Annotated in this window: 49 protein-coding genes and 3 pseudogenes; 36 read left to right on the top strand and 16 right to left on the bottom strand. The window is 59.6% G+C overall.

The features are described 5' to 3' along the window. Both BHE81_RS12150 and ypfH read left to right on the top strand, forming a co-directional pair. The coding region (locus BHE81_RS12150) for a tRNA(Met) cytidine acetyltransferase TmcA (protein ID WP_228268710.1) at nt 1–1,509 on the top strand (1,509 nt) is incomplete at its 5' end. A 76-nt stretch (nt 1,510–1,585) separates the two neighbouring features. After that, on the top strand, nt 1,586–2,281 hold the full coding sequence (gene ypfH, locus BHE81_RS12145; RefSeq protein ID WP_023301622.1) for an esterase: 696 nt from the start codon (nt 1,586–1,588) through the stop codon (nt 2,279–2,281). A 48-nt stretch (nt 2,282–2,329) separates the two neighbouring features. On the opposite strand, the gene BHE81_RS12140 is transcribed toward ypfH, so the two are convergent. Genes BHE81_RS12140 through BHE81_RS12130 form a run of 3 tightly spaced genes read right to left on the bottom strand, consistent with a single transcriptional unit; the run spans nt 2,330 to nt 4,044 of the window. Beyond that, complete coding sequence (locus tag BHE81_RS12140; protein WP_002913768.1) at nt 2,330–2,533, bottom strand: YpfN family protein; 204 nt, start codon at nt 2,531–2,533, stop codon at nt 2,330–2,332. A gap of 26 nt (nt 2,534–2,559) precedes the next feature. Then, entirely contained in the window at nt 2,560–3,687 is a 1,128-nt protein-coding gene (dapE, locus tag BHE81_RS12135) for a succinyl-diaminopimelate desuccinylase (protein WP_002913766.1), read from the bottom strand. 3 nt (nt 3,688–3,690) lie between these two features. Beyond that, on the bottom strand, nt 3,691–4,044 hold the full coding sequence (locus BHE81_RS12130; RefSeq protein ID WP_002913764.1) for an ArsC family reductase: 354 nt from the start codon (nt 4,042–4,044) through the stop codon (nt 3,691–3,693). A gap of 365 nt (nt 4,045–4,409) precedes the next feature. On the opposite strand from BHE81_RS12130, the gene ypfM reads away from it, so the two are divergent. Further along, a complete protein-coding gene (gene ypfM / locus BHE81_RS12125; protein WP_100181659.1) occupies nt 4,410–4,469 on the top strand; it encodes a protein YpfM in 60 nt (19 codons plus the stop codon). A gap of 127 nt (nt 4,470–4,596) precedes the next feature. On the opposite strand, the gene acrD is transcribed toward ypfM, so the two are convergent. Continuing rightward, nucleotides 4,597–7,710: a multidrug efflux RND transporter permease AcrD gene (gene acrD / locus BHE81_RS12120; protein WP_004185072.1), complete on the bottom strand. Its 3,114-nt coding sequence runs from the start codon at nt 7,708–7,710 to the stop codon at nt 4,597–4,599. 372 nt (nt 7,711–8,082) lie between these two features. Here acrD and aegA point away from each other — a divergent pair, with 372 nt between their 5' ends. From aegA to BHE81_RS12100, 3 genes are all read left to right on the top strand, one after another. Beyond that, nucleotides 8,083–10,065, top strand: coding sequence for a formate-dependent uric acid utilization protein AegA (aegA, locus tag BHE81_RS12110; protein ID WP_023301623.1), 1,983 nt, complete (start codon nt 8,083–8,085; stop codon nt 10,063–10,065). Between the two features lie 58 nt (nt 10,066–10,123). Continuing rightward, complete coding sequence (gene nudK / locus BHE81_RS12105; protein ID WP_002913754.1) at nt 10,124–10,720, top strand: GDP-mannose pyrophosphatase NudK; 597 nt, start codon at nt 10,124–10,126, stop codon at nt 10,718–10,720. A 63-nt stretch (nt 10,721–10,783) separates the two neighbouring features. Then, nucleotides 10,784–11,830 (top strand): DUF1176 domain-containing protein, encoded by a 1,047-nt coding sequence (locus BHE81_RS12100; protein WP_004149270.1) that lies wholly within the window; start codon nt 10,784–10,786, stop codon nt 11,828–11,830. Here the strand turns inward: BHE81_RS12100 and tkt are convergent. Beyond that, entirely contained in the window at nt 11,820–13,814 is a 1,995-nt protein-coding gene (gene tkt, locus BHE81_RS12095) for a transketolase (RefSeq protein WP_023342665.1), read from the bottom strand. The two genes, BHE81_RS12100 and tkt, sit on opposite strands and share 11 nt — an antisense overlap. Before the next feature lie 16 nt (nt 13,815–13,830). Next, nucleotides 13,831–14,787, bottom strand: a complete 957-nt coding sequence (gene tal, locus BHE81_RS12090) for a transaldolase (RefSeq protein WP_004174884.1) — start codon at nt 14,785–14,787, stop codon at nt 13,831–13,833. 294 nt (nt 14,788–15,081) lie between these two features. Here tal and maeB point away from each other — a divergent pair, with 294 nt between their 5' ends. The 18 genes from maeB to eutR all read left to right on the top strand — a co-directional run bounded on the left by maeB (nt 15,082) and on the right by eutR (nt 32,458). Beyond that, nucleotides 15,082–17,361, top strand: coding sequence for an NADP-dependent oxaloacetate-decarboxylating malate dehydrogenase (maeB, locus tag BHE81_RS12085; protein ID WP_002913731.1), 2,280 nt, complete (start codon nt 15,082–15,084; stop codon nt 17,359–17,361). 218 nt (nt 17,362–17,579) lie between these two features. Further along, nucleotides 17,580–17,915, top strand: a complete 336-nt coding sequence (gene eutS, locus BHE81_RS12080; RefSeq protein ID WP_002913729.1) for an ethanolamine utilization microcompartment protein EutS — start codon at nt 17,580–17,582, stop codon at nt 17,913–17,915. Nucleotides 17,916–17,927: 12 nt separating this feature from the next. Next, a complete protein-coding gene (eutP, locus tag BHE81_RS12075) occupies nt 17,928–18,407 on the top strand; it encodes an ethanolamine utilization acetate kinase EutP (RefSeq protein WP_002913727.1) in 480 nt (159 codons plus the stop codon). After that, complete coding sequence (gene eutQ / locus BHE81_RS12070; protein ID WP_004185056.1) at nt 18,385–19,074, top strand: ethanolamine utilization acetate kinase EutQ; 690 nt, start codon at nt 18,385–18,387, stop codon at nt 19,072–19,074. Before eutP ends, eutQ begins: the two co-directional genes overlap by 23 nt. Next, complete coding sequence (eutT, locus tag BHE81_RS12065) at nt 19,071–19,877, top strand: ethanolamine utilization cob(I)yrinic acid a,c-diamide adenosyltransferase EutT (protein WP_004180847.1); 807 nt, start codon at nt 19,071–19,073, stop codon at nt 19,875–19,877. The genes eutQ and eutT overlap by 4 nt, the downstream gene beginning before the upstream one ends. Further along, the gene (gene pta / locus BHE81_RS12060) at nt 19,867–20,883 is read left to right on the top strand and encodes a phosphate acetyltransferase (protein WP_021440542.1); all 1,017 of its coding nucleotides are present in this window, start codon (nt 19,867–19,869) and stop codon (nt 20,881–20,883) included. Before eutT ends, pta begins: the two co-directional genes overlap by 11 nt. Nucleotides 20,884–20,921: 38 nt before the next feature. Beyond that, nucleotides 20,922–21,212, top strand: coding sequence for an ethanolamine utilization microcompartment protein EutM (gene eutM / locus BHE81_RS12055; protein WP_000387720.1), 291 nt, complete (start codon nt 20,922–20,924; stop codon nt 21,210–21,212). Nucleotides 21,213–21,340: 128 nt separating this feature from the next. Next, complete coding sequence (gene eutN, locus BHE81_RS12050; protein WP_002913719.1) at nt 21,341–21,628, top strand: ethanolamine utilization microcompartment protein EutN; 288 nt, start codon at nt 21,341–21,343, stop codon at nt 21,626–21,628. Nucleotides 21,629–21,639: 11 nt separating this feature from the next. After that, nucleotides 21,640–23,043: an aldehyde dehydrogenase family protein gene (locus BHE81_RS12045; protein WP_004152003.1), complete on the top strand. Its 1,404-nt coding sequence runs from the start codon at nt 21,640–21,642 to the stop codon at nt 23,041–23,043. Between the two features lie 9 nt (nt 23,044–23,052). Beyond that, nucleotides 23,053–23,892: an ethanolamine utilization protein EutJ gene (eutJ, locus tag BHE81_RS12040; protein ID WP_023282895.1), complete on the top strand. Its 840-nt coding sequence runs from the start codon at nt 23,053–23,055 to the stop codon at nt 23,890–23,892. Further along, nucleotides 23,882–25,069: an ethanolamine utilization ethanol dehydrogenase EutG gene (gene eutG, locus BHE81_RS12035; protein ID WP_002913689.1), complete on the top strand. Its 1,188-nt coding sequence runs from the start codon at nt 23,882–23,884 to the stop codon at nt 25,067–25,069. The genes eutJ and eutG overlap by 11 nt, the downstream gene beginning before the upstream one ends. A 199-nt stretch (nt 25,070–25,268) precedes the next feature. Further along, the gene (gene eutH, locus BHE81_RS12030; RefSeq protein ID WP_004149260.1) at nt 25,269–26,501 is read left to right on the top strand and encodes an ethanolamine utilization protein EutH; all 1,233 of its coding nucleotides are present in this window, start codon (nt 25,269–25,271) and stop codon (nt 26,499–26,501) included. Continuing rightward, nucleotides 26,498–27,901, top strand: coding sequence for an ethanolamine ammonia-lyase reactivating factor EutA (gene eutA / locus BHE81_RS12025; RefSeq protein ID WP_021440539.1), 1,404 nt, complete (start codon nt 26,498–26,500; stop codon nt 27,899–27,901). Before eutH ends, eutA begins: the two co-directional genes overlap by 4 nt. An 11-nt stretch (nt 27,902–27,912) precedes the next feature. Next, nucleotides 27,913–29,274, top strand: a complete 1,362-nt coding sequence (eutB, locus tag BHE81_RS12020; protein WP_023301627.1) for an ethanolamine ammonia-lyase subunit alpha — start codon at nt 27,913–27,915, stop codon at nt 29,272–29,274. 20 nt (nt 29,275–29,294) lie between these two features. Further along, on the top strand, nt 29,295–30,194 hold the full coding sequence (gene eutC / locus BHE81_RS12015) for an ethanolamine ammonia-lyase subunit EutC (protein WP_004174901.1): 900 nt from the start codon (nt 29,295–29,297) through the stop codon (nt 30,192–30,194). Nucleotides 30,195–30,203: 9 nt separating this feature from the next. Continuing rightward, nucleotides 30,204–30,863, top strand: a complete 660-nt coding sequence (gene eutL / locus BHE81_RS12010) for an ethanolamine utilization microcompartment protein EutL (protein ID WP_004174905.1) — start codon at nt 30,204–30,206, stop codon at nt 30,861–30,863. An 11-nt stretch (nt 30,864–30,874) separates the two neighbouring features. After that, the gene (gene eutK, locus BHE81_RS12005; protein WP_004151997.1) at nt 30,875–31,360 is read left to right on the top strand and encodes an ethanolamine utilization microcompartment protein EutK; all 486 of its coding nucleotides are present in this window, start codon (nt 30,875–30,877) and stop codon (nt 31,358–31,360) included. 45 nt (nt 31,361–31,405) lie between these two features. Continuing rightward, nucleotides 31,406–32,458, top strand: coding sequence for an HTH-type transcriptional regulator EutR (eutR, locus tag BHE81_RS12000; protein ID WP_023301628.1), 1,053 nt, complete (start codon nt 31,406–31,408; stop codon nt 32,456–32,458). 43 nt (nt 32,459–32,501) lie between these two features. Here eutR and hemF read toward each other — a convergent pair whose 3' ends face one another. Both hemF and amiA read right to left on the bottom strand, forming a co-directional pair. Then, a complete protein-coding gene (hemF, locus tag BHE81_RS11995) occupies nt 32,502–33,401 on the bottom strand; it encodes an oxygen-dependent coproporphyrinogen oxidase (RefSeq protein ID WP_002913641.1) in 900 nt (299 codons plus the stop codon). After that, nucleotides 33,401–34,273, bottom strand: a complete 873-nt coding sequence (amiA, locus tag BHE81_RS11990; RefSeq protein WP_002913639.1) for an N-acetylmuramoyl-L-alanine amidase AmiA — start codon at nt 34,271–34,273, stop codon at nt 33,401–33,403. Before amiA ends, hemF begins: the two co-directional genes overlap by 1 nt. A 211-nt stretch (nt 34,274–34,484) precedes the next feature. Here amiA and BHE81_RS11985 point away from each other — a divergent pair, with 211 nt between their 5' ends. The 4 genes from BHE81_RS11985 (at nt 34,485) to BHE81_RS11970 (ending at nt 36,977) form a co-directional block, all read left to right on the top strand. Beyond that, the gene (locus BHE81_RS11985; RefSeq protein ID WP_002913637.1) at nt 34,485–34,910 is read left to right on the top strand and encodes a GNAT family acetyltransferase; all 426 of its coding nucleotides are present in this window, start codon (nt 34,485–34,487) and stop codon (nt 34,908–34,910) included. Next, complete coding sequence (locus BHE81_RS11980; protein WP_002913635.1) at nt 34,897–35,346, top strand: DUF2919 domain-containing protein; 450 nt, start codon at nt 34,897–34,899, stop codon at nt 35,344–35,346. The genes BHE81_RS11985 and BHE81_RS11980 overlap by 14 nt, the downstream gene beginning before the upstream one ends. Nucleotides 35,347–35,407: 61 nt before the next feature. Beyond that, complete coding sequence (locus BHE81_RS11975; RefSeq protein ID WP_002913630.1) at nt 35,408–35,983, top strand: RpoE-regulated lipoprotein; 576 nt, start codon at nt 35,408–35,410, stop codon at nt 35,981–35,983. A gap of 94 nt (nt 35,984–36,077) precedes the next feature. Continuing rightward, nucleotides 36,078–36,977, top strand: a complete 900-nt coding sequence (locus BHE81_RS11970) for a Dyp-type peroxidase (RefSeq protein ID WP_004145614.1) — start codon at nt 36,078–36,080, stop codon at nt 36,975–36,977. A gap of 95 nt (nt 36,978–37,072) precedes the next feature. Here the strand turns inward: BHE81_RS11970 and BHE81_RS11965 are convergent. Then, nucleotides 37,073–37,416: pseudogene (locus BHE81_RS11965) on the bottom strand (endonuclease domain-containing protein). A gap of 200 nt (nt 37,417–37,616) precedes the next feature. Here BHE81_RS11965 and cysP point away from each other — a divergent pair. The 5 genes and pseudogenes from cysP to cysM all read left to right on the top strand — a co-directional run bounded on the left by cysP (nt 37,617) and on the right by cysM (nt 42,445). Beyond that, nucleotides 37,617–38,633 carry a thiosulfate/sulfate ABC transporter substrate-binding protein CysP gene (gene cysP, locus BHE81_RS11960; RefSeq protein WP_002913628.1) on the top strand — a complete coding sequence of 339 codons (1,017 nt, stop codon included), beginning with the start codon at nt 37,617–37,619 and terminating at the stop codon, nt 38,631–38,633. Next, nucleotides 38,633–39,466, top strand: coding sequence for a sulfate/thiosulfate ABC transporter permease CysT (cysT, locus tag BHE81_RS11955; RefSeq protein ID WP_002913626.1), 834 nt, complete (start codon nt 38,633–38,635; stop codon nt 39,464–39,466). The genes cysP and cysT overlap by 1 nt, the downstream gene beginning before the upstream one ends. Beyond that, on the top strand, nt 39,466–40,341 hold the full coding sequence (gene cysW / locus BHE81_RS11950) for a sulfate/thiosulfate ABC transporter permease CysW (RefSeq protein ID WP_020325285.1): 876 nt from the start codon (nt 39,466–39,468) through the stop codon (nt 40,339–40,341). Before cysT ends, cysW begins: the two co-directional genes overlap by 1 nt. Continuing rightward, a pseudogene (gene cysA / locus BHE81_RS11945) lies at nt 40,331–41,415 on the top strand (sulfate/thiosulfate ABC transporter ATP-binding protein CysA). Before cysW ends, cysA begins: the two are co-directional and overlap by 11 nt. A 118-nt stretch (nt 41,416–41,533) precedes the next feature. Further along, entirely contained in the window at nt 41,534–42,445 is a 912-nt protein-coding gene (gene cysM / locus BHE81_RS11940) for a cysteine synthase CysM (RefSeq protein WP_004145610.1), read from the top strand. Here the strand turns inward: cysM and BHE81_RS11935 are convergent. Both BHE81_RS11935 and ptsJ read right to left on the bottom strand, forming a co-directional pair. Then, nucleotides 42,442–42,837: a YybH family protein gene (locus BHE81_RS11935; RefSeq protein ID WP_004174913.1), complete on the bottom strand. Its 396-nt coding sequence runs from the start codon at nt 42,835–42,837 to the stop codon at nt 42,442–42,444. The genes cysM and BHE81_RS11935 overlap by 4 nt on opposite strands. A 140-nt stretch (nt 42,838–42,977) precedes the next feature. Next, nucleotides 42,978–44,276 (bottom strand): transcriptional regulator PtsJ, encoded by a 1,299-nt coding sequence (gene ptsJ, locus BHE81_RS11930; RefSeq protein WP_110246601.1) that lies wholly within the window; start codon nt 44,274–44,276, stop codon nt 42,978–42,980. A gap of 82 nt (nt 44,277–44,358) precedes the next feature. Here ptsJ and pdxK point away from each other — a divergent pair, with 82 nt between their 5' ends. Continuing rightward, nucleotides 44,359–45,225 carry a pyridoxine/pyridoxal/pyridoxamine kinase gene (pdxK, locus tag BHE81_RS11925; RefSeq protein ID WP_004174917.1) on the top strand — a complete coding sequence of 289 codons (867 nt, stop codon included), beginning with the start codon at nt 44,359–44,361 and terminating at the stop codon, nt 45,223–45,225. Next, the gene (locus tag BHE81_RS11920) at nt 45,222–45,461 is read left to right on the top strand and encodes a hypothetical protein (protein WP_002913605.1); all 240 of its coding nucleotides are present in this window, start codon (nt 45,222–45,224) and stop codon (nt 45,459–45,461) included. Before pdxK ends, BHE81_RS11920 begins: the two co-directional genes overlap by 4 nt. Before the next feature lie 40 nt (nt 45,462–45,501). Here BHE81_RS11920 and crr read toward each other — a convergent pair whose 3' ends face one another. The 5 genes from crr to cysZ all read right to left on the bottom strand — a co-directional run bounded on the left by crr (nt 45,502) and on the right by cysZ (nt 50,373). After that, nucleotides 45,502–46,011 carry a PTS glucose transporter subunit IIA gene (gene crr / locus BHE81_RS11915; RefSeq protein WP_000522253.1) on the bottom strand — a complete coding sequence of 170 codons (510 nt, stop codon included), beginning with the start codon at nt 46,009–46,011 and terminating at the stop codon, nt 45,502–45,504. A gap of 42 nt (nt 46,012–46,053) precedes the next feature. Beyond that, nucleotides 46,054–47,781, bottom strand: a complete 1,728-nt coding sequence (gene ptsI / locus BHE81_RS11910; protein ID WP_002913506.1) for a phosphoenolpyruvate-protein phosphotransferase PtsI — start codon at nt 47,779–47,781, stop codon at nt 46,054–46,056. A 44-nt stretch (nt 47,782–47,825) separates the two neighbouring features. Then, entirely contained in the window at nt 47,826–48,083 is a 258-nt protein-coding gene (gene ptsH, locus BHE81_RS11905) for a phosphocarrier protein Hpr (protein ID WP_002913505.1), read from the bottom strand. A gap of 380 nt (nt 48,084–48,463) precedes the next feature. Next, nucleotides 48,464–49,435: a cysteine synthase A gene (cysK, locus tag BHE81_RS11900; protein ID WP_002913498.1), complete on the bottom strand. Its 972-nt coding sequence runs from the start codon at nt 49,433–49,435 to the stop codon at nt 48,464–48,466. 176 nt (nt 49,436–49,611) lie between these two features. After that, nucleotides 49,612–50,373: a sulfate transporter CysZ gene (gene cysZ / locus BHE81_RS11895; RefSeq protein ID WP_023301629.1), complete on the bottom strand. Its 762-nt coding sequence runs from the start codon at nt 50,371–50,373 to the stop codon at nt 49,612–49,614. 230 nt (nt 50,374–50,603) lie between these two features. Between cysZ and BHE81_RS28720 the strand changes: the two are divergent. Beyond that, nucleotides 50,604–51,014, top strand: a pseudogene (locus BHE81_RS28720) (cell division protein ZipA); the annotation flags it as partial.

Genomic DNA, 51,014 nt, shown 5'->3' with positions numbered 1-51,014 from the left:
GACTGGCATCCCGCCGATGGCCGCCCGCAGGCCGAGCAGGCGGCAATCCTTGAGCAACTGATACGCCTGCCGCCCGGTATCGCGGCGGTGACGGCGGAGCGTGGACGGGGGAAGTCCGCGCTGGCGGGCATGCTCTTGCGCCAGCTTGGGGGCGAGGCCATCGTCACCGCCCCAACGCGTAGCGCTGTCGAGGTGCTGGCCAGCTTTGCCGGGGAGACGTTGCGCTTTATGGCGCCCGATGCGCTGCTGGCGTCGAAAGAAAAGGCGGCGTGGCTGATAGTCGATGAGGCCGCGGCTATCCCGGCTCCGCTTCTCCGGCAGCTGGTGAGCCGTTTTCCCCGTACGCTACTCACCACGACGGTGCAAGGGTACGAGGGCACCGGTCGCGGATTCCTGCTGAAATTTTGCGCCAGTCTGCCCCATCTGCAATCGTTCACCCTGAGCGCCCCGATCCGCTGGGCGGCGGGCTGTCCGCTGGAGTCAGCCATCAGTCAGTTGCTTATCTTTAACGATGAGGCATTTCGCGACGCGCCGATGGGGGAGCTAGCCCTGGAGGCGGTCAATCAGTCCTGCTGGCAAACGCAGCCAGCGCTACCGGAGGCGATGTACCAGCTATTGTCCGGGGCGCATTACCGAACTTCCCCGCTCGATCTGCGGCGCATGATGGATGCTCCGGGCCAGGCTTTCCGCTGCGCTCGCGCCGGCGGCGCGGTGGCGGGCGCCCTGTGGCTGGTGGCCGAGGGGGGACTTTCTCGCGAACTGAGCCGGGCGGTATGGGCGGGTTTTCGCCGGCCGCGCGGGAATCTGGTCGCCCAGTCGCTGGCGGCGCACGGCGGCAGTCCCCTGGCGGCGACGCTGCGCGGGCTGCGGGTCAGTCGGATCGCTGTCCATCCCACCCGCCAGCGGGAAGGCCTCGGGCGGAAGATGATCGCCGATATCGCCGCCGATGCCGCTGGCTATGACTATCTCTCCGTCAGCTTCGGCTATACCGCTGAGCTGTGGCGCTTCTGGCAACGCTGCGGGTTTACCCTCGTACGGCTGGGTACCCATCGCGAGGCCAGCAGCGGCTGCTATACGGCGATGGCCCTCTATCCGTTGACCGCGGCAGGGCGCCAGCTGGCGCAGCGGGAGGCGCAGCGGCTGCAGCGCGATGAATACTGGCTTCGCCCGTGGCGAGAGGAATCCGCGCCGCTGCCGGCCGTCGCAGACGCTATGCTTAGTGATGAGGACTGGCTGGAAGCGGCGAGCTTTGCCTTCGCCCACCGCCCCCTGGCCGCGGCGCTGGGCTGCCTCAACCGCCTACTGATGCAGGCCGACATGCCGTTGCCGGCCCTGCGGGGACGACTGCAGGGCAAAGAAGAGGCCGCACTCTGCGCCGTGCTGCAGCTGACGGGGCGAAAAGCCTTGCAGGCGAGATGGCGTCGGGAGGCCGCTGACGCCTTGCGCTTCCTTGATGCAGCGCGCGCTGAGGCGCTGCGTCAGCAGGTGGCGCATCTGCAATTTTTTTAACTAACTCATTCAGTTAAATGGCATGGTCATATCTGGCGAGCGGCGTACACTGCCCGCAAACACTAAGGAGACAGCCATGAAACACGATCATTTTATTGTTCAAAGTCCTGCGACGCCTGCGCAACAGCTGTTGCTGCTGTTTCATGGCGTAGGGGATAACCCGGTCTCCATGGGGCAAATCGGCAGCTGGTTCGCGCCGCAGTTTCCCGATGCGCTGATCGTCAGCATTGGCGGGGTGGAACCTTGCGGCCCCAACGGTCGGCAGTGGTTTTCGCTGCAGGGGGTCACGGAAGAGAATCGTCAGCAGCGCATCGACGCCGTTATGCCGACCTTCATTGAAATTGTGCGCTACTGGCAGGAGAAAAGCGGCGTCAGTCCACTGGCCACCGCGCTGATCGGTTTCTCTCAGGGGGCGATTATGTCGCTGGAGAGTATCAAAGCGGCGCCGGATCTGGCTTCGCGGGTCATCGCCTTTAATGGCCGCTATGCGACGCTGCCGGAGACGGCAACGACGGCCACCACCATTCACCTGATCCACGGGGGTGAAGATCGGGTTATCGACCTGGCGTGGGCGGTGTCGGCCGAGGAGGCGTTACAGCAGGCGGGCGGCGACGTGACCTTAGATATTGTCGACGATCTCGGGCATGCCATTGACGATCGCAGTATGCAGTTGGCGATCGAGCGTCTGCGTTATACCGTGCCGAAGCACTATTTTGATGAGGCGCTGAGCGGCAGTACGCCAAAAGGGGATGATATCATCGAAATGCTGTAACCCCGGTGAGCGGGGTTACAGGCGGGCGGTACCGCGATAAAGGCAAACTTACGGTTTCTTCGACTGGTCGTGCTTCGGCCAGTCGTCGTCGTCGTCCCATTTATCGTTAAAATCACGGTGCGGCGGCAGATCGGGTTTGTTGTTGAGGAATTTTTTGTGGTCAACGCGATTCAGATCTTTAATCACGTTGATAATTACCCCCACCAAAAAGACCAGCACCAGAATCCACCAGTGTTTAATAAGCCATTCCATGCGCGCTTCCTCTTTACGTCAATTCGTCAGGCGACCAGCTGTTCCATGACGCGTTGATACATCCGCGCCAGCAGCTGCAGGTCGGCGGCGTTCACACATTCATTAATTTTGTGAATCGTTGCGTTTACGGGGCCCAGCTCAACCACCTGCGCCCCCATGCGCGCGATAAACCGTCCGTCTGAGGTGCCGCCGTTGGTTAACAGCTGCGGTTTGATCTCATTATAGTGCTCAATCGCGTTGACGACCGCATCCACCAGCTTGCCCCGTCCGGTGAGGAACGGCTGGCCGGAGAGCCACCACTCCACGCTGTAACGCAGCTGGTATTTTTCCAGCAGGGCGATCACCCGGGATTTGATCATCTCGTCCGTCAGCTCCGTACTGAAGCGGAAGTTGAACTGGACGAACATATCGCCGGGGATCACGTTATTGCTGCCGGTGCCGGACTGCACGTTGGCGATCTGCATGCTGGTCGGCGGGAAGAACTCATTGCCTTTATCCCACTCGATATTGACCAGTTCCGCCAGCATCGGCGCCGCGCGGTGGACAGGGTTATCGGCAAGGTGCGGATAGGCGACATGCCCCTGCACGCCGTGAATAGTCAGGTTGCAGGTCAGCGAGCCGCGGCGGCCGTTTTTCACCACATCGCCGACCACTTCGGTACTGGAAGGTTCGCCGACCAGACAATAGTCCAGACGCTCGTTACGCGCCATCAGCGTCTCCACCACTTTGACGGTGCCGTTTTTGGCGCTGGCCTCTTCATCAGAGGTGATCAAAAACGCCAGTCGGCCCCTGTGGTTCGGGTACTGCGCGACAAAACGCTCTGCGGCAACCACCATCGCCGCCAGCGAGCCTTTCATATCCGCCGCTCCGCGGCCAAACAGCATCCCGTCGCGGATGGTCGGTTCGAACGGGGGATTGATCCAGCGATCGGCGTCGCCTGCCGGGACTACGTCGGTGTGGCCGGCGAAGGCCAGCGTCTCGCCGTGGCCGCGCCAGGCCCAGAAATTCTGCGTATCGCCGAAATCCATCGGTTCAACGGTAAAGCCGATCGCACGCAGGCGTTCAATCATTAACGCCTGGCATCCCGCATCATCGGGGCTAAGGGAAGGGCGGCGAATAAGCTGCTGAGCCAGCTCAATGACCGGGCAAGACATAGACTATACCTCGTTAAACTGCTGATAACTTGCTTCACTAAAACCCAGCAGCATAGGACGACCGGGCGCGCAGAGCAATGGGCGTTTGATAATTGCCGGCATTTCCAGCATCAATGCGGCAGCGGCGTCGGCATTATCGATGCTATTGCGCAGCGACTCGTCGAGTTTGCGCCAGGTGGTGCCACGGGTGTTCAGCAGCGCCTGCCAGCCCAGCTCGGCAATAAAGGTATCCAGTTGCGCGCGCTCAAGGCCATCGGCGCGGTAATCATGGAAGCGATACTCAATCTGATGCGCTTCCAGCCAGCGGCGGGCTTTTTTAATGGTATCGCAGTTTTTAATTCCGTACATGGTGAGCATAGATAAACCTTTTACATTCAATTAAGCGGTTAACTCAGATATTTCCGAATATATAAGTCTTACTGAAATAATACGTGATTCAGATGAATAAATATAACTTTTTACCGGGGATCTCATTCGATATATCGGGTGGTTAAATGTTGGCCACCTGTGGGCATGATGTGAGGGCTTTAACATTATTGCAAAAATGTTGTCTGAGGTTGCTCTACGTCACATTATGTTTACATACGAAGCGGCATAGTAGCGACAACCAGAGGTTTTATCTCTGTCAGCGGTCCATAAGACAATCAGAGCAATAGGGGAGCACAACTTCCCATCGGTAATGAAGTTATATAGAATCGACCATAATAATAAGAGAGGCTATTATGATTGAACATGAACTGGGGAACTGGAAAGACTTTATTGAAGGCATGCTTCGTAAATAAATTTCCGCAATGTGAGCAGGGGAATAACGCGAAGTAAATAAGCGCGCTAGGGTTCTGAACACATAAAGAAGGCGACCACCGTGGTCGCCTTTTCTGTTATTACGCCTCGCCGCCGAAGCTCGTCGGTTTATTGCGGACGCTCCTTTAGCGGAAAACGGCGACGCACCAGCACAAAGAACAGCGGCACGAAAAAGATCGCCAGCACGGTGGCGGAGATCATCCCGCCCATCACTCCGGTGCCGACCGCATGCTGGCTGCCGGAACCGGCGCCGGTGCTGGTCGCCATCGGCAGCACGCCGAAGATGAACGCCAGCGAGGTCATCAGGATGGGGCGCAGGCGCTGACGGCAAGCCGACAGCGTGGCGCTGAGCAGATCCTGGCCCTTCTCGTTGAGCTCATTGGCGAACTCGACGATCAGAATGGCGTTTTTCGCCGACAGGCCGATCACTGTCAACAGACCCACCTGGAAGTACACGTCATTCTCCAGCCCGCGCATCCAGGTCGCCAGCAGGGCGCCAATCACCCCCAGCGGCACCACCAGCATCACCGAGAACGGCACCGACCAGCTCTCGTACAGCGCCGCCAGGCACAGGAACACCACCAGCAGAGAAATCGCGTACAGGGCCGGCGCCTGAGCGCCAGAGAGGCGTTCCTGGTAGGACATGGCGGTCCATTCGAGGCCAAAGCCGGTGGGTAACTGCGCGGCCAGCTTCTCCATCATGTCCATCGCGGTACCGGTACTGATACCCGGCGCCGCCTCACCGACGATCTCCACCGCTGAGTAGCCATTGTAGCGCTCCAGCCGCGGCGAGCCGGTCTCCCAGCGCGAGGTGGCGAAGGCCGAGAATGGCACCATCGTGCCGCTGCTATTGCGCACGTACCAAAGATTGATATCGTCAGGCAGCATCCGGTATTTCGCCGCCGCCTGGACGTAGACTTTCTTTACCCGGCCGCGATCCATAAAGTCGTTGACGTAGCTCGACCCCCACGCGGTTTGCAGCGTATCGTTGATGTCGTCAATGGAGACGCCAAGCGCCTGCGCTTTACGCTGATCGATATCGACCTGCAGCTGCGGACTGTCATCGAGCCCGTTATGCCGGACGCGGGTCAACAGCGGATTTTTCCCGGCCAGCTCAAGTAGCGTATCGCGCGCCGCCATCAGCGCATCGTGCCCCTTCCCGGCATGATCCTCCAGCTCCATATCGAAGCCTGCCGAACTGCCGAGGCCGCTGATCGCCGGCGGGCTGCTGGCGATAACCCGCGCTTCGTTAATCTGATTAAACGCTTTGGTGGCGCGTTCAATAATGGCAAAGGAGGTGCCGGTTTGCGGGTCGCGCTGGTCCCAGTCTTTGAGACGAACGAACATACGGGCCACGTTCTGCCCATTGCCGCCGGGGCCGGAGCCAACGGTAGCGAACACCGACTCGACGTTCTGCTTCTCGTTATTGAGGAAGTAATCTTCCGCCTTCTGCACCACCTTCAGCGTCTGCTGCTGGGTGCTGCCGCTCGGCAACTGGACCGAGGTGGTGAACATCCCGCGATCCTCCAGCGGCAGGAACGAGGTCGGCAAATGCAGAAACAGGAACACCATCCCGCCGAGCAGGACGACGTAGATCAGCATCCAGCGCAGCGAGCGGTGCAGTATTTTGCCGACGAAGGTTTCGTAGCGGCTGGCGCTGCGGTTGAAGGTGCGGTTGAACCAGCCGAAGAAGCCTTTTCTTTCATGGGATTCACCTGGCTTAACAGGCTTAAGCAGCGTGGCGCAAAGGGCAGGGGTGAGGATCATGGCCACCAGCACCGAGAGGACCATCGCCGCGACGATAGTGATTGAGAACTGGCGATAGATGGCGCCGGTGGTGCCGCCGAAGAAGGCCATCGGCACGAATACCGCCGACAGCACCATCGCGATCCCCACCAGCGCGCCCTGAATTTGTCCCATCGATTTGCGGGTCGCCTCGCGTGGCGACAGGCCCTCCTCGCTCATGATGCGCTCGACGTTCTCCACCACCACGATGGCGTCATCCACCAGCAGGCCGATCGCCAACACCATCGCGAACATCGTCAGGGTGTTGATGCTGTAGCCACAGGCATACAGCACCGCGAAAGTGCCCATCAGCACCACCGGCACGGCGATGGTCGGGATCAGGGTGGCGCGGAAGTTCTGCAGGAACAGATACATCACGAGGAAGACCAGCAGGATCGCCTCCAGCAGGGTTTTCACCACGTCGGTGATGGAAGCCTTCACGAAGGAGGTGGTCTCGTATGCGACCTTATATTCCAGACCGTGGGGGAAAAACTGCGCCAGCTCATTGAGGCGATTGATCACGCGCTCCGCGGTGGCCATTTCGTTGGCGCCGGAAGCCAGCTTGATCCCGAGGCCTGAGGCCGGCTGGCGGTTGTAGCGGCTAAGATAGTCGTACTTCTCCGCCCCCATCTCGACGGTGGCGACATCGCCCAGCGTCACCTCTGAACCATCCTGATTGACGCGCAGAGTGATATTGCGGAACTGCTCCGGGGTTTGCAGCAGAGATTGCGAGTTGATGGTGGCGTTCAGCGCTTGCTTATCGACCGAAGGCGTCCCGCCAAGCTGGCCGACGGCAATCTGGGCGTTCTGCGAACTGATGGCGTCGGTAACATCCTTGGTAGTCATCTGGTAGCTGTTGAGCTTCGCCGGGTCGAGCCAGATGCGCATTGAGTATTGCGAACCGTAGGCGTCGATATCCCCCACGCCGTTGACGCGGCTGAGCGGGTCCTGGATGTTACTGGCGACGTAGTCGGCGATATCTTGTTTATCCATACTGCCGTCAGTGGAGACGAAGGCGAGCGTCAGGATATTGGTATCACCGGTCTTGCGTACCGTCACCCCCTGGTTTTGCACCGCCTGCGGCAGCTTACGCATCGCCGACTGTAGCTGGTTCTGAACCTGCTGCACGGCTTCATCCGGGTCGGTACCGGCGGTAAAGCTGAGGGTGATCGTCGCCTGGCCGGTGGCGCTGCTCTGGGAGGACATATACATCAGGTTATCTAGGCCGGTCATATTCTGTTCGATAACCTGAGTGACGGTATTCTCCAGGGTTTGCGCGGAAGCGCCGGGATAGTTGGCGGTGATCCGCACATTCGGCGGGGCGAGGTCGGGATACTGTTCAACCGGCAGCGACAAAATGGCAAGGGTGCCCGTCAGGCATAACAGGATTGCCAGCACCCATGCAAAAATGGGGCGATCGATAAAGAAATTCGCCATCAGAATAAAAACCTCATATGCACATTTTCTTGTTATTGCACAGCCTGTGCCACTTTAGCGCCAGCCTCTCCGGCAATCGTGGAGAAATTAAGGAGATAGTGTAATTTATCATGTTGCTTTTGCCGTATCGTAAAGAAACCTCGAGCTTTCCTGCCAGCAGGTAGCGAGTCTGCTTCGTCACCGCAGACCGGCGCATTATCCCTTGCCGGTGTGAAACCTCATTTCATTTAAGTCAAAAAAATTGATCCAAAACGGATTCTCTCCAGAAAAAGTTTATCCTGGGCAATTGGACATTGTTCCGGCGTCATCTTGTCGGGTAATAAATAGGCATGCGCATTTAGGGGTTATTCACCAAGAAGACAAAAGGAAGCCATGAACCACTTTATTTTGAGCGATAGCCGAAAGTGCATCGGCTGCCAGGCCTGCGAAGTGGCCTGCGTGATGGCGCATAACGAGGAGCAACACGTGCTGACCCCGCAGCGCTTTTTGCCACGTATCACCGTGATCAAAGCGGAGGGCCAGCGTAACGCCATCACCTGCCGCCACTGCGAGGACGCCCCCTGCGTCCGCAGTTGTCCCAACGACGCCATCGCCCAGTCCGGCGACAGCGTTCAGGTCCGTCAGGAGAAATGCATTGGCTGTAAATCCTGCATGGTGGCCTGCCCGTTCGGGGTGATGCAGGTGGTGGTGACGCCGCAGGCCGCAGGCCTGGTGAAAGCCAGCGCGCACAAGTGCGATCTATGCCAGGGCCGCGAGGCGGGGCCGGCCTGTGTGGAAAACTGTCCCGCGCAGGCGCTGACCCTCGCCGACGATGAGACGTTGATCACCCTGGCGAAGCAGCGGCGACTGCGCTCGGCATGCCAGGAGGTGCAGCCGTGGCAGCGCGCTACGCCGCTCTGCAGCCAGCCCAATGCTGGCGCGAAGGTCAGGCAAATGGCGATGACGCCCCCGCGCGGGGAGCCGGATAAGCTGGCGGCGGAGGTGCGTAAGAGCCACTTTGAGGAGATCTATCAGCCGTTCACCCCGGAGCAGGCGCAGCAGCAGGCCGCCCGCTGTCTCACGTGTGGGGAGCACAGTATTTGCGAATGGACCTGCCCGCTGCATAACCATATCCCGCAGTGGATTGAGCTGGTTAAAGCGGGGAATATCGCCGCCGCGGTCGCGCTTTCCCATCAGACCAACTGCCTGCCGGAGATCACTGGCCGCGTCTGTCCCCAGGACCGGCTGTGTGAAGGCGCCTGCACCCTGCGCGATGAAAGCGGGGCAGTCACCATCGGCAATATTGAGCGCTATATTTCCGACCAGGCGCTGGCCAGCGGCTGGCGTCCGGACCTTTCGCAGGTTAAGCCGAGCGGCAAGCGGGTGGCGATTATCGGCGCCGGGCCTGCCGGGCTGGCCTGCGCCGATATGCTGGTGCGCCACGGCGTCCAGCCGGTGGTCTTCGACCGTCATCCGGAGATTGGCGGTCTGCTGACCTTCGGCATTCCGGCGTTCAAGCTGGATAAATCGCTATTGGCCCGGCGGCGGGCGATCTTCAGCGAGATGGGTATCCGCTTTGAGCTCAATTGCGAGGTGGGGAAAGATATCTCCATGGCGACACTGCTGGCCGATTATGACGCAGTGTTCGTCGGCGCCGGAACCTATCGCTCCATGAAGGCGGGGCTACCGAACGAAGAGGCCCCCGGGGTCTACGATGCGCTGCCGTTCCTCATCGCCAACACCAAACAGGTGATGGGGCTGGCGGCATCGGCGCAAGAGCCTTATGTCAACACCGCCGGGCTGAACGTGGTGGTGCTGGGCGGCGGCGATACGGCGATGGACTGCGTGCGCACCGCGCTGCGCCACGGCGCCCGCCAGGTGACCTGCGCCTATCGGCGAGATGAAGCCAACATGCCGGGCTCGAAAAAAGAGGTCAAAAACGCCCGCGAAGAGGGGGCGCTCTTTGAGTTTAACGTCCAGCCGGTGACGCTTGAGCTGGACGAGAACGGGCGGGTTAACGGGGTACGCTTTTTGCGCACCGAGCTGGGCGCTCCGGACGCCGGGGGAAGACGCCGCCCGACGCCGATCCCCGGCAGCGAGTTTGTTATGCCGGCAGATGCGGTGATCATGGCCTTTGGCTTCCACCCGCACCGCATGCCCTGGCTGGAAGCGGCGGGGGTGGCGCTGGACAGTCAGGGGCGTATTAAAGCCGGAGTGGAGAGCCGTTACCGTTATCAGACCAGTCAGGAGAAGATCTTTGCCGGCGGCGATGCCGTGCGCGGCGCAGACCTTGTAGTGACGGCGATGGCGGAAGGCCGTCACGCGGCGCAGGGGATCCTGGACTATCTGGCGCGGAAAACGACGCCGCTTCACTGACGACAAACCCGGCTCCGCAGCGTAGTATGAGGGCGTCCTTTTACGCTGTGGGGTCGGTATGTCACTCAATATTCACGTCATTAAAGATAAAATCCTCTCTGAGAACTGGTTCGTACTACGCAACATGACCTATGAGCTGACGCGGGCGGACGGCAGCGTCGTGCGCCACAAGCGCGAGGTCTACGATCGCGGCAATGGCGCCACCGTGCTGCTGTATAACCGCCATAAGCAGACGGTGGTCCTGGTGCGTCAGTTCCGTGTCGCCACCTGGGTCAATGGCAATCATGACGGCATGCTGATTGAAACCTGCGCCGGGCTGCTGGACAACGACGAGCCGGAAGCCTGCATTCGTAAAGAGGCGGTGGAAGAGACCGGCTACGAAGTGGGCGAGGTGAGAAAGCTGTTTGAGCTGTTTATGTCGCCAGGGGGCGTCACCGAGGTAGTGCATTTCTTTATCGCCGAGTACAGCGACGCGCAGCGAACCACCAGCGGCGGCGGGGTAGATGATGAAGCCATCGAGGTGCTGGAGCTGCCTTTTAGCCAGGCGCTGCAGATGGTCGCTGACGGGGAGATCCGCGACGGTAAGGCGGTCATTCTGCTGCAATATCTGCAAACCTCCGGCCTGATGTCGGGGAACTCTGACAAATCCGATTGAGTAACCCGCTGCCGTTGTCCAGGATAGGCGCCGTGGTCGGGTTTATCTGGGGTCGGGCGGTTCATGCTTTTTCGCGTCATCTTTTTCCTTTTTCTGGCGGTGCTGCCTTGCTCGCAGGCATGGTCGGCACCGACGCAGCAGCGCTTCAACGACTGGCTGGTCACCTGTAACAACCAAAATTTCTGCGTCACCCGTAACGTGGGGCTGCATCATGGCCTGGTGATGACCCTCAGCCGCAGCGCTGGGGCAGTCACTGACGCCAGTCTGCGTATCGAGCTGGGCGGCACCGGCAATCCAGTGGCGACGCTCGCGCCGATAGCGCCGCGCCTGCTGCTGGATGGTAAACCGCTGTCCCTGACCGACAAGCGCTGGCACATTGAAGATAAGCTCATTAAAACCGCCGACAGCGTGACGATCGATGCGTTTCTCCAGCAGGTTCAGGAGGGTAAAGCGCTCTCGCTGGCCAATGGCCTGCAGACCATCTCCCTGCAGGGGTTGAAAGCGGCTCTGTTTTTTATCGACGATCGGCAAAAGCGGGTAGGTAGCGAAACGGCCTGGGTCGGCAAAGGGGAAGAGCCGCCGCTCAGCGTACCGCCGGCGCCGGCGCTGCGCGCGGTGGCGAGCGCGGAAACGGCGCAGTCGCCGCTGGGGCGTGAGGAGCTCAACGATCTGATGGACTACGGTAATGAGCGGATGACCAACAGCCACTGCTCCCTCGATCCCTTCCGCCGTGAAATTCGCGTTACTGCGCTGACGGATGACAAAGTGCTGCTGATGACCAGCTGCGAATCCGGCGCCTACAACACCGTCTGGCTGGCCTGGCTGGTCTCCCGCCAGCGCCCCTATGTCGCCCGTCAGGTGCGGCTAACGTTGCCATTTCAGCCGCCGGGCGAGGCGCCGCGTGAGATTGAGCTGATCAACGCCAGCTATGATGACCGCCGCCATGAGCTGGTGACCCTGGATAAAGGCCGCGGGGCCGGCGATTGCGGGATCCAAACCCGCTGGCGTTTTGACGGCCAGCGGTTCAGCCTCTCCCGCTACGCGCAGCAGCCGACGTGCGACAACTGGCAGGGGCCAGATGCCTGGCCCACGCTGTGGATCACCCGTTAAGCACCTGTTCGGCGGTGGCGACGATATGGTCGACCGTAAAGCCAAAGAACGGGAACAACTGCTCTGCCGGGGCGGATTCGCCATAGCCGGTCATGCCGACGATCTTGCCTTTTAAGCCGACATATTTATACCAGTAGTCCGCTATCCCGGCTTCGACCGCCACCCGGGCGCTGACGTCCGACGGCAGCACCGATTCGCGCCAGGCCTCATCCTGGGCGTCAAACACATCAGTGGAAGGGAGCGAGACGACCCGCACATTTACCCCTTTGGCCAACAGTTTTTCCGCGGCCAGGACGGTGATCTCCACTTCCGAGCCGGTGGCGATGAGGATCAGGTCGGGCTTGCCGCCGGCATCCTTCAGCACGTAGCCACCCCGGGCGATATCCTGCACCTGTTCCGGGGTACGCGGCATCTGCGCCAGGTTTTGTCGCGACAGGATCAGCGCCGTCGGCCCGCTCTGTCGCGCGATAGCCGCCTGCCAGGCGACGGCGGTCTCCACCTGGTCGCAGGGGCGCCAGGTGCTGAAGTTGGGCGTCAGCCGCAGACTGGCCAGCTGTTCCACCGCCTGGTGCGTCGGCCCGTCTTCCCCAAGACCGATCGAGTCATGGGTATAGACCATGATCTGCCGGGCCTTCATCAGGGCCGCCATGCGCGCGGCGTTGCGGGCGTACTCCACAAACATCAGGAAGGTCGAGGTATAAGGAATAAAGCCCCCGTGCAGGGCAATGCCGTTGGCCACCGCGGTCATGCCAAACTCGCGCACCCCGTAGTGGATATAATTGCCCGCAGGATCTTCTTTAATCGATGTCGATCCAGACCAGATGGTCAGGTTACTCGGCGCAAGATCCGCAGAACCGCCCAGCAGTTCCGGGAGGTGCGGGCCGTAGGCGTTCAGCGCGTTTTGCGAAGCCTTGCGGCTGGCGATTTTCGCCGGCTCGGCCTGCAGTTTCGCCACGTAGTCGCGGGCGATCGCGGCAAAGTCTTCCGGCAGGGCACCATTCATACGTCGGGTCAGCTCAGCGGCCAGCTCCGGGAACTGCTGCTGGTAGGCGGCGAATTTCTCGTTCCAGGCGTGCTCCGCTTTTTCCCCGCGCGGACGCGCATCCCAGCCCGCGTAGATCTCTTTCGGGATCTCGAACGGAGGATATTTCCAGCCAAGCTGCTGGCGGGCCAGCGCTACCTCTTTTTCGCCAAGCGCCGCCCCGTGAGACTCCTCTGAGCCGGCTTTGTTGGGCGAACCGAAGCCGATGATGGTCCGGCAGATAATCAGTGACGGTTTATCTTTCACCGCCTGCGCTTCCGTTATCGCCTGTTTGATAGCCTGCGGATCGTGGCCGTCGATATCGCCTATGACGTGCCAGTGATAGGCGCGGAAGCGTTCCGCCGTATCATCGGAAAACCAGCCTTCGGTTTTGCCGTCGATGGAGATGCCGTTGTGATCGTAAAAACCGATCAGCTTGCCCAGTCCGAGCGTGCCGGCCAGCGAACAGGCCTCATGGGAGATCCCCTCCATCAAACAGCCATCGCCCATGAACACCCAGGTGTGATGGTCAATGATCTCATGGCCGGGGCGATTAAATTGCGCCGCCAGCGTCCGTTCGGCGATGGCCATCCCAACGGCGTTCGCCAGCCCCTGGCCCAGCGGGCCGGTGGTGGTTTCCACCCCAGGGGTATAGCCATGCTCCGGGTGGCCGGGCGTTTTAGAGTGCAGCTGACGGAACTGCTTGAGTTCAGACAGCGGCAGATCGTAGCCGGTCAGGTGCAGCAGACTGTAGAGCAGCATCGACGCGTGGCCGTTGGACAAGATAAAGCGGTCGCGGTCCACCCAGTCAGGGTTCTGCGGATTGTGCTTGAGAAAATCGTTCCACAGCACTTCGGCAATATCAGCCATCCCCATCGGCGCACCGGGATGGCCGGAGTTGGCTTTCTGCACGGCGTCCATACTCAGGGCGCGGATGGCGTTGGCAAGCTCTCTTCGGGACATATTTTTCTCCGTGAGACTAAAGTGACAGTTTGGCGGCAAGCAGATCTTCCAGTTTGCGCTGATCGACGGCGAACAGGCGGATCCCCTCCGCTAGCTTTTCGACCGCCATCGGATCCTGATTATGTTCCCAGCGGAACTCCGCTTCACTGAGCGGCACCGGACGCGGCAGGATCTGGCTGGCAGGGATCAGTTTGCGCACCACCGGGGTATCGCTGGCCTGCAGCTCTTTTAATAAAGGCGGGGCGATGGTCAACCGGTCGCAACCGACCAGCGCCAGGATCTGCTCGGTGCGGCGGAAGCTGGCGCCCATCACGATGGTGTTGTATTTATGCTGTTTGAAATAGTCATAGATATTGCGCACCGATTTCACCCCTGGATCTTCCTCCACCACGTAAGGCTCCAGCGGTTTGCGCGCCTGATACCAGTCATAAATACGCCCAACGAACGGAGAGATGAGATAAACCCCGGCCTCGGCGCAGGCCCGGGCCTGGGCGAAGGAAAACAGCAGCGTCAGGTTGCAGTGGATCCCCTCTTTCTCCAGCACCTCCGCGGCGCGGATCCCCTCCCAGGTGGATGCCAGCTTGATCAGGATCCGCGACTTATCAATGCCCATCTCCTGATACAGCGCCACCAGGTGGCGAGCCTTCTCGATACTTTTCTCGCGGTTGAAGGAGAGCCGGGCGTCCACCTCGGTGGAGACCCGCCCGGGAATGCTTTTGAGGATCTCCGCGCCAAAATTGACCGCCAGCTTATCGCAGGCGTGAGCCACCTGCGCTTCGCGGCCGCCACCCTGTTTTTTGGCCCAGGCGATAGCGTCGTCGATGAGGCCGCTATAGGACGCCAGGCCGGCGGCCTTCAGCAGCAGAGAGGGGTTGGTGGTGGCGTCTTCCGGATGGTAGTGGCGGATGGATTCGATGTCTCCGCTGTCGGCGACCACCGTGGTGAACTGCTTGATGCTGTCTAACTGATTCATGGATAAGTCCTCCTGGAACAAGGTGTTACATGAGTGCTTGCCGGTATACGGTATAAACATTGATGAGGTACATAACCAAAAAGCATAGCAGACAGGGCTATTATTGGCGGCGAATCCGGGTAACATAACCGCTATAAATTGATAACAACAAAATCATAACGATGGCCAGAGTTTGGCGGTGTTCAAAGTTTATCGCCCCGCCAGGAGGGATACTGTCTGCCACTGAAAGGTGAACGACAGGATGGTCATCACGCTTTTCCCCTACGAACGATACGTGAAAGAAAGGAATAGAAAATGGATGAGCAGTTAAAACAGAGCGCCCTCGACTTCCACGAATTTCCGGTTCCCGGAAAAATCCAGGTCTCGCCGACCAAACCTCTCGCCACCCAGCGCGATCTGGCGCTGGCCTACTCGCCGGGCGTCGCAGCCCCCTGCCTGGAAATCGAAAAAGATCCGCTGGCCGCCTACAAATACACTGCCCGTGGCAACCTGGTGGCGGTCGTCTCCAACGGCACCGCGGTGCTGGGGCTCGGCAACATCGGCGCGCTGGCCGGTAAGCCGGTAATGGAGGGCAAAGGCGTCCTGTTTAAGAAATTTGCCGGTATCGATGTGTTTGATATCGAAGTCGATGAGCTGGATCCGGACAAATTCATTAACGTCGTCGCCGCCCTCGAACCAACCTTCGGCGGTATCAACCTGGAAGATATTAAAGCGCCGGAGTGTTTCTACATCGAGCAGCAGCTGCGCGAGCGGATGAATATCCCGGTCTTCCATGACGATCAGCACGGCACGGCGATCATCAGCACCGCGGCGATCCTCAACGGTCTGCGCGTCGTCGAGAAGAATCTGTCCGACGTGCGGATGGTGGTCTCCGGCGCGGGCGCGGCGGCGATCGCCTGTATGAATCTGCTGGTGGCGCTGGGGATGCAAAAGCACAACATCGTGGTCTGCGATTCGAAAGGCGTTATCTATAAAGACCGTGAGCCGAACATGGCGGAAACCAAAGCGGCCTATGCGGTGGAAGACGACGGCAAACGCACCCTCGATGACGTGATCGACGGCGCCGACATTTTCCTCGGCTGCTCTGGCCCGAAAGTGCTGACTCAGGAGATGGTGAAGAAGATGGCGCGGGCGCCGCTGATCCTCGCCCTGGCCAACCCGGAGCCGGAAATTCTGCCGCCGCTGGCGAAGCAGGTCCGCGATGACGCCATCATCTGTACCGGCCGCTCCGACTACCCTAACCAGGTCAACAACGTACTTTGCTTCCCGTTCATCTTCCGCGGCGCGCTGGACGTCGGCGCGACGGCGATCAACGAAGAGATGAAGCTGGCGGCGGTGCATGCGATTGCCGAGCTGGCCCATGCCGAGCAGAGCGAAGTGGTGGCCTCCGCCTACGGCGATCAGGATTTAAGCTTTGGTCCGGAGTACATCATTCCGAAACCATTCGACCCGCGGCTGATCGTCAAGATCGCCCCCGCGGTGGCGAAGGCGGCGATGGATTCCGGTGTGGCGACGCGCCCGATCGCCGATTTTGACGCCTATATCGAGAAGCTGAGCGAGTTCGTCTATAAAACCAACCTGTTTATGAAGCCTATCTTCTCTCAGGCGCGCAAAGAGCCGAAGCGCGTGGTGCTGGCGGAAGGGGAGGAGACCCGGGTGCTGCACGCCACCCAGGAGCTGGTGTCTCTGGGACTGGCCAAACCGATTCTGGTGGGGCGCCCGAGCGTGATTGAAATGCGCATCCAGAAGCTGGGCCTGCAGATCAAGGCCGGCGTTGACTTTGAGATCGTCAATAATGAATCCGACCCGCGGTTTAAAGAGTACTGGAGCGAGTACTACCAGCTGATGAAGCGCCGCGGCATTACCCAGGAGCAGGCGCAGCGGGCGGTGATTAGCAACACCACGGTGATTGGCGCCATCATGGTTCATCGCGGTGAAGCGGATGCGATGATCTGCGGGACTATTGGCGAGTACCACGATCACTACCGCGTGGTGCAGCCGCTGTTTGGCTATCGCGACGGCGTCAGCACCGCCGGGGCGATGAATGCGCTGCTGCTGCCGAGCGGCAACACCTTTATCGCCGATACCTATGTCAATCACGATCCGTCGCCGGAAGAGCTGGCGGAGATCACCCTGATGGCGGCGGAAAGCGTGCGTCGCTTTGGTATTGAACCGCGCGTGGCGTTGCTGTCGCACTCCAACTTTGGCTCTGCCGACTGTCCGTCAGCCAGCAAAATGCGTAAAACCCTGGAGCTGGTGAAGGCCCGCGCCCCGGAGCTGATGATCGATGGCGAAATGCATGGCGATGCCGCGCTGGTGGAAAGCATCCGCAACGATCGCATGCCGGACAGCCCGCTGAAGGGGGCGGCCAATATTCTGGTGATGCCGAATATGGAAGCCGCCCGGATCAGCTATAACCTGCTGCGCGTCTCCAGTTCGGAAGGGGTGACCGTCGGGCCGGTGCTGATGGGGGTGGCGAAGCCGGTGCATATTCTGACGCCGATCGCCTCCGTACGCCGGATCGTTAATATGGTGGCGCTGGCGGTTGTTGAAGCGCAAACCGAACCGCTGTAATTTTCTATTTCCCCCGTTAACGCGCGGATCCGTTTCCGCGCGCAATATCAGGCAGGCCGGTGAGTAAAAAACGCTGAGCCTGCCTTTTTAATTCCACCGCAATATTATTTTCTCTCCTGAGTGATCCACTTCACCTTTTAACCCCACTTGCCGAAATTTGTTATTTGCCGCGCTGAAATGTCGTCACCATGAGGACAGATTTCAGGGGGCAATCGGTCATGGATAAAGAACGCATTATTCAGGAATTCGTACCAGGCAAACAGGTCACGCTGGCGCATCTGATTGCCCACCCGGGAGCGGAGCTGGCGAAAAAGATCGGCGTACCCGAATCCGGCGCGATCGGCATTATGACGCTGACGCCGGGAGAAACAGCGATGATCGCCGGCGATCTGGCGATGAAGGCCGCCGACGTGCACATCGGTTTTCTCGACCGGTTTAGCGGCGCGCTGGTGATCTACGGCTCGGTCGGCGCGGTGGAAGAGGCGCTTCTGCAGACCATCGGCGGATTAGGCCGCTTATTAAATTATACCTTGTGCGAATTAACGAAAAGTTAATTGAGAGCGACCATGAAGCGTATTGCGATTGTCGGCGCCGTCGGTGCAGGAAAAACCACGTTATTTAATGCCCTGCAGGGGAATTATTCCCTCGCCAGAAAAACGCAGGCGCTGGAATTTAACGATCGTGGCGACATCGATACACCCGGGGAATATTTCAGCCATCCGCGCTGGTATCACGCCTTAATTACCACCTTGCAGGATGTGGACACCCTGATTTATGTCCATGCGGCCAATGATACCGAAAGTCGCCTGCCACCCGGGTTGCTGGATATTGGCAGCCGAAAGCACCTTATCGTGGCGATCAGCAAAACGGATCTGCCGGATGCCAACGTCGCCGCGGTGCGGCAGCTGCTGGACGGGATGGGGTTTCAGGCGCCGGTTTTCGCCCTCAACGGTTGCGATCCGCAAAGCGTTGCGCCGCTGGAAAATTACTTGAGTGAGCTCAGCCAAAAGGAGGAAGGGCCAGGTGAAGAAACTCATTACCGCTAACGATATTCGTGCCGCCCACGCGCGCGGCGAACAGGCGATGTCAGTAGTTCTGCGCGCCAGCATTATCACCCCGGAAGCGCGCGAAGTCGCCGAGCTGCTGGGATTCACTATCACCGAAGACGATGGCGCCGCGCCGGCGGCGACAGCGGCGGACAGCGACAAAACGGAAAGCCAGCGGATCCGGGAAACCATCCTGGCGCAGCTACCGGAAGGCCAGTTTACCGAAAGCCTGGTGGCGCAGCTGATGGAAAAGGTGATGAAGGAGAAGCAGTCCCTGGAACAGGAGGCGATGCAGCCGGGATTTGAGGCAGTGACCGGCAAAGGCGGCATCAAAGTGATCGACGGCAGCAGCGTGAAGTTTGGCCGCTTCGACGGCGCCCAGCCGCACTGCGTTGGCTTAACGGACCTGGTGACTGACCAGGATGGCAGCAGCATGGCGGCCGGATTTATGCAGTGGGAGAACGCCTTCTTCCCGTGGACGCTGAACTACGACGAAATCGATATGGTGCTGGAGGGCGAGCTGCATGTGCGCCATCAGGGGGAAACGCTGGTCGCCAAAGCGGGGGACGTCATGTTCATCCCGAAAGGCTCCAGCATCGAATTCGGTACCCCGTCGACGGTGCGCTTCCTGTACGTCGCCTGGCCGGCAAACTGGCAATCGCTATGAACGATTTCATTACCGAAGCGTGGCTCAGAGCGAATCATACGCTCAGCGAAGGCGGTGAAATCCATCTTCCTGCCGATGCTCGCCTGACGCCCTCGGCGAGGGAACTGCTGGAAAGTCGGCATCTGCGGGTCAAATTTCTCGACCGCCAGGGGCGCCTGTTTGTCGAGGATGACGAACAGACGCCGCAGCCGGTGCATGTCCTGACCAGCAGCGACCATCCGCCCCAGGCCTGCTGCGAGCTTTGTCACCAGCCGGTGGGCAAAAAGCCGGACACCTTAACTCATCTGACGGCCGATACCCTGGTGGCGAAAAACGATCCGCGGCTGGCCTTCCGCGCGGTGCTGGACAGCACCATCGCCCTGACGGTGTGGCTGCAAATTGAACTGGCGGAGCCCTGGCAGCCGTGGCTGACGGATATCCGTTCGCGGCTGGGCAACATCATGCGCGCCGATGCGCTGGAGGAACCGCTGGCGGCGCAGTCGATAGCCGGATTCAGCGAGGCGCAGCTGCATCGTCTGTCCCATCAGCCGCTGCGTTACCTGGGTCACGATCACCTGGTGCCGGAGGCCCGCCATGGGCGCGATGTCGCGCTGCTTAATTTGCTGCGCGGCAAAGTGCGCGAGGCGGAGGTGACCGCGGCGCAGGTGTTTATTACGCCGCAATTTGCGGTCCGGCGCGCCGATATTATGCAAGCGCTCAACCGCCTTTCCAGCGCGGTCTACGTGATGATGATCCTGGGCGTGACGGACGCGCCGCCGGCGCTCAGCCAACTGCAGCAGCTGGGAGGTGAAGATGATCATTGACCAGTGTCGCAAACTGGCGCTGCGCGCCCCCGCCAGGGTGGTGTTCCCGGATGCGCTGGACGTCCGCGTGTTGAAGGCGGCGCATTATCTGCAGCAGCAGGGCCTGGCGCATCCGATCCTCGTCGCCAGCCCCTTCGCGCTGCGGCAGTTCGCCCTTGGCGAACGTCTGCCGCTGACCGGGGTGCAGGTCATCGATCCGCACAGCAACCTGGCGATGCGCGAGACGTTTGCCGCCGCCTGGCAGGCGCGCGCCGGCGATAAAGCGCCCGCTGACGCGGTCGACAAGCTGGCCGACCCGCTGATGTTCGCCACGGCGATGGTCAGCGCCGGGCAGGCCGAGGTGTGTATCGCCGGAAATCTCTCGTCAACCGCCAGCGTGCTGCGCGCTGGTCTGCGCCTTATCGGCCTGCAGCCGGGGTGTAAAACGCTCTCTTCGCTGTTTCTGATGCTGCCGCAGTATACCGGACAGCCGCTGGGGTTTGCCGACTGCAGCGTGGTGCCGCAGCCGACCGCGGCGCAGCTGGCGGATATCGCGATTGCCAGCGCTGAGACCTGGCAAGCGATCGCTGGCGAAGCGCCGCGGGTGGCAATGCTGTCCTTCTCGACACACGGCAGCGCCCGGCATCCCTGTGTGGCTAACGTCCAGCAGGCCACGGAGATCGTGCGTCAGCGGGCGCCGCAGCTGATGGTCGATGGCGAGCTGCAGTTTGACGCCGCCTTTGTACCGGACGTCGCTGCGCACAAAGCGCCCGGCAGCCCGCTGCAGGGCCGGGCCAATGTGCTGGTCTTCCCGTCGCTGGAGGCGGGCAACATCGGCTACAAAATCGCCCAGCGGCTGGGCGGATATCGCGCCATCGGGCCGCTGATCCAGGGCCTGGCCGCCCCGCTTCACGACCTCTCGCGAGGCTGTAGCGTAGAGGAAATTATCGAACTGGCGCTGGTGGCGTCGGTACCGCGCCAGACGGACGCAAGCCGGATCCCCGACTCGTCCACGCTGGTTGAATGAATGGTCCCCTTCAGGACCCCTTATGAGAGGAAAACACAATGGAAGCATTAGGAATGATTGAAACCCGGGGCCTGGTTGCACTGATTGAGGCCTCCGACGCCATGGTCAAAGCGGCCCGCGTCAAGCTGGTGGGAGTGAAACAGATCGGCGGGGGCCTGGTGACCGCCATGGTGCGCGGCGATGTCGCGGCGTGCAAAGCCGCGACGGATGCCGGGGCGGCGGCGGCTCAGCGTATCGGTGAGCTGGTCTCTGTACATGTCATCCCGCGCCCGCATGGCGATCTGGAAGAGGTCTTCCCGATTAGCTTCAAGGGCGACAGCAACATCTAACGGGGGAGGGGGTGCCGGAAAGTTCTGGCCGGATAAGACGCCAGCGCGTCGCTATCCGGCCATGAAAAGGCATGAATGCCGGATGGCGTTGCGCTTTTCCGGCCTGCACATCACACGCGGAGACGGACATGAAGCTGGCTGTGGTAACCGGATATGTGGTCTGCACCGTACGCCATGAAGGTCTGGCCCACGACAAACTGCTGATGGTGGAGATGCTCAATGCCCGCGGCGAGCCCGACGGGCAATGTGCGGTCGCCATCGACAGCATCGGCGCGGGATGCGGAGAGTGGGTACTGCTGGTCAGCGGCAGCTCGGCGCGACAGGCGCACGCACACGGCGCCTCTCCGGTCGATCTGTGCGTGATTGGTATCGTGGATGAGGCTGCGGCCGATGGTCAGGTGCTCTTCCATAAGTAGGGTGAAAAATCATGAATCAACAGGACATTGAACAGGTAGTGAAAGCGGTACTGCTGAAAATGAAAGACAGCAGCCAGCCTGCCGGCACCGTTCATGATATGGGCGTTTTTGCCTCACTGGATGACGCTGTCGCGGCGGCAACGGTGGCCCAGCAGGGATTAAAGCGGGTGGCGATGCGTCAGCAGGTGATTCAGGCCATTCGTGAGGCGGGTGAAAAGTATGCCCGTGAACTGGCGGAGCTTGCGGTGACGGAGACCGGCATGGGACGCGTTGAAGATAAGTTTGCCAAAAACGTGGCGCAGGCGCGCGGCACGCCGGGCGTGGAGTGTCTGACTCCGCAGGTGCTCACCGGCGATAACGGCCTGACGCTGATTGAAAATGCGCCCTGGGGCGTGGTGGCCTCGGTGACGCCGTCCACCAATCCGGCGGCGACGGTGATCAACAACGCCATTAGCCTGATAGCCGCCGGCAACAGCGTGGTCTTCGCCCCCCATCCGGCGGCGAAAAAGGTCTCGCAAAGGGCAATTACCCTGCTTAACCAGGCGGTAGTGGCCGCCGGCGGCCCGGCCAACCTGCTGGTGACCGTGGCGAACCCGGATATCGACACCGCCCAGCGGCTGTTTAAGTACCCTGGCATCGGCCTGCTGGTGGTGACCGGCGGCGAAGCGGTGGTCGAGGCGGCGCGCAAACATACCAACAAACGCCTGATCGCCGCCGGGGCCGGCAACCCGCCGGTGGTGGTGGATGAGACTGCCGATCTACCGCGCGCCGCGCAGGCGATCGTCAAAGGCGCCTCTTTTGATAACAACATTATCTGCGCCGACGAGAAGGTGCTGATCGTGGTCGATAGCGTTGCCGACGAACTGATGCGCCTGATGGAAGGCCAGCAGGCGGTGAAACTCACGGCGGCGCAGGCCGAACAGCTCCAGCCGCTGCTGCTGAAAAATATTGACGAGCGCGGCAAAGGCACGGTCAGCCGCGACTGGGTCGGTCGCGACGCGGGCAAAATCGCCGCGGCGATTGGTCTGCAGGTGCCGGCGCAAACCCGCCTGCTGTTTGTGGAAACGCCCGCCAGCCATCCGTTTGCTGTTACTGAACTGATGATGCCGGTGCTGCCGGTGGTGCGGGTGGCGAACGTTGAAGAGGCCATCGCCCTGGCGGTGCAACTGGAAGGCGGCTGCCACCACACCGCGGCGATGCACTCGCGCAACATCGACAACATGAACCAGATGGCGAATGCCATCGACACCAGCATCTTCGTCAAAAATGGACCGTGCATCGCCGGGCTTGGGCTGGGCGGCGAGGGCTGGACCACCATGACCATCACCACCCCAACCGGGGAAGGGGTGACCAGCGCGCGGACCTTCGTTCGTCTGCGCCGCTGCGTGCTGGTGGATGCGTTTCGAATCGTATAAGGGATGAACATGGCGCACGACGAACAACGCTGGCTTTCGCCGAGACTACAAAAAGCCGCTGCCCTGTGTAACCAGGCGCCCGCCGCCAGCGAGTCGCCGCTGTGGCTGGGCATCGATTTGGGCACCTGCGACGTGGTGTCGATGGTGGTTGACCGTGACGGCCAGCCGGTTGCGGTATGCCTTGACTGGGCCGACGTGGTGCGCGACGGCATCGTCTGGGATTTCTTTGGCGCCGTCACCCTCGTGCGCCGACATCTTGCGACTCTCGAGCAGGAGCTGGGCTGCCGCTTCACCCATGCGGCGACCTCGTTTCCGCCCGGCACCGATCCGCGCATTTCGATCAATGTCCTGGAGTCCGCCGGGCTGGAGATCAGTCATGTGCTGGATGAGCCTACCGCGGTGGCCGATCTGCTGCAGCTCGATAACGCCGGGGTGGTGGATATCGGCGGCGGCACCACCGGGATCGCCATCGTTAAACAGGGCAGGGTGACGTATTCGGCGGATGAAGCCACCGGCGGCCACCATATCTCCCTGACTCTGGCCGGGAATCGCAGCATCGGGCTTGAGGAGGCGGAGCAGTACAAGCGCAGCCACGCCGGGGAGATCTGGCCGGTGGTTAAGCCGGTGTACGAGAAGATGGCCGAAATTGTCGCCCGACATATTGCCGGACAAGGGATTGTCGATTTGTGGCTGGCAGGCGGCGCCTGTATGCAGCCGGGTGTGCATGAGCTGTTTCGTCAGCGCTTCCCGGCATTACCGGTGCATTTGCCGCAGCACAGCCTGTTTATGACCCCGCTGGCAATCGCCAACAGCGGGAGGGAAAAAGCGGAGGGGATGTATGCAAGCTGAACTGCAGACGGCGCTGTTCCATGCCTTTGATACGCTGAATCTTCAGCAAATGAAAAGCTTCAACGTTCCGCCGGTGACGCTGCACGGCGTCGGCGCGCTGGCGGCCTGCGGTCCGCAAGCGCAGTCCCGGGGCCTTAGGCATCTGTTTGTCATGGTTGACAGTTTTCTCCATCAGGCGGGAATGACCGCCGGGCTGGAGCGTAGCCTGGCGATGAAAGGGATTGCTATGACTCTCTGGCCCTGTCCCGCCGGCGAACCCTGCGTCACCGATGTCTGCGCCGCCGTCGCCCAGCTGCGGGACGCGCGCTGCGACGGCGTGGTGGCCTTTGGCGGTGGATCGGTACTGGATGCGGCGAAGGCGGTGGCGCTGCTGGTCGCCAATCCTGAGCAGACGCTGGGGGAGATGACGGAGCACAGCGAGTTGCGCCCACGTCTGCCGCTGATCGCGGTGCCGACCACCGCTGGCACCGGGTCTGAAACCACCAATGTGACGGTGATTATCGATGCGGTGAGTGGACGCAAACAGGTGCTGGCGCATGCCTCGCTGATGCCGGATGTGGCGATCCTCGACGCCGCGCTGACCGAAGGCGTCCCGCCGCATATCACGGCAATGACCGGGATTGATGCGCTGACCCACGCCGTCGAGGCCTACAGCGCCCGCCACGCCACGCCGTTTACCGACAGTCTGGCGATGGGGGCGATAGCCATGATCGGCGAGGCGCTGCCGAAAGCGGTGGGCTGCGGTCAGGATCTGGCAGCGCGGGAGAATATGCTGCTGGCTTCCTGCATGGCGGGGATGGCGTTTTCCAGCGCCGGGCTGGGGCTATGCCATGCCATGGCGCATCAGCCGGGGGCGGCGCTGCATATTCCGCACGGTCTGGCCAACGCCATGCTGCTGCCAACGGTGATGGAGTTTAACCGCATGGTACGCCGGGCGCGCTTCAGCCAGATCGGCCGGGCGTTAACCGGCAAGAAAACCGATGACCGCGAGGCTATCGCCGCCGTGCGCGAGCTGATCGCCGAGGTCGGTCTGACGATGCGGCTGACGGAGGCTGGCGCGACGTCCGCGCACTACGACGCCTGGGCGCAAGCGGCGCAGGAGGACATCTGTTTGCGCACCAATCCACGCACCGCCAGCCGGGAGCAGATTATCGAGCTGTACGCGGCGGCGCGATAAATGCCGATTTTCCCGGAGGCGTGTGGCTGTGGCTTTCCCGGCTCGTGCTGCGCTTAGCCGGGCTACAGGATCACAGCCGTCTGCTATGCCGTAGCCCGGGTAAGGCGTTCACGCCGCGGCCCGGGAAAGTCGCCTGAGTGCGGCTAATGTCCCGGTATTCACAGTATCTACAAATCATAAATGACAGGGAGTAAGGGCTATGGGAATTAACGAAATCATCATGTACATCATGATGTTCTTTATGCTGATTGCCGCCGTGGACAGGATCCTGTCGCAGTTCGGCGGCTCGGCGCGCTTTCTCGGCAAACTGGGGAAAAGCATTGAGGGATCCGGCGGTCAGTTTGAAGAAGGGTTTATGGCGATGGGCGCGCTGGGCCTGGCGATGGTCGGGATGACCGCCCTGGCGCCAGTGCTGGCTCATCTGCTTGGTCCGGTGATTATTCCGCTGTATGAGATGCTCGGCGCCAACCCGTCGATGTTCGCCGGCACGCTGCTGGCGTGCGACATGGGCGGTTTCTTCCTCGCTAAAGAACTCGCGGGCGGCGACGTGGCGGCCTGGATGTACTCGGGCCTGATCCTCGGCTCTATGATGGGGCCGACCATTGTGTTCTCCATTCCGGTGGCGCTCGGCATTATCGAACCAACCGATCGCCGCTGGCTGGCGCTCGGCGTGCTGGCGGGCATTGTCACCATTCCCATCGGCTGTATCGCCGGCGGTCTGGTGGCGATGTATTCCGGGGTGGAGATCAACGGCCAGCCGGTAGAGTTTACCTTCGCGCTGATCCTGATGAATATGATCCCGGTGATCATCGTCGCCGTGCTGGTGGCGCTGGGGCTGAAGTTTATTCCGGAAAAAATGATCAACGGCTTCCAGATCTTCGCCAAATTCCTCGTGGCGCTGATCACCATCGGCCTGGCGGCGGCGGTGATCAAGTTCCTGCTCGGCTGGGAGCTGATACCGGGGCTCGATCCGATCTTTATGGCGCCTGGCGACCAGCCCGGCGAGGTGATGCGCGCCATCGAAGTCATTGGCTCTATCTCCTGCGTGCTGCTCGGCGCTTATCCGATGGTGCTCCTGCTGACCCGCTGGTTTGAAAAGCCGCTGATGCGCGTTGGTAATCTGCTAAAAATCAACAATATGGCTGCCGGCGGCATGGTCGCTACCCTGGCGAATAATATCCCGATGTTCGGCATGATGAAGCAGATGGATACCCGCGGAAAAGTGATCAACTGCGCCTTCTCGGTGTCAGCGGCGTTCGCCCTCGGCGACCATCTCGGTTTTGCGGCGGCCAACATGAACGCCATGATCTTTCCGATGATTGTCGGCAAGCTGGTCGGCGGCGTTACCGCGATTGGCGTGGCAATGCTGCTGGTGCCAAAAGATGAAAACGTACCGGCGCCTGCCAACAACGAAGCGGAGGCGCACTCGTGAACACGCGCCAGCTGTTGAGCGTCGGTATTGATATCGGCACCACCACCACGCAGGTGATCTTCTCGCGCCTCGAGCTGGTGAACCGCGCGGCGGTTTCCCAGGTGCCGCGTTATGAATTCATCAAACGCGACATTAGCTGGCAAAGCCCGGTCTTCTTTACGCCGGTTGATAAACAGGGAGAACTGAAAGAGGCCGAGCTTGAGGCGCTGATTCTGGCTCAGTACCGGGCCGCAGGGATCGCTCCACAAGCGGTGGATTCCGGGGCGATCATCATCACTGGCGAAAGCGCGAAAACCCGCAATGCCCGCCCGGCGGTGATGGCGCTCTCGCAGTCGCTGGGCGATTTTGTCGTCGCCAGCGCCGGGCCGCATCTGGAATCGGTCATTGCCGGACACGGCGCCGGGGCGCAGACCCTGTCCCGGCAGCGGATGTGCCGGGTGCTTAATATCGATATTGGCGGCGGTACCTCGAACTATGCCCTGTTTGACGCCGGTAACCTCAGCGCCACCGCCTGCCTCAACGTCGGCGGCCGCCTGCTGGAAACCGACGCTCAGGGGCGCGTGGTCCACGCGCACTCGCCAGGACAGCGGATTGTCGATGCGGTATTCGGCCCGGGAACCGATGCTTTATCGTTGACTGCGGGTCAGCTGGCGCAGGTGGCGCGCCGGATGGCGGGGCTGATCGTTGAGGTGATCGACGGCAGGCTCTCACCGCTGGCGCAGGGGCTGATGCAAACCGAAGTACTGCCTGCGGGTGTTCAGCCGGAGGTGATTACTCTTTCCGGCGGAGTGGGGGAGTGCTACCGCCATCAACCCGCCGATCCTTTCTGTTTTTCCGATATCGGGCCGCTGCTGGCCACGGCCCTGCACGAGCATCCGCGCCTGCGTGAAATGAACGTGCAGTTTCCGACGCAAACCGTGCGCGCTACGGTGATTGGCGCCGGGGCGCATACGCTGTCCCTGTCCGGGAGCACCATCTGGCTGGAGAGGGTTCAACTGCCGCTGCGCAATCTGCCGGTGGCTATCCCGCAGGATGCCGCCGATCTGCCGAACGCCTGGCGGCAGGCGCTGACGCAGCTCGATCTGGCCCCCGAGGCGGACGCTTACGTGCTAGCGCTTCCCGCTGCGCTACCGGTGCGTTACGCCACCTTACTGACCGTAATTGACGCCCTGCTGGCGTTCGTCGCCCGCTTTCCCAATCCCCGTCCGCTGCTGCTGGTGGCCGAGCAGGATTTTGGCAAAGCGCTGGGTATGCTGCTGCGGCCGCAGCTTCCACACCTTCCGCTGGCGGTCATCGATGAGGTGAGCGTCCGGGCGGGGGACTATATCGACATTGGTACGCCTCTTTTTGGCGGATCGGTTGTGCCGGTGACGGTGAAATCACTCGCATTTCCTTCCTGAGGGAACGACTTATGAAACTAAAGACCACATTGTTCGGCAATGTTTATCAGTTTAAGGATGTTAAAGAGGTGCTGGCGAAAGCCAACGAACTGCGTTCGGGGGATGTGCTGGCGGGCGTGGCAGCGGAGAGTTCGCAGCAGCGCGTGGCCGCCAAGCAGGTGCTTTCCGATATGACGGTGGCCGATATCCGTAATAACCCGGTGATCCCGTATGAGGAGGACTGCGTTACGCGCCTGATCCAGGATGACGTGAACGAAACCGCCTATCAGCGGATTAAACACTGGACCATCAGCGACCTGCGGGAATACGTGCTCAACGACGAGGTCACCAGCGACGATATCGCCTTTGTCCGCAAAGGGCTGACCTCCGAGGTGGTGGCTGCGGTGGCCAAGATCTGCTCCAACGCCGATCTGATCTACGGCGGTAAAAAAATGCCGGTGATCAAAAAAGCCAATACCACCATCGGTCTGCCGGGGACCTTTAGCTGCCGCCTGCAGCCGAACGATACCCGCGACGATGTGCAGAGTATTGTCGCGCAAATCTATGAAGGGCTCTCCTTCGGCGCGGGCGACGCGGTGATTGGCGTCAACCCGGTCACTGACGACGTGGAGAACCTGAGCCGGGTGCTGGATACGGTGTACGGGGTGATCGACAAGTTTAACATCCCGACCCAGGGCTGCGTGCTGGCGCACGTCACTACCCAGATTGAAGCCATCCGCCGCGGCGCGCCGGGGGGGCTTATCTTCCAGAGCATCTGCGGCAGTGAAAAAGGGCTTAAAGAGTTCGGCGTCGAGCTGGCGATGCTCGATGAAGCGCGGGCGGTGGGGGCGGAGTTTAACCGCATCGCCGGGGAGAACTGTCTTTACTTTGAAACCGGGCAGGGCTCGGCGCTTTCCGCTGGCGCTAACTTCGGCGCCGACCAGGTGACCATGGAAGCGCGTAACTATGGCCTGGCGCGGCACTACGATCCGTTCCTCGTCAACACCGTGGTGGGCTTTATCGGGCCGGAGTATCTCTATAACGACCGGCAAATCATTCGCGCCGGACTGGAAGACCACTTTATGGGCAAGCTGAGCGGCATCTCAATGGGCTGCGACTGCTGCTATACCAACCATGCCGATGCCGACCAGAACCTCAACGAAAACCTGATGATCCTGCTGGCGACCGCAGGCTGCAACTACATCATGGGCATGCCGCTCGGCGACGACATCATGCTCAACTACCAGACCACCGCCTTCCACGATACCGCGACCGTGCGCCAACTGCTGGGCCTGCGGCCGTCGCCGGAGTTTGAACGCTGGCTGGAAACGATGGGCATTATGGCAAATGGTCGCCTGACCAAACGGGCGGGCGATCCGTCACTGTTCTTCTGATGACGCGGGGATGACACATCATGGATCAAAAACAGATTGAAGACATTGTACGCAGCGTAATGGCGTCGATGGGACAACCACAGTCGCAGCCGCAGGCCCCCGCAGCGTCGACGCCGGCCTGCCATGCCGCCTGCGCCAGCGAAGCGGTGGTGGAAAGCTGCGCGCTGGACCTGGGCTCAGCGGAAGCGAAAGCCTGGATTGGGGTACAACATCCGCACCGCGCCGAAGTACTGACTGAACTGAAACGCAGTACCGCGGCGCGCGTTTGCACCGGCCGCGCCGGCCCGCGTCCGCGCACTCAGGCGCTGCTGCGCTTCCTGGCCGATCACTCGCGCTCGAAAGACACGGTGCTCAAAGAGGTGCCGGAAGCGTGGGTGAAAGCGCAGGGGCTGCTGGAAGTGCGTTCCGAGATTAGCGATAAGAACCTCTACCTGACGCGTCCGGATATGGGCCGTCGCCTCAGTCCGGAAGCGATTGATGCGCTGAAGGCGCAGTGCGTGATGGATCCGGATGTGCAGGTGGTGGTGTCCGATGGCCTGTCGACGGATGCCATCACCGCCAACTACGAAGAGATCCTGCCGCCGCTGCTTGCCGGCCTGAAACAGGCGGGTCTGAAGGTCGGGACGCCGTTCTTCGTGCGCTATGGCCGCGTCAAGATTGAAGATCAGATCGGCGAGATCCTCGGCGCGAAGGTGGTGATCCTGCTGGTTGGCGAGCGCCCGGGGCTCGGCCAGTCGGAGAGCCTCTCCTGCTACGCGGTGTACTCCCCGCGGGTGGCGACCACCGTCGAGGCCGACCGGACCTGTATCTCCAATATCCACCAGGGCGGCACCCCGCCGGTAGAAGCCGCCGCGGTGATCGTGGATTTAGCCAAACGCATGCTGGAGCAGAAAGCCTCCGGTATCAACATGAGCCGTTAAGGAGGCATCATGCCAGCATTAGATTTGATTCGACCCTCGGTCACCGCGATGCGCGTGATTGCCTCGGTGAATGACGGTTTCGCGCGCGAGCTTAAATTACCGTCGCATATACGTAGCCTCGGACTCATCACGGCAGATTCTGACGATGTGACGTATATTGCCGCCGACGAAGCGACAAAGCAGGCGATGGTGGAGGTGGTCTATGGCCGCTCCCTCTACGCCGGCGCGGCCCATGGTCCGTCGCCTACCGCCGGCGAAGTACTGATCATGCTTGGCGGCCCGAACCCGGCGGAAGTTCGCGCCGGGCTGGATGCCATGATGGCGCATATTGAAGGTGGGGCGGCATTCCAGTGGGCTAACGACGCGCAAGATACCGCCTTTCTGGCGCACGTGGTGTCGCGTACCGGCTCTTATCTTTCATCGGCCGCTGGCATCGCGTTGGGCGATCCGATTGCTTATCTGGTGGCGCCGCCGCTGGAGGCGACGTTTGGTATCGATGCGGCGATGAAGTCGGCCGACGTTCAGCTGGTGACCTACGTCCCGCCGCCATCGGAAACCAACTATTCGGCCGCCTTTTTGACGGGAAGCCAGGCCGCCTGTAAAGCCGCCTGCAATGCCTTTACCGATGCCGTTCTCGATATTGCCCGTCATCCTGTACAGCGTGCGTAATGGAGGGAGCGATGATCAATGCGCTGGGATTGCTCGAAGTGGAGGGCATGGTCGCGGCTGTAGACGCTGCGGATGCCATGCTTAAGGCGGCCAATGTGCGCCTGCTCAGTCATGAAGTGCTCGACCCGGGCAGGTTAACGCTGGTGGTGGAGGGCGACCTGGCGGCCTGCCGCGCCGCGCTGGATGCCGGGGCCGCCGCTGCCCGGCGGACCGGCTGCGTGATCAGCCGTCGGGAAATTGGTCGCCCGGAAGAGGATACCCAGCGGCTGATCGGCGGTTTTCAGCCACCGCCGCCAGCGCCCATGCCGCCTGCTGACCCGGCTTCATCGGAAGCCTTACTGACGCTGCTGGCTTCAGTTCGTCAGGGCATGACGGCCGGCGAGGTCGCCGCGCATTTTGCCTGGCCGCTGGATAAGGCCCGCCAGGCGCTGGAGCAGCTCTTTTCCGCAGGGACGCTACGAAAACGCAGTAGCCGCTATCGTCTCAAAAATCCATAACCTGTCGGAGGTGCCGGGAGCGGCTTGCCCCCGGCTTTAACGATTATGAAAAAGCGTCGTTCTGCAAATTTGCACCATCTCTGTTGCGAGGCGTTGCCGGAAGACACCAGGCTGACGCCTCAGGTTGAAATTGACAATATTCATCAACGACACACAACCGATGTGTATGAGCACGCCCTGACCATTACCGCCTGGCAACAGATCTACGATCAGCTGCATCCGGGGCAGTTTCGCGGCGAGTTTACCGAAATCCTGCTCGATGAGATCCAGGTCTTCCGCGAATATACCGGGCTGGCGCTGCGCCAGTCCTGCCTGGTCTGGCCGAACTCCTTCTGGTTTGGCATTCCGGCGACCCGGGGTGAACAGGGGTTTATCGGCTCGCAGTGTCTGGGCCGGGCAGAAATCGCCACCCGTCCCGGCGGTACGGAGTTCGAGCTCAGCACGCCGGATGATTACACCATTCTCGGGGTAGTGATTTCGCAGGAGGTGATTGCGCGTCACGCCAGTTTCCTGCACCACCCGGAACGGGTGCTACATATGCTACGCAACCAGTCAGCGCTGGCGGTCCGCGAGCCGCATAAGGCCGCGCTGTGGGGGTTTGTCCAGCAGGCGCTGGCCACCTTTAGCGAGCATCCGGATACCCTTCATCAGCCGGCCGTGCGTAAAGTCCTGCGGGATAATCTGTTGCTGGCGATGGGCACGATGCTGGAAGAAGCGCAGCCGATGGTAAGTGCAGAGAGCGTCAGCCACCAGAGCTACCGCCGCCTGCTGGCGCAGGCGCGCGAATATGTGCTGGAAAACAGCGCGGAGCCGTTAACCGTTCTCGATCTGTGCCAGCAGCTGTACGTCAGCCGTCGCACCTTGCAAAACGCCTTCCATGCAATACTGGGGATTGGTCCTAACGCCTGGCTCAAACGGATCCGCCTGAACGCCGTGCGTCGGGAGCTGATAAGCCCCTGGTCAGAGCGCAAGACGGTCAAGGAGGCGGCCATGCAGTGGGGATTCTGGCATTTGGGGCAGTTCGCCACCGACTATCAGCAGCTGTTTGCTGAGAAACCGTCGATGACGCTGCACCATCGCCTGCGCCAGTGGGTGTGAGGGAAGAGACTCCGCTACCGGGTGGCCAGTCGCCATCCGGCCGTTACAGCCAATCGCGCACCTGAATAAACTCGCTCAGCGCCGCCTCGGGGCTGCCGGGCTCGGGCTGATAATCATATTCCCAGCGCACCAGCGGTGGCATCGACATCAGAATCGACTCCGTACGCCCGCCGGTCTGCAGGCCGAACAGGGTGCCGCGGTCCCAGACCAGATTGAACTCGACATAGCGGCCGCGACGGTAGAGTTGAAAGTGGCGCTCGCGTTCGCCGTACGGCGTGGCTTTCCGGCGTTCGACGATAGGTAAATAGGCGTCAGCATAGCCGTTCCCGACCGCCTGCATAAAGGCGAAGCAGTGGTCAAAATCCGGGGTGTTCAGGTCGTCAAAGAACAGACCGCCGATGCCGCGCTGCTCCTGGCGGTGCTTGAGATAGAAGTAATCATCGCACCATTTTTTATAGCGCGGATAGACTTCCTCGCCGAACGGCAGACACAGATCGCGGGCGGTACGATGCCAGTGGACGGCATCCTCTTCAAAGCCGTAGTAAGGGGTTAAATCAAAGCCGCCGCCGAACCACCACACCGGGTCGGCGCCAGGCTTTTCGGCAATAAAGAACCGCACGTTGGCATGGCTGGTGGGCACGTAGGGGTTCAGCGGATGAACCACCAGCGAGACGCCCATGGCTTCAAAACTGCGTCCGGCCAGCTCCGGGCGGTGCGCGGTGGCGGAGGCAGGCATGGCGTCGCCATGGACGTGGGAAAAGTTGACCCCCGCCTGCTCGAACACCCGGCCTTCGCGCAGCACCCGGCTGCGTCCGCCGCCACCGCCTTCCCGCTGCCAGGCATCTTCAATAAACGGCGCGCCATCCACGGCGCTCAGCTGCTGACAGAGGTTGTCCTGGAGCTGGAGCAGAAAAGTTTTTACCTGCGCGGCATCGGGTTTCATTAACGTCTCTTCGAATGGGCTTTCTGGTTATCGAACCAGTGGAAATAGCTGATAATGCCGTTGGCAATCGCGGTGGCGATTTTCTGCCGGAAGGCGGTGGTGCCGAGCAGTTTCTCCTCGTTCGGGTTGGTGATAAACGAGGTTTCCACCAGCACAGACGGTATGGATGGTGACTTCAGCACCACGAACGCCGCCTGCTCGGTATTGCGGCTGTGCAGCTTATGTACCGGCTTGATCTTTTTCAGGATATGCGAGCCCAGCGTCAGGCTGTTTTTGATGGTGTCGGTCTGCACCAGATCGAACAGTACCTGCTGCAGCAGATGGTCTTTATCCGTCGCTTTCTTACCGGCGACCTCATCGGCGCGGTTTTCGCGATCGGAGAGGTATTTCGCCATGGCGCTACTGGCGCCGCGGTTTGACAGGGCGAACACCGAGGCGCCGGCGGCGCTCGGGTTGGTAAAACCATCGGCGTGGATTGACATAAACAGATCGGCGCCGTGCTGATGGGCGATCTCCACGCGGTCGTACAGCGGGATAAAGGTATCGCCGGTGCGGGTCAGGCGGGCGTCGATGCCGTTGCTGCGCAAAATGCTGCGCACGTTCTTAGCGATCGCCAACACCACATGCTTCTCTTTCGAGCCGTTATGGCCGATAGCGCCGGTATCGATGCCGCCGTGGCCCGGATCTAACATTACAATCCGGCGACCCCCGGCCTTTTTGGCGGCGGGTTTGCTATGTCCATTTGACGTTTTCAGTGGCTGTTCTTTTGCGCTGACCTGTGAGGCGACGCCGCTCAGCGTCATCGCAGCCAGCCCGGCTTTCAGCACCTGACGGCGCGAAGCAAGTATTTTTAAGGGTTTAAAAGTGCTCATTCGGCCTGAATTGTAAACAAGTGATGTCCAATGTTATATCGTATCGCGTTTGCCGTTACGACCATTCAAAATAAGAATTGTTTTACTTTTCATTTCAATACATGACAAAGTCATATTATGCCATTTTTTGTCGCTGATTTCGCCTGATATTGGCTATCAGTTATATTCGCGCCATAATCACTGTTTTTAACCGTCAATGGTGGGGAATACCATGGAGATTCGCGTTTTTCGCCAGCAGGATTTCGAAGAGGTTGTGACGCTGTGGGAGCGCTGCGATCTGCTGCGCCCGTGGAACGATCCGGAGATGGATATTGAGCGCAAGCTGAATCACGACGTCAGCCTGTTTCTGGTGGCGGAAGTGAATGGCGAAGTGGTCGGCACGGTGATGGGCGGATATGACGGTCATCGCGGATCGGCCTATTATCTCGGCGTCCATCCGGAATATCGCGGCCGGGGTATCGCGAATGCGCTGCTCAACCGTCTGGAGAAAAAGCTGATTGCCCGCGGCTGCCCGAAAATCAACATTATGGTCCGTGAAGACAACGACGTGGTGCAGGGAATGTACGAGCGGTTGGGCTATGAGTACGCCGATGTCCTGACCCTGGGCAAACGCCTGATCGAAGATGAAGAATACTGAGTTTATCCCCGCCGATTTTGATGCCCATGGCCGTCTGCGCCTGCCTTTGCTTTTCTGGTGCGTGCTGTTGTTGCAGGCCCGCACGTGGGTGCTGTTTTTGATGGCCGGCGCATCGCGCCAGCAGGGCGACGCGATTCTTAATCTGTTCTATCCCGATCACGAGCGCTTCTGGCTTGGTTTACTGCCAGGCGTGCCGGCGGTGCTGGCCTTTCTTCTTAGCGGCTATCGTCAGCGCCTGCCGCGCCTGTGGCGGGCGATGCGCTGGCTGCTGGTGCTATCGCAAGTGCTGCTGTTGCTGTGGCAGCCGATGCTATGGCTGAGCGGCGAATCTCCCTCCTCGTTGACCATTGCGCTGCTGGTCGCGGATGGCTATGCCCTGTGGTGGCTGTTAACCAGCCGTCGCCTGGGCGCCTGTTTTCACCAGACCACCTTTTAATGGCACTTTTTGCCGATCGTGAACTCCAACATGCGTTGAATGACTCAGAAAGGATTGAGATATGAAATCGCTACGTGTAATGCTCTGTGCACTTCCGCTGGCGCTGACCGGCTGCTCCACGATGAGCGCAGTCAACTGGTCGGCGGCCTATCCGTGGAACTGGTTTGGCGCTTCCACCGAGGTGACCGAGCAGGGAGTGGGTAAACTGACGGCTTCCACGCCGCTCAATGAACAGGCGATTAGCGATGCGCTGGGCAGCGACTACCGTTTACGCAGCGGAATGAAGACCGATAAGGGCAATATCGTCCACTACTTTGAAGCGCTGAAAAACAACAGCGTGGCGCTGACCATCAATGGCGACAACGGTGCTATCAGCCGGATTGACGTGCGTGATGCGGATATCAAAACCGCCAGCGGCGTGAAAATCGGCACACCGTTTAGCGACCTGTACAGCAAAGCCTTCGGCAACTGCCAGAAAGGCAGCCATGACAACGGGGCGGTCGTCGAGTGTCAGGCCGAGGGTAGCCAGCATATCAGCTATGCCTTCACTGGCCACTGGAGCGGTCCGGACGAGCTGATGCCCTCCGACGATACGCTGAAAAACTGGAAGGTCAGCAAGATTATCTGGCGTCGCTAAATTGATCTGAAGAGACACGACAGCTCTGAAAAACGGTTACAATGGCGCGTTAGCAACGCGACAGCGTTGTGGTTGCATCATTTCAGGAGGAGCGATGTCTCAGGTTCAGAGCGGCATTTTGCCGGAACATTGCCGCGCGGCGATTTGGATTGAAGCCAATCTCAAAGGGGACGTTAACGCCCTGCGCGAAGCGAGCAAAATTTTTGTCGATAACGTGGCCACCTTCCAGGCTAAATTCCCCGACGCCAAACTCGGTGCGGTGGTGGCGTTCGGCAATAACGTCTGGCGTCAGCTGAGCGGCGGCGAAGGGGCGGATGAGTTAAAAGATTTCCCGGTCTATGGCAAAGGGCTGGCGCCGTCCACCCAGTATGACCTGCTGATTCATATTTTATCCGCCCGTCATGAAGTTAACTTCTCGGTGGCGCAGGCCGCGCTGGCCGCCTTTGGCGACGCTATCGACGTGAAAGAAGAGATCCACGGCTTCCGCTGGGTGGAAGAGCGTGACCTCAGCGGCTTCGTCGATGGCACCGAAAACCCGGCGGGGGAAGAAACCCGCCGCGAAGTGGCGGTCATTAAAGACGGCGTGGATGCGGGCGGCAGCTACGTGTTCGTCCAGCGCTGGGAGCATAATCTCAAACAGCTGAACCGCATGAGCGTGCCGGATCAGGAGATGATGATCGGCCGTACTAAAGACGCTAACGAAGAGATCGATGGCGATGAACGTCCGGTCACGTCGCACCTGAGCCGCGTGGACTTAAAAGAAGATGGCAAAGGGTTGAAAATCGTCCGTCAGAGCCTGCCGTACGGCACCGCCAGCGGCACCCATGGCCTCTATTTCTGCGCCTACTGCGCGCGCCTGTATAACATCGAGCAGCAGCTGCTGAGCATGTTTGGCGATACCGACGGTAAACGCGACGCGATGCTGCGCTTCACCAAACCGGTGACCGGCGGGTATTACTTCGCGCCGTCGCTGGAGCGTATCCAGGCGCTGTAATTTTTCCCCTCACCCTAACCCTCTCCCCAAAGGGGAGAGGGGACGGTAAGGTGCGGCTATGGGATCTGCGTGCGGATTCTTTTACTCCCTCTCCCTCAGTCAGAGGGGAGGGGTGAGGGCATCGGCGACTCAGGCGCTTCAAGTATCCCCTCCATCACCGCATCACCATGCTCTTCAAACTCAATATTCCAGAAGCGTAAAACTCGCCATCCCTCGCTCTGTTGCCAGCGGGTGCGGCGTCATCGTGTTGGCCGCCGTCCAGTTCAATCGCCAGCCGTATTGCGCAGCAGGCGAAATCGAGAATATAGGGGCCAACGGGGTGCTGACGGCGAAACGTGTCGCTAGCAAAACGGCGGTTGCGCAGTCAGTACCCTGGTCGACGTTCTGCGGGCGTTAAGCTACGTCTGAGCTGACGAGCAAATATCTGTGTGTTTTTCATATAAACACAGTGCACGCCTGGCTGCCGTTTGTCACAATGACCCGTCTAATCTGCGAGCCGCTTTCAGCTAAGCTTTGCCAGTTGCTTATTCCCTTTTCGACTTCCAAATCGCCAAACGGTATATAAAACCGTTACTCCTTTCGTACCCGTTATAAATATGATGATCATCAGAAAATGTTCAACGTTGATAAGGGTGCGCAATGGCCGTTAAATCACTGAAAAAAGGATATCTGGCGCTGGCGGCTTCCATGCTGCTGGTGGCGCAGGCGCAGGCGACGGAGCTGCTGAACAGCTCCTATGATGTCTCCCGCGAGCTGTTTGCCGCCCTTAACCCGCCTTTTGAGCAGCAGTGGGCGAAAGACAATGGCGGGGACAAGCTGACCATCAAGCAGTCGCATGCCGGTTCATCCAAGCAGGCGCTGGCTATTTTGCAGGGCCTGAAGGCGGACGTGGTCACCTACAACCAGGTGACGGACGTGCAGATCCTGCATGACAAAGGCAACCTGATCCCGGCCGACTGGCAAAGCCGTCTGCCGAACAACAGCTCACCGTTCTATTCGACGATGGGTTTCCTGGTGCGTAAAGGCAATCCGAAAAACATTCATGACTGGAACGACCTGGTTCGCTCTGACGTCAAGCTGATCTTCCCGAACCCGAAAACCTCGGGTAACGCCCGATACACCTACCTGGCGGCATGGGGCGCGGCGGATAAAGCTGATGGCGGCGATAAAGCTAAAACCGAACAGTTTATGACTCAGTTTCTCAAGAACGTCGAAGTCTTTGACACCGGCGGGCGCGGAGCGACCACCACCTTCGCCGAGCGCGGCCTCGGCGATGTGCTGATTAGCTTCGAATCGGAAGTGAACAATATTCGCAAGCAGTATGAGGCGCAGGGATTTGAAGTGGTTATCCCGAAAACCAACATTCTGGCGGAGTTCCCGGTAGCCTGGGTCGATAAAAACGTCAAAGCCAATGGCACGGAAAAGGCGGCGAAAGCCTACCTGAACTGGCTCTATACGCCACAGGCGCAAACTATCATTACCGACTACTACTATCGGGTAAACAACCCGAAAGTGATGGATGCTCTGAAGGATAAATTCCCACAGACCGAGCTGTTCCGCGTGGAAGATAAGTTTGGCTCCTGGCCTGAGGTGATGAAAACCCACTTCGCCAGCGGCGGCGAACTGGACAAACTGCTGGCGGCGGGGCGTAAGTAATGTTTGCTGTGTCGTCCAAGCGCGTGCTGCCGGGTTTTACCCTGAGCCTTGGCACCAGCCTGCTGTTTGTCTGTCTGATTTTGTTATTACCGCTCAGCGCGCTGGTGATGCAGCTGGCGCAGATGAGTTGGGCGCAGTACTGGGATGTGATCACCAACCCGCAGGTGGTGGCTGCCTATAAGGTGACGCTGCTGTCGGCGTTTGTGGCCTCGATTTTTAACGGCGTCTTTGGTCTGCTGATGGCCTGGATCCTGACCCGCTATCGTTTTCCGGGCCGCACGCTGCTGGATGCCTTAATGGACCTGCCGTTTGCGCTGCCGACGGCGGTAGCCGGTCTGACCCTGGCCTCGCTGTTTTCGGTGAACGGTATTTACGGGGAATGGCTGGCGAAGTTCGATATTAAAGTCACCTATACCTGGCTCGGCATCGCCGTGGCGATGGCCTTCACCAGCATCCCGTTTGTGGTACGCACCGTGCAGCCGGTGCTGGAAGAGTTGGGGCCCGAGTATGAGGAAGCGGCGGAAACGCTGGGCGCCACGCGCTGGCAGAGTTTCCGCAAGGTGGTGCTGCCGGAGCTGTCGCCGGCGCTGCTGGCGGGCATTGCTCTGTCGTTTACCCGCAGCCTCGGCGAATTCGGCGCGGTGATTTTTATCGCCGGCAACATCGCGTGGAAGACGGAAGTGACGTCGCTGATGATCTTTATTCGTCTGCAGGAGTTTGACTATCCGGCGGCGAGCGCCATCGCCTCGGTGATCCTGGCCGCCTCACTGCTGCTGCTGTTTTCCATCAATACCCTGCAGAGTCGCTTTGGTCGACGCGTGGTAGGTCACTAATGGCGGAAGTTACTCAATTGAAACGCTACGACGCGCCCCGTATCAACTGGGGAAAATGGTTTCTGATTGGCGTCGGGATGCTGGTCTCCGCCTTCATCCTTGTGGTGCCGATGCTCTACATCTTTATCCAGGCCTTCAGCAAAGGATTGATGCCGGTGCTGGAAAACCTGGCGAACCCGGACATGCTGCATGCCATCTGGCTGACGGTGATGATTGCGTTGATTACCGTACCGGTGAACCTGGTGTTCGGTACCTTGCTGGCCTGGCTGGTGACACGTTTTACCTTTCCGGGGCGCCAGCTGCTGCTGACGTTGCTGGATATCCCGTTCGCCGTCTCGCCGGTGGTGGCCGGTCTGGTGTATCTGCTGTTTTACGGCTCTAACGGTCCGCTGGGCGGCTGGCTTGACGCGCATAATCTGCAAATCATGTTCGCCTGGCCAGGCATGGTGCTGGCGACCATCTTTGTTACCTGTCCGTTTGTGGTGCGTGAGCTGGTGCCGGTGATGATGAGTCAGGGCAGTCATGAAGATGAGGCCGCGGTGCTGCTGGGCGCGTCCGGCTGGCAGATGTTCCGCCGGGTGACGTTGCCCAATATTCGCTGGGCGCTGCTGTACGGCGTGGTGCTGACCAACGCCCGCGCCATCGGCGAGTTTGGCGCGGTGTCGGTGGTTTCCGGCTCGATCCGCGGCGAAACGCTGTCGCTGCCGCTGCAAATTGAACTACTGGAGCAGGATTACAACACCGTCGGCTCGTTTACCGCCGCCGCCATGCTGACGTTAATGGCTATTCTGACCCTGTTTTTAAAGAGTATGTTGCAATGGCGTCTGGCCAATCAGAAAGAACGCGCGCAACAGGAGGGAAATCATGAGCATTGAGATTGCCAATATTAAGAAATCGTTTGGTCGCACCCAGGTGCTGAATGATATCTCGTTGGATATCCCTTCCGGACAAATGGTTGCGCTGCTGGGGCCCTCGGGCTCCGGAAAAACCACCCTGCTGCGAATTATCGCCGGTCTGGAGCATCAGACCAGCGGTCATATCCGCTTCCACGGTACCGACGTCAGTCGGATGCACGCTCGCGACCGTAAAGTGGGCTTCGTTTTCCAGCACTATGCGCTGTTCCGCCATATGACGGTGTTCGATAACATCGCCTTTGGCCTGACCGTGCTGCCGCGCCGCGAACGCCCCAATGCGGCGGCGATTAAAGCCAAGGTGACCAAACTGCTGGAGATGGTGCAGCTGGCCCATCTGGCGGATCGCTATCCGGCGCAGCTGTCCGGAGGCCAGAAGCAGCGCGTGGCGCTGGCGCGCGCCCTGGCGGTGGAGCCGCAAATTTTGCTGCTGGATGAACCTTTCGGTGCGCTGGATGCGCAGGTGCGTAAAGAGCTGCGCCGCTGGCTGCGTCAGCTGCATGAAGAGCTGAAATTCACCAGCGTGTTCGTCACCCACGATCAGGAAGAGGCGATGGAAGTTGCCGACCGGGTGGTGGTCATGAGCCAGGGCAACATCGAACAGGCCGATGCCCCGGAGCGCGTATGGCGTGAGCCGTCTACCCGTTTCGTGCTGGAGTTTATGGGGGAAGTGAACCGCCTGCAGGGGGTCATCCGCGGTGGACAGTTCCACGTCGGCGCCCACCGCTGGCCGTTAGGCTATACCCCGGCATACCAGGGGCCAGTGGACCTGTTCCTGCGCCCATGGGAAGTGGACATCAGCCGGCGGACCAGCCTGGATTCGCCGCTGCCGGTGCAGGTCCTGGAGGCCAGTCCGAAAGGGCACTACACCTTCAGCCTCTGGGGTGGTATGACGAACCGCTGAGCGTGGTGTTAACGGGCGATGAGGCGCCGTCCCGCGGCGAACGGCTGTTCGTCGGGCTGCAAAACGCGCGGTTGTACAACGGTACCGAGCGTATCGAGCCGCGCGGCGAGCTTGCTCTGGCGGAGTCGGCCTGATAGCTTAAATCAATGTGCTTTTGCCGGGTGAGGCTCTGCTTACCCGGTCTGGAATTATCACGCGTCTGCCAGGCCGGGTAAGCGAAGCGCCGCCCGGCTTTTTTATTGAGTAAAAATCGTGAATACACTCGAACAAACCATCGGCAATACCCCACTGGTCAAACTTCAGCGTCTGGGACCGGACAACGGCAGCGAAGTCTGGGTCAAACTCGAAGGCAATAATCCGGCCGGCTCGGTGAAAGATCGCGCCGCGCTGTCGATGATCGTCGAAGCGGAAAAGCGCGGCGAAATTCAGCCCGGCGACGTGCTGATCGAAGCGACCAGCGGCAACACCGGTATTGCGCTGGCGATGATCGCCGCGCTGAAAGGCTACCGGATGAAGCTGCTGATGCCCGACAACATGAGCCAGGAGCGTCGGGCCGCGATGCGCGCTTACGGCGCCGAGCTTATCCTGGTCAGCAAAGAGCAAGGGATGGAGGGGGCCCGCGACCTGGCTCTGGAAATGGCCCAGCGCGGAGAAGGCAAACTGCTCGATCAGTTTAACAACCCGGATAACCCCTACGCCCACTACACCACCACCGGCCCGGAAATCTGGCAGCAGACCGCGGGGCGTATCACCCACTTTGTCTCCAGTATGGGGACCACCGGCACCATTACCGGCGTGTCACGTTTTCTGCGTGAACAGAGTAAACCGGTGACCATTGTTGGCCTGCAGCCGGAGGAGGGGAGCAGTATTCCCGGGATCCGCCGCTGGCCGGCAGAGTATATGCCGGGGATCTTTAACGCTTCGCTGGTGGATACGGTGCTGGATATTCATCAGCAGGATGCCGAGAACACCATGCGTCAGCTGGCGGTGCGGGAAGGCATTTTCTGCGGCGTCAGTTCGGGCGGCGCGGTAGCGGGCGCGTTACGCATAGCCCGCGAAAATCCTGGCGCGGTGGTGGTGGCGATTGTCTGCGATCGCGGCGATCGTTACCTTTCCACCGGCGTCTTCGGCGAAGAACACTTTAGCCAGGGGGCGGGCATTTAATCATCAAGCAGGTCGGTGCCGTAGGAGTTATCGACGGTGCACAGCCAGCGTTCGCCCTGCTTCTGAAAGACATAGGTGGCGCGTCGCGTAACCTGGGATATCCCGTCCGCCGTCGGGATATCCAGCCGGGTCTCCATAATCACCAGCGCATTGCCGCCGCCTTCAATAACCTCCATTTTCCCCTGAGTCACCACCAGTCGGTGCTGGAAATAGTCGGCAATGGCGATAAAGGCTTTGCGGATATTCTCTTTCCCTCTGACCACCATGCCCGGTTTGACGACCAGCGCGGCGTCTTCTGCGTAATAACTCATCAGGGTATCGTAATCTTCCTGCGAGATAGCGCGATCGCAGGCTTCAATGACCGCTTTCAGTGCCGGGTCAGCGTGATGCATCTCTGGTGCTCCTTGTTGTGAGCGATTTGTCCGCCTCGGCGATCAGGGCATGCAGGTAAGACTAGCCTGCTGTCGTTTATTTTTCATTAATTTGTCGGCAGCTGCCATCACTCCCCGATACGTTCGGTGGACTGCCTGCGTCAGGGGGCGTCTAAGGCCTGCGCAATATCGGCCGCCAGGCGGGAAATCTCAGCGTCACTCAGACGGCCCAGCGACAGGCGTAGCCCGTGGGAGGGCGTCCGGATGCCAAACACCTCTCCCTCCCGGACCAGCCAGCCGGCGCGGGCCAGGCGTAAGGCGTAGGGCTGGCTCGCCGCTGTCAGCGGCAGCCAGAAATTGAGGCCATCCCCTGGCGTAGCATGGCTGAAGCCGTGCCGGGCCAGCGCCGCCGCCAGTTTCTCATTCTGCTGGCGATAGTGACGACGGGTCTCCGTCATCGAGGCGATAAACGCCTCGTCGGTCAGGCAGGCCAGCGTCAGGTCCTGCAGCAGATGGCTGACCCACTGGCTGCCGGCGTTAAGCCGCAGGCGCAGCGCCGCTGAAGTAGCGGCATCGCTGGCGATAAAGGCCAGCCGTAGGTCTGGTCCGAGGGTTTTTGACATCGAGCGCACCAGCGCCCAGCGTTGGGTGCTTGCAGGAAGAGGGGAGTGCCATGGCGTGGCCGACAGCAGGGCAAAATGGTCATCAACAATCGCCAGTACCTGCGGATAGCGGGCTAGCACCTCCCGCAGGGCATGCGCCCGGGTTTCCGTCAGGCTACAGCCGGTAGGATTATGCGCGCGCGGGGTTAAGATCACCGCCCGTGCGCCGTTGCGTAACGCCTCCTCCAGGCCGTCAGGATCCATCCCTTCGGCATCCACCGCCACCGGGCAGGGGGTAAAACCGGCGTAACGCACCATATTGATGCTGCTGAGAAAACAGGGATCTTCCACCACAACGCCGTCGCCGGGGAGCAGCAGAGCGTACAGCAGGCGCTCCAGGGCGTCTATCGCCCCGCTGGCGAGATTCACCGCAAAGGGAACGGCTATCTCTCTGGCAAACCACGCCTCGGCCCATTGGCCAAGCCGCGGCTCAATGGGCGCATCGCCATACAGGCGGGGCGTGCGGGCAATCTGGCCCAGATAGCGGGGTAAATCAGGCAGTCTGGCCGGATCCGGATTGCCGCTGGAGATATCGTTCAGCGGGGTCGTTGGGTCACCTCCCTCCAGCGCCGGCAGTGTGTCCCGCGCTTTAATGGCTGTACCGTTGCGTCCCTGACTGACGGCCAGCCCGGAGGTCACCAGCCGTTTATAGGCGGCGGCGACAGTGTTGCGATTCACTGCAAGCTGGCTGGCGAGTTCACGTACCGGCGGCAGAACCTCTCCGGGCTGCAACCCGCCGCTCTGCACCAGATGGCGGATGTTATCGAAGATTTCGCTGGCGGTTTTTCCGGCTAACATTATTGACCTATGACAAAATGGAATTTAGCATAGGACGAATCATAATCAGTGCGTGACCCGCTGTCCAGCGGGGGGAGAAAAGATGGGCCAGCAGGATGATATACAATCAGTGCTCTTTCACGACAAAAGCCGGGCGTCGGAAGTGGATATCGTCGCCGTGCAGTCGCAGGTAGTCTATGGCAGCGTCGGCAACAGCATCGCGGTTCCGGCGATTAAACAGCATGGTCTGCGCGTGCTGGCGGTGCCGACGGTGCTGTTCAGCAATACGCCCCATTATGAGACGTTCTATGGCGGCATTATTCCGGAAGAGTGGTTTGTCGGGTATCTGCAGGCGCTGGAGGAGCGCGACGCGCTGCGCGAACTGCGTGCGGTCACCACCGGTTATATGGGCAGCGCTGTGCAAATCGAACGCCTGGCGCAGTGGCTGACGCGCGTACGGGCCCGCCATCCCGGGTTGTGCATTCTGGTGGATCCGGTCATCGGCGATGTCGACAGCGGCATCTATGTCAAGGCTGAGATCCCGGACGCCTATCGTCAGCACCTGCTGCCGCTGGCGCAAGGGATCACCCCCAATCTGTTCGAACTGGAGACGCTGAGCGGCCAGCGCTGTCGCGATCGGCAGGAGGCGGTCGCCGCGGCGCGAAGCCTGCTGTCGGACACCCTCAAATGGGTGGTGATCACCAGCGCGCCGGGAGAGGCCGATTCGACGATCAATGTGCTGGTGGTGACGGCCGATGCAGTGGAAGTGGTGGTTCACCCGCGGGTGGAGACAGACTTAAAAGGAACCGGCGATCTGTTCTGCGCGGAGTTGGTGAGCGGGTTGCTTTCCGGCCTGGCGCTGGGGGCAGCGACGCAGGCTGCTGCCCAGCGCGTGCTGGAGGTGATGAACTGGACTGCCGCCCAGGGGTGTGACGAATTGATCCTACCGCCGCTGGAGCAAAGCAGATGAAAAGCTATCGGTTAGTGATCCGCCAGCAGGGACGCATTGTTGGTCATTTTGATACGACAGGTGAGGCGGCGCTGGAGGATGCCTGCGTGGCGCGGTCGCTGTTCGGCCTGGCCGGTGGATATCAGTGCGAACTGCTGGTCGCTGACAGCGAGCGGCGAATTCTGGAGAGCACCCCGGAGGGATTGCGCGTCTTGTCCCGCGAGAAGTGCTATCGACCGGTAACCTGCGCGGTATAAAAAAATGGCGCCTTTCGGCGCCATTTTTATGCAGCAAGCATTACTTCTTGATGCGGATTACCGGGGTTTCACCCACGGTCACGCTACCGGACAGTTTGATCAGCTCTTTGATCTCGTCCATGTTGGAGATAACCACCGGCGTCAGAGTCGACTTGGCTTTCTCTTCCAGCAGCGGCAGATCAAATTCGATAACCGGATCGCCGACTTTCACGCGCTGACCTTCTTCAGCGATACGCTTGAAGCCTTCGCCTTTCAGTTCAACGGTATCAATACCGAAGTGAACGAACAGCTCGATGCCGCTATCAGATTCAATAGAGAACGCGTGGTTGGTTTCGAAAATTTTACCAATGGTACCGTCTACCGGCGCGACCATTTTGTTGCCAGTCGGTTTGATGGCAATCCCATCGCCCACAATTTTTTCCGCAAAAACCACATCCGGCACGTCTTCAATGTTGACGATCTCACCGGAGAGGGGAGCAACAATCTCAATAGTTCCGGTGTCTTTCTTGTCATCAGAAACCAGAGATTTCAATTTATCAAACAAACCCATGATCTTCTCCTAAGCAGTAATTTGGGCCGCGCATCTCGTGGATTAGCAGATTGTTTTTTCTTCAATGAACTTGTTAACCAGCGTCATTAACTCGTCCGTTGTCGGTTGAGCAAGAGCCTGCTCTGCTAATACTTTCGCATCTTCGAAGTTCGTATTACGAATAATCTTCTTGATGCGCGGGATGGAAATGGCGCTCATAGAGAATTCGTCCAGCCCCATACCCAGCAACAGAAGTGTAGCACGTTCATCGCCCGCAAGCTCACCGCACATGCCAGTCCATTTACCTTCAGCGTGAGAAGCATCAATAACTTGCTTAATCAGATTCAGTACAGACGGTGACATCGGCTGGTAAAGATGTGAAATCATATCATTACCACGGTCAACTGCCAGAGTATATTGCGTTAAATCATTGGTGCCGATACTAAAGAAATCAACTTCTTTGGCCAGATGACGAGCAATAGTCGCCGCAGCCGGTGTTTCCACCATCACGCCGATCTCAATGGATTCGTCAAATGCTTTACCTTCGTCACGCAGTTCCTGTTTGTAGATTTCGATCTCTTTCTTCAGCGCACGCACTTCTTCAACAGAGATGATCATCGGGAACATAATGCGCAGCTTACCGAAAGCGGAGGCACGCAGGATGGCGCGAACCTGGTCGCGCAGGATCTCTTTACGATCCATCGCAATACGCACGGCACGCCAGCCGAGGAACGGGTTCTCTTCTTTCGGGAAGTTCATGTACGGCAGCTCTTTGTCGCCGCCGATATCCATGGTACGGACGATAACGGCCTGAGAGCCACAGGCCTCAGCCACCGCTTTATAAGCCGCAAACTGTTCTTCTTCAGTTGGCAGCGCGTCACGGTCCATGAACAGGAATTCGGTACGATACAGGCCTACGCCTTCGGCGCCGTTGCGCTCAGCACCTTCGACATCGCGAACGGTACCAATGTTGGCGCAGACTTCAACCTGATGGCCGTCGAGGGTAATCGCCGGCAGATCTTTCAGTTTCGCCAGTTCGGCTTTTTCTTCCGCAACCTGAGCCTGCAGACTACGCAGCGCTTCAATTTGCTCGTTAGACGGGTTGATCAGAACCTGGTTGTTCACCGCGTCGAGAATCAGATAGTCGCCGTTCTTCACCTGCGCCGTGATGCTGCCGGTGCCCACGATGGCCGGCAATTCCAGGGAACGCGCCATGATAGAGGTGTGGGAGGTACGACCGCCCGCGTCGGTGATGAAACCCAGCACTTTTTTCAGGTTCAGCTGTGCGGTTTCAGACGGGGTCAGATCGGCGGCGACGAGGATGACTTCATCCTGAATCGCACTCAGATCGATGATTGCCAGACCAAGGATGTTGCGCAGCAGGCGCTTACCGATATCACGTACGTCAGCCGCACGTTCTTTCAGGTATTCATCATCCAGCTCTTCCAGGGCAGTGGCCTGACCGTCGATAACTTCATTGGCTGCCGCGTCGGCAGTCATGTGCTTATCTTTAATCAGGGCTATGATTTCCTGCTCAAGCTCCTCATCTTCCAGCAGCATAATATGCCCTTCGAAGATGGCTTCTTTTTCTTCACCGAAAGTTTCACCAGCTTTGGTTTTGATGACCTCCAGCTGGGCGGAGGCCTTGGCGCGGCCGCTCAGGAAACGTTCGACTTCCTGATCAACCTTATCGGCAGAAATTTTCTTCCGGTCGATGACAATTTCATCTTCCTTCAGCAGCAATGCTTTGCCGAAGGCGATACCCGGGGATGCTAAAATGCCTGAAATCATAACCCTACCTTACTTGTGACTGATATGAAAAAGAACCCGTGAACTTACTCGAGTTCAGCCATCAGTTTAACCAGATGCTCAACAGCTTTCTGCTCATCTTCGCCTTCAGCGGAGAGGGTCACTACGGTGCCCTGGGTCAGGCCCAGAGTCTGCAGTTTGAACAGGCTTTTGGCGCTGGCGCTTTTGCCGTTGGAGGTTACAGTGATCTCAGAAGTGAAGCCTTTAGCTTCTTTAACAAACTGAGCAGCAGGGCGGGTGTGCAGACCGTTCGGAGCGGTAATGGTAACTTCTTGCTGGAACATTATATTTCCCCAACTTATAGGTTTAGTGTTGTGGACCTAAAGTCTAGTCTAACGACTCGACTTTAGCCTGTATTGTTAGCGCCGGCGTTACGTTTCCGGCCTTGGCGTCGGCAGCGCCTGGCGCTGCGAAGACCTGCGGGCCATTGACGTCTAGCACGTCATTAAACATTATGCCGCGAAAGGAAGACTTGAACCAAATCATAAAATCGATTCAGCTGGCGGAAATCCTCTTCTGAATAATTTCGCGCATCAAAATAAATGTGCTGGTTAAATACCAGACCCTACGAGGTGAATCAATGCCAGGAGGGGTAAAACTTTGACGTGTGCCACAAAAAAGCACCCGAAAAGGTGCTTTTTTACACATTATTTACAAGCTGGCACTACTGTTGCAGCTCTTTCTCAGTGAAGAGATCGGCGAACAGCGCGGTGCTTAAATAACGCTCACCTGAGGAAGGCAGGATAACCACAATATTCTTATTGGTAAAGGCCTCATCTTCCTGCAGCTTCAGCGCGGCGGCAACGGCGGCCCCGGAAGAGATACCCGCCAGGATGCCTTCTTCTTCCATCAGGCGGCGCGCCGTGGAGATAGCTTCCTCGTTGGTAATGCCGATCACTTTGTCGACCAGCTTCAGATCCAGGTTGCCAGGAATGAAGCCGGCGCCGATACCCTGAATTTTGTGCGGACCCGGCTTGAGCTCTTCCCCCGCCAGCGCCTGGGCGATCACCGGGGAATCGGTCGGTTCAACGGCGACGGTGATCAGATCTTTTTTACCTTTGGTGTTTTTGATATAGCGGCTGACGCCGGTCAGCGTTCCGCCGGTACCTACGCCGGAGATAAACACATCCACCTGACCATCGGTATCTTCCCAGATTTCCGGGCCGGTAGTCTTCTCGTGGATTTCCGGGTTAGCCGGGTTGCTGAACTGCTGCAGCAGCAGGAATTGTTCCGGGTTGCTGGCGACAATCTCTTCCGCTTTCTGGATAGCGCCTTTCATGCCTTTGGCGCCTTCGGTCAGCACCAGGTTGGCGCCCAGGGCTTTCAGCAGCTTACGACGCTCGATGCTCATGGTTTCCGGCATGGTCAGCGTCAGTTTGTAGCCGCGGGCCGCCGCCACGTAGGCGAGGGCGATACCGGTGTTGCCGCTGGTCGGCTCGACCAGTTCCACGCCAGGTTTCAGAACGCCGCGCTTTTCAGCATCCCAGATCATATTGGCGCCGATACGGCATTTTACGCTAAAGCTCGGGTTACGAGATTCTACCTTTGCCAGGATACGGCCATTACCGATGCGGTTCAGTCGTACCAGCGGCGTATGACCGATAGTCAGGGAGTTGTCTTCAAAAATCTTACTCATGGCCCGTCCTTAACTGTATGAAATTTGGGGGTACGGCATCAGCATACCCGCTTAAAGAATATGCGGAAGTAAGGATTTAGCATATCTATATGCGGAAGGGAAATAATGATAAGCAAGAAGGAATAAGCGCGATATAAGGGAGCGGCCTTTGCCGCCCCCAAGTGAAGGTGTTACCGCTATTTCCAGCTGGCGTGTCTATTGCGATAGCAATCGACCCACATGGCGGTGGCGCCGCAGATAGCTACCGGAAGGATCACCAGGTTTAACACCGGGATCATTGTGAACAGGCTGGTGAGCGCCCCAAACTGCATATTCATCACTTTGCGACTGCGCAGCGCTTCGCGCATGGTTTTGAAGGGAACCTTGTGATTATCAAAGGGATAATCACAGTATTGAATCGCCAGCATCCATGCGCTGAACAGGAACCAGAGTACCGGGGCTACCGTCTGGCCAACGCCGGGAATAAAGTAGAGCAGCAACAGCACGATGGCGCGCGGCAGATACCAGGCCAGCTTCTGCCACTCACGCTTCATAATCCGCGGAATATCTTTCATGATGCCAAAGACGCCGACGTCCGGTGGGGTAGCGCCGGTCAGGCGCGCTTCCAGCTGTTCCGCCAGCAGGCCGCTGAACGGCGCGGCTATCCAGTTGGCGATCGTCGAAAAGAAGTAGCCAAACACCAGCAGGATTGAGAGCACTACCACCGGCCACAGCAGGTAGTTTAGCCACTGCAGCCAGTCCGGCACATGGCTCATCAGCGAGGGGATCAAGCTGCCGAGACGGGTAAACAGCCACCAGAAGGCAGCGCCCATCAGCAGCACGTTAACCAGTAAAGGCAGGAAGACATAACGCCGTATGCCCGGCAGCCCGATGAGTTTCCAGCCCTGCGAAAAATAATAAACGCCGCTGCGCGGGGTCGGTGCGGATGATGAAACCATAGCCAGGCATTGCTCCTTTTTTAACATCCGGTGTGAATGCTCGCTTATTTTATCGGGTCGTCAGACAATAACCAGTTAGGAAATGTTCGAAAAAACAGCAAAAAGCACGATTTAGTTCATCTTTATGTGGTGAAAGCGACCGACGCACTTGCACTTGAGGTAATCGGCAAATACTCTTAGTGAGTAAATGTTTGCCGTGGTGGCAAGGTGTTAGAACAACAGAGAATATAATGATGCAGGATTTGCGTCTGATATTAATCATTGTTGGCGCGATCGCCATAATCGCTTTACTGGTACATGGTTTCTGGACCAGCCGTAAAGAACGTTCTTCGATGTTTCGCGATCGCCCACTGAAACGTATGAAGTCGCGCGACGATGAGTCGGAAAACGACGACTTTGATGATAATGTTGAAGGCGTAGGAGAAGTCCGCGTTCATCCGGTGACTCACGCCCCGCACGGCGCGCATGGGGAGCATGAAGCCCCTCGTCAGTCGCCGCAGCACCAGTACCAGCCGCCTTACGAGCGCCAGATGCAGCAGCCTGCGCGTCCTGAAGAACCGGTTCGCCAGCCGCCGCAGCCGCCGCGCCAGGCCCCGGTTCCACCGCAGCAACAGCCTGCGCCGCATGCGGCTCCGCAGCCT

The sequence above is a fragment of the Klebsiella sp. AqSCr genome (assembly GCF_008452795.1).
In the GTDB taxonomy this organism is placed as follows: Bacteria; Pseudomonadota; Gammaproteobacteria; order Enterobacterales; family Enterobacteriaceae; genus Klebsiella; species Klebsiella pneumoniae.
Note: the sequence above shows the minus strand (reverse complement) of the source record. Positions and strands in the feature narration are given on the sequence as shown.

Bases quoted from the DNA above. Each gene is read 5' to 3' on its own strand.
- ypfH (WP_023301622.1), top strand. From the start codon at position 1,586: ATGAAACACGATCATTTTATTGTTCAAAGTCCTGCGACGCCTGCGCAA.
- BHE81_RS12140 (WP_002913768.1), bottom strand. From the start codon at position 2,533: ATGGAATGGCTTATTAAACACTGGTGGATTCTGGTGCTGGTCTTTTTG.
- dapE (WP_002913766.1), bottom strand. From the start codon at position 3,687: ATGTCTTGCCCGGTCATTGAGCTGGCTCAGCAGCTTATTCGCCGCCCT.
- BHE81_RS12130 (WP_002913764.1), bottom strand. From the start codon at position 4,044: ATGCTCACCATGTACGGAATTAAAAACTGCGATACCATTAAAAAAGCC.
- acrD (WP_004185072.1), bottom strand. From the start codon at position 7,710: ATGGCGAATTTCTTTATCGATCGCCCCATTTTTGCATGGGTGCTGGCA.
- aegA (WP_023301623.1), top strand. From the start codon at position 8,083: ATGAACCACTTTATTTTGAGCGATAGCCGAAAGTGCATCGGCTGCCAG.
- nudK (WP_002913754.1), top strand. From the start codon at position 10,124: ATGTCACTCAATATTCACGTCATTAAAGATAAAATCCTCTCTGAGAAC.
- BHE81_RS12100 (WP_004149270.1), top strand. From the start codon at position 10,784: ATGCTTTTTCGCGTCATCTTTTTCCTTTTTCTGGCGGTGCTGCCTTGC.
- tkt (WP_023342665.1), bottom strand. From the start codon at position 13,814: ATGTCCCGAAGAGAGCTTGCCAACGCCATCCGCGCCCTGAGTATGGAC.
- tal (WP_004174884.1), bottom strand. From the start codon at position 14,787: ATGAATCAGTTAGACAGCATCAAGCAGTTCACCACGGTGGTCGCCGAC.
- maeB (WP_002913731.1), top strand. From the start codon at position 15,082: ATGGATGAGCAGTTAAAACAGAGCGCCCTCGACTTCCACGAATTTCCG.
- eutS (WP_002913729.1), top strand. From the start codon at position 17,580: ATGGATAAAGAACGCATTATTCAGGAATTCGTACCAGGCAAACAGGTC.
- eutP (WP_002913727.1), top strand. From the start codon at position 17,928: ATGAAGCGTATTGCGATTGTCGGCGCCGTCGGTGCAGGAAAAACCACG.
- eutT (WP_004180847.1), top strand. From the start codon at position 19,071: ATGAACGATTTCATTACCGAAGCGTGGCTCAGAGCGAATCATACGCTC.
- pta (WP_021440542.1), top strand. From the start codon at position 19,867: ATGATCATTGACCAGTGTCGCAAACTGGCGCTGCGCGCCCCCGCCAGG.
- eutM (WP_000387720.1), top strand. From the start codon at position 20,922: ATGGAAGCATTAGGAATGATTGAAACCCGGGGCCTGGTTGCACTGATT.
- eutN (WP_002913719.1), top strand. From the start codon at position 21,341: ATGAAGCTGGCTGTGGTAACCGGATATGTGGTCTGCACCGTACGCCAT.
- BHE81_RS12045 (WP_004152003.1), top strand. From the start codon at position 21,640: ATGAATCAACAGGACATTGAACAGGTAGTGAAAGCGGTACTGCTGAAA.
- eutJ (WP_023282895.1), top strand. From the start codon at position 23,053: ATGGCGCACGACGAACAACGCTGGCTTTCGCCGAGACTACAAAAAGCC.
- eutG (WP_002913689.1), top strand. From the start codon at position 23,882: ATGCAAGCTGAACTGCAGACGGCGCTGTTCCATGCCTTTGATACGCTG.
- eutH (WP_004149260.1), top strand. From the start codon at position 25,269: ATGGGAATTAACGAAATCATCATGTACATCATGATGTTCTTTATGCTG.
- eutB (WP_023301627.1), top strand. From the start codon at position 27,913: ATGAAACTAAAGACCACATTGTTCGGCAATGTTTATCAGTTTAAGGAT.
- eutC (WP_004174901.1), top strand. From the start codon at position 29,295: ATGGATCAAAAACAGATTGAAGACATTGTACGCAGCGTAATGGCGTCG.
- eutL (WP_004174905.1), top strand. From the start codon at position 30,204: ATGCCAGCATTAGATTTGATTCGACCCTCGGTCACCGCGATGCGCGTG.
- eutK (WP_004151997.1), top strand. From the start codon at position 30,875: ATGATCAATGCGCTGGGATTGCTCGAAGTGGAGGGCATGGTCGCGGCT.
- eutR (WP_023301628.1), top strand. From the start codon at position 31,406: ATGAAAAAGCGTCGTTCTGCAAATTTGCACCATCTCTGTTGCGAGGCG.
- hemF (WP_002913641.1), bottom strand. From the start codon at position 33,401: ATGAAACCCGATGCCGCGCAGGTAAAAACTTTTCTGCTCCAGCTCCAG.
- amiA (WP_002913639.1), bottom strand. From the start codon at position 34,273: ATGAGCACTTTTAAACCCTTAAAAATACTTGCTTCGCGCCGTCAGGTG.
- BHE81_RS11985 (WP_002913637.1), top strand. From the start codon at position 34,485: ATGGAGATTCGCGTTTTTCGCCAGCAGGATTTCGAAGAGGTTGTGACG.
- BHE81_RS11980 (WP_002913635.1), top strand. From the start codon at position 34,897: ATGAAGAATACTGAGTTTATCCCCGCCGATTTTGATGCCCATGGCCGT.
- BHE81_RS11975 (WP_002913630.1), top strand. From the start codon at position 35,408: ATGAAATCGCTACGTGTAATGCTCTGTGCACTTCCGCTGGCGCTGACC.
- BHE81_RS11970 (WP_004145614.1), top strand. From the start codon at position 36,078: ATGTCTCAGGTTCAGAGCGGCATTTTGCCGGAACATTGCCGCGCGGCG.
- cysP (WP_002913628.1), top strand. From the start codon at position 37,617: ATGGCCGTTAAATCACTGAAAAAAGGATATCTGGCGCTGGCGGCTTCC.
- cysT (WP_002913626.1), top strand. From the start codon at position 38,633: ATGTTTGCTGTGTCGTCCAAGCGCGTGCTGCCGGGTTTTACCCTGAGC.
- cysW (WP_020325285.1), top strand. From the start codon at position 39,466: ATGGCGGAAGTTACTCAATTGAAACGCTACGACGCGCCCCGTATCAAC.
- BHE81_RS11935 (WP_004174913.1), bottom strand. From the start codon at position 42,837: ATGCATCACGCTGACCCGGCACTGAAAGCGGTCATTGAAGCCTGCGAT.
- ptsJ (WP_110246601.1), bottom strand. From the start codon at position 44,276: ATGTTAGCCGGAAAAACCGCCAGCGAAATCTTCGATAACATCCGCCAT.
- pdxK (WP_004174917.1), top strand. From the start codon at position 44,359: ATGGGCCAGCAGGATGATATACAATCAGTGCTCTTTCACGACAAAAGC.
- BHE81_RS11920 (WP_002913605.1), top strand. From the start codon at position 45,222: ATGAAAAGCTATCGGTTAGTGATCCGCCAGCAGGGACGCATTGTTGGT.
- crr (WP_000522253.1), bottom strand. From the start codon at position 46,011: ATGGGTTTGTTTGATAAATTGAAATCTCTGGTTTCTGATGACAAGAAA.
- ptsI (WP_002913506.1), bottom strand. From the start codon at position 47,781: ATGATTTCAGGCATTTTAGCATCCCCGGGTATCGCCTTCGGCAAAGCA.
- ptsH (WP_002913505.1), bottom strand. From the start codon at position 48,083: ATGTTCCAGCAAGAAGTTACCATTACCGCTCCGAACGGTCTGCACACC.
- cysK (WP_002913498.1), bottom strand. From the start codon at position 49,435: ATGAGTAAGATTTTTGAAGACAACTCCCTGACTATCGGTCATACGCCG.
- cysZ (WP_023301629.1), bottom strand. From the start codon at position 50,373: ATGGTTTCATCATCCGCACCGACCCCGCGCAGCGGCGTTTATTATTTT.